Source organism: Methylocella tundrae (assembly GCF_038024855.1).
GTDB classification, from domain to species: domain Bacteria; phylum Pseudomonadota; class Alphaproteobacteria; order Rhizobiales; family Beijerinckiaceae; genus Methylocapsa; species Methylocapsa tundrae.
In genome coordinates this window covers 114,902-170,237 of sequence record NZ_CP139088.1, presented here as the reverse complement: position 1 = coordinate 170,237, position 55,336 = coordinate 114,902, and the positions used below count along the sequence as shown (strand labels likewise).

Annotated in this window: 61 protein-coding genes and 2 pseudogenes (2 of these 63 cut by a window edge); 26 read left to right on the top strand and 37 right to left on the bottom strand. The window is 61.7% G+C overall.

Annotated elements, in window-relative coordinates; genetic code table 11:
• Both SIN04_RS01755 and SIN04_RS01750 read left to right on the top strand, forming a co-directional pair.
• On the top strand, positions 1-28 hold the 3' end of the coding sequence (locus SIN04_RS01755) for a hypothetical protein (RefSeq protein WP_134492885.1). It extends 449 nt beyond the left edge of the window; the window shows 28 of its 477 coding nt (coding positions 450-477); its start codon lies off the left edge, out of view; its stop codon occupies positions 26-28.
• Complete coding sequence (locus SIN04_RS01750; protein WP_134492883.1) at positions 16-393, top strand: c-type cytochrome; 378 nt, start codon at positions 16-18, stop codon at positions 391-393. Before SIN04_RS01755 ends, SIN04_RS01750 begins: the two co-directional genes overlap by 13 nt.
• Here the strand turns inward: SIN04_RS01750 and SIN04_RS01745 are convergent.
• The 6 genes from SIN04_RS01745 to SIN04_RS01720 form a co-directional block, all read right to left on the bottom strand.
• Positions 372-1,187: a cytochrome c oxidase assembly protein gene (locus SIN04_RS01745; RefSeq protein WP_134492881.1), complete on the bottom strand. Its 816-nt coding sequence runs from the start codon at positions 1,185-1,187 to the stop codon at positions 372-374. The two genes, SIN04_RS01750 and SIN04_RS01745, sit on opposite strands and share 22 nt — an antisense overlap.
• 3 nt (positions 1,188-1,190) lie before the next feature.
• Positions 1,191-1,493: a c-type cytochrome gene (locus SIN04_RS01740; RefSeq protein ID WP_341263904.1), complete on the bottom strand. Its 303-nt coding sequence runs from the start codon at positions 1,491-1,493 to the stop codon at positions 1,191-1,193.
• A gap of 158 nt (positions 1,494-1,651) precedes the next feature.
• Positions 1,652-2,473, bottom strand: coding sequence for a substrate-binding domain-containing protein (locus tag SIN04_RS01735; protein ID WP_134492877.1), 822 nt, complete (start codon positions 2,471-2,473; stop codon positions 1,652-1,654).
• A complete protein-coding gene (locus SIN04_RS01730; RefSeq protein WP_327036738.1) occupies positions 2,454-4,202 on the bottom strand; it encodes a methanol/ethanol family PQQ-dependent dehydrogenase in 1,749 nt (582 codons plus the stop codon). The genes SIN04_RS01735 and SIN04_RS01730 overlap by 20 nt, the downstream gene beginning before the upstream one ends.
• Before the next feature lie 546 nt (positions 4,203-4,748).
• On the bottom strand, positions 4,749-5,153 hold the full coding sequence (locus SIN04_RS01725; protein WP_134492873.1) for a winged-helix domain-containing protein: 405 nt from the start codon (positions 5,151-5,153) through the stop codon (positions 4,749-4,751).
• Between the two features lie 400 nt (positions 5,154-5,553).
• Positions 5,554-6,126: a cysteine hydrolase family protein gene (locus tag SIN04_RS01720; protein WP_134492871.1), complete on the bottom strand. Its 573-nt coding sequence runs from the start codon at positions 6,124-6,126 to the stop codon at positions 5,554-5,556.
• 164 nt (positions 6,127-6,290) lie between these two features.
• Here SIN04_RS01720 and SIN04_RS01715 point away from each other — a divergent pair, with 164 nt between their 5' ends.
• Positions 6,291-7,358: a GlxA family transcriptional regulator gene (locus SIN04_RS01715; RefSeq protein WP_322847382.1), complete on the top strand. Its 1,068-nt coding sequence runs from the start codon at positions 6,291-6,293 to the stop codon at positions 7,356-7,358.
• Positions 7,359-7,374: 16 nt separating this feature from the next.
• Here the strand turns inward: SIN04_RS01715 and SIN04_RS01710 are convergent, their stop codons facing one another.
• Positions 7,375-7,917, bottom strand: coding sequence for a hypothetical protein (locus SIN04_RS01710; protein ID WP_322847381.1), 543 nt, complete (start codon positions 7,915-7,917; stop codon positions 7,375-7,377).
• Between SIN04_RS01710 and SIN04_RS01705 the strand changes: the two genes are divergently transcribed.
• The 3 genes from SIN04_RS01705 to SIN04_RS01695 all read left to right on the top strand — a co-directional run bounded on the left by SIN04_RS01705 (position 7,916) and on the right by SIN04_RS01695 (position 11,281).
• On the top strand, positions 7,916-8,248 hold the full coding sequence (locus tag SIN04_RS01705; RefSeq protein ID WP_134492865.1) for a (2Fe-2S) ferredoxin domain-containing protein: 333 nt from the start codon (positions 7,916-7,918) through the stop codon (positions 8,246-8,248). The genes SIN04_RS01710 and SIN04_RS01705 overlap by 2 nt on opposite strands.
• 63 nt (positions 8,249-8,311) lie before the next feature.
• Positions 8,312-9,904, top strand: coding sequence for a flavin monoamine oxidase family protein (locus SIN04_RS01700; protein WP_322847380.1), 1,593 nt, complete (start codon positions 8,312-8,314; stop codon positions 9,902-9,904).
• Between the two features lie 525 nt (positions 9,905-10,429).
• On the top strand, positions 10,430-11,281 hold the full coding sequence (locus tag SIN04_RS01695) for a PPK2 family polyphosphate kinase (RefSeq protein ID WP_134492863.1): 852 nt from the start codon (positions 10,430-10,432) through the stop codon (positions 11,279-11,281).
• Positions 11,282-11,501: 220 nt separating this feature from the next.
• Here SIN04_RS01695 and SIN04_RS01690 read toward each other — a convergent pair whose 3' ends face one another.
• The 20 genes and pseudogenes from SIN04_RS01690 to gvpN form a co-directional block, all read right to left on the bottom strand.
• On the bottom strand, positions 11,502-12,173 hold the full coding sequence (locus tag SIN04_RS01690) for a 3'-5' exonuclease (protein WP_134492861.1): 672 nt from the start codon (positions 12,171-12,173) through the stop codon (positions 11,502-11,504).
• Between the two features lies 1 nt (position 12,174).
• Positions 12,175-13,980 carry a putative nucleotidyltransferase substrate binding domain-containing protein gene (locus SIN04_RS01685; protein ID WP_244606029.1) on the bottom strand — a complete coding sequence of 602 codons (1,806 nt, stop codon included), beginning with the start codon at positions 13,978-13,980 and terminating at the stop codon, positions 12,175-12,177.
• Positions 13,981-14,025: 45 nt separating this feature from the next.
• Entirely contained in the window at positions 14,026-15,717 is a 1,692-nt protein-coding gene (locus SIN04_RS01680) for a cation acetate symporter (protein ID WP_134492859.1), read from the bottom strand.
• Entirely contained in the window at positions 15,717-16,019 is a 303-nt protein-coding gene (locus tag SIN04_RS01675; protein ID WP_134492857.1) for a DUF485 domain-containing protein, read from the bottom strand. The genes SIN04_RS01680 and SIN04_RS01675 overlap by 1 nt, the downstream gene beginning before the upstream one ends.
• A 463-nt stretch (positions 16,020-16,482) precedes the next feature.
• A pseudogene (repC, locus tag SIN04_RS01670) lies at positions 16,483-16,572 on the bottom strand (replication initiation protein RepC); the annotation flags it as partial.
• Complete coding sequence (locus SIN04_RS01665; protein WP_244606028.1) at positions 16,536-16,979, bottom strand: hypothetical protein; 444 nt, start codon at positions 16,977-16,979, stop codon at positions 16,536-16,538. The gene SIN04_RS01665 and the pseudogene repC, both read right to left, overlap by 37 nt.
• A 75-nt stretch (positions 16,980-17,054) precedes the next feature.
• Positions 17,055-17,315, bottom strand: coding sequence for a hypothetical protein (locus SIN04_RS01660; RefSeq protein WP_244606027.1), 261 nt, complete (start codon positions 17,313-17,315; stop codon positions 17,055-17,057).
• 182 nt (positions 17,316-17,497) lie between these two features.
• Positions 17,498-17,707 carry a hypothetical protein gene (locus tag SIN04_RS01655; protein WP_134492855.1) on the bottom strand — a complete coding sequence of 70 codons (210 nt, stop codon included), beginning with the start codon at positions 17,705-17,707 and terminating at the stop codon, positions 17,498-17,500.
• 110 nt (positions 17,708-17,817) lie between these two features.
• Complete coding sequence (locus tag SIN04_RS01650) at positions 17,818-18,138, bottom strand: antitoxin (RefSeq protein ID WP_134492853.1); 321 nt, start codon at positions 18,136-18,138, stop codon at positions 17,818-17,820.
• A 283-nt stretch (positions 18,139-18,421) separates the two neighbouring features.
• Positions 18,422-18,643 (bottom strand): hypothetical protein, encoded by a 222-nt coding sequence (locus tag SIN04_RS01645; protein WP_134492851.1) that lies wholly within the window; start codon positions 18,641-18,643, stop codon positions 18,422-18,424.
• Between the two features lie 108 nt (positions 18,644-18,751).
• Entirely contained in the window at positions 18,752-20,947 is a 2,196-nt protein-coding gene (locus SIN04_RS01640; RefSeq protein ID WP_341263916.1) for a CDC48 family AAA ATPase, read from the bottom strand.
• 31 nt (positions 20,948-20,978) lie between these two features.
• Positions 20,979-21,536, bottom strand: a complete 558-nt coding sequence (locus SIN04_RS01635) for a hypothetical protein (protein WP_134492849.1) — start codon at positions 21,534-21,536, stop codon at positions 20,979-20,981.
• Positions 21,537-21,582: 46 nt separating this feature from the next.
• Entirely contained in the window at positions 21,583-22,107 is a 525-nt protein-coding gene (locus SIN04_RS01630; RefSeq protein WP_134492847.1) for an Hsp20/alpha crystallin family protein, read from the bottom strand.
• Complete coding sequence (locus SIN04_RS01625; protein ID WP_134492845.1) at positions 22,100-22,441, bottom strand: gas vesicle protein; 342 nt, start codon at positions 22,439-22,441, stop codon at positions 22,100-22,102. The genes SIN04_RS01630 and SIN04_RS01625 overlap by 8 nt, the downstream gene beginning before the upstream one ends.
• Positions 22,442-22,452: 11 nt before the next feature.
• Positions 22,453-23,088, bottom strand: a complete 636-nt coding sequence (gene gvpJ / locus SIN04_RS01620) for a gas vesicle protein GvpJ (protein WP_197732044.1) — start codon at positions 23,086-23,088, stop codon at positions 22,453-22,455.
• Positions 23,063-23,323 (bottom strand): gas vesicle protein GvpG, encoded by a 261-nt coding sequence (locus tag SIN04_RS01615; RefSeq protein WP_134492841.1) that lies wholly within the window; start codon positions 23,321-23,323, stop codon positions 23,063-23,065. The genes gvpJ and SIN04_RS01615 overlap by 26 nt, the downstream gene beginning before the upstream one ends.
• A gap of 342 nt (positions 23,324-23,665) precedes the next feature.
• Entirely contained in the window at positions 23,666-24,403 is a 738-nt protein-coding gene (locus SIN04_RS01610; RefSeq protein WP_134492839.1) for a GvpL/GvpF family gas vesicle protein, read from the bottom strand.
• A 38-nt stretch (positions 24,404-24,441) separates the two neighbouring features.
• Complete coding sequence (locus SIN04_RS01605) at positions 24,442-24,801, bottom strand: hypothetical protein (protein WP_341263915.1); 360 nt, start codon at positions 24,799-24,801, stop codon at positions 24,442-24,444.
• Positions 24,802-24,912: 111 nt separating this feature from the next.
• The gene (locus SIN04_RS01600; RefSeq protein WP_134492835.1) at positions 24,913-25,242 is read right to left on the bottom strand and encodes a hypothetical protein; all 330 of its coding nucleotides are present in this window, start codon (positions 25,240-25,242) and stop codon (positions 24,913-24,915) included.
• Positions 25,239-26,261 carry a gas vesicle protein GvpN gene (gvpN, locus tag SIN04_RS01595; RefSeq protein WP_134492833.1) on the bottom strand — a complete coding sequence of 341 codons (1,023 nt, stop codon included), beginning with the start codon at positions 26,259-26,261 and terminating at the stop codon, positions 25,239-25,241. Before gvpN ends, SIN04_RS01600 begins: the two co-directional genes overlap by 4 nt.
• Positions 26,262-26,401: 140 nt before the next feature.
• On the opposite strand from gvpN, the gene SIN04_RS01590 reads away from it, so the two are divergent.
• On the top strand, positions 26,402-26,731 hold the full coding sequence (locus SIN04_RS01590) for a hypothetical protein (RefSeq protein ID WP_341263914.1): 330 nt from the start codon (positions 26,402-26,404) through the stop codon (positions 26,729-26,731).
• Positions 26,732-27,081: 350 nt separating this feature from the next.
• On the opposite strand, the gene gvpA is transcribed toward SIN04_RS01590, so the two are convergent.
• The 5 genes from gvpA to SIN04_RS01565 form a co-directional block, all read right to left on the bottom strand.
• Positions 27,082-27,300: a gas vesicle structural protein GvpA gene (gvpA, locus tag SIN04_RS01585; protein ID WP_134492829.1), complete on the bottom strand. Its 219-nt coding sequence runs from the start codon at positions 27,298-27,300 to the stop codon at positions 27,082-27,084.
• Between the two features lie 211 nt (positions 27,301-27,511).
• The gene (locus tag SIN04_RS01580) at positions 27,512-27,919 is read right to left on the bottom strand and encodes a response regulator (protein ID WP_166796056.1); all 408 of its coding nucleotides are present in this window, start codon (positions 27,917-27,919) and stop codon (positions 27,512-27,514) included.
• Between the two features lies 1 nt (position 27,920).
• Positions 27,921-29,393, bottom strand: a complete 1,473-nt coding sequence (locus tag SIN04_RS01575; protein WP_134492825.1) for an ATP-binding protein — start codon at positions 29,391-29,393, stop codon at positions 27,921-27,923.
• Positions 29,394-29,416: 23 nt separating this feature from the next.
• Positions 29,417-30,265 (bottom strand): GvpL/GvpF family gas vesicle protein, encoded by an 849-nt coding sequence (locus SIN04_RS01570; RefSeq protein ID WP_322847444.1) that lies wholly within the window; start codon positions 30,263-30,265, stop codon positions 29,417-29,419.
• Positions 30,258-31,655: a sigma-54 dependent transcriptional regulator gene (locus tag SIN04_RS01565; RefSeq protein WP_322847443.1), complete on the bottom strand. Its 1,398-nt coding sequence runs from the start codon at positions 31,653-31,655 to the stop codon at positions 30,258-30,260. The genes SIN04_RS01570 and SIN04_RS01565 overlap by 8 nt, the downstream gene beginning before the upstream one ends.
• Positions 31,656-32,261: 606 nt before the next feature.
• Between SIN04_RS01565 and SIN04_RS01560 the strand changes: the two genes are divergently transcribed.
• The 4 genes and pseudogenes from SIN04_RS01560 (at position 32,262) to SIN04_RS01545 (ending at position 36,754) form a co-directional block, all read left to right on the top strand.
• The gene (locus SIN04_RS01560; RefSeq protein ID WP_322847442.1) at positions 32,262-33,137 is read left to right on the top strand and encodes a VOC family protein; all 876 of its coding nucleotides are present in this window, start codon (positions 32,262-32,264) and stop codon (positions 33,135-33,137) included.
• Between the two features lies 1 nt (position 33,138).
• Positions 33,139-33,447, top strand: a pseudogene (locus tag SIN04_RS01555) (OsmC family protein); the annotation flags it as partial.
• A gap of 128 nt (positions 33,448-33,575) precedes the next feature.
• Entirely contained in the window at positions 33,576-34,763 is a 1,188-nt protein-coding gene (locus tag SIN04_RS01550) for an acetyl-CoA C-acetyltransferase (RefSeq protein WP_322847441.1), read from the top strand.
• Between the two features lie 122 nt (positions 34,764-34,885).
• On the top strand, positions 34,886-36,754 hold the full coding sequence (locus SIN04_RS01545) for an alpha/beta fold hydrolase (protein ID WP_322847440.1): 1,869 nt from the start codon (positions 34,886-34,888) through the stop codon (positions 36,752-36,754).
• 86 nt (positions 36,755-36,840) lie between these two features.
• On the opposite strand, the gene SIN04_RS01540 is transcribed toward SIN04_RS01545, so the two are convergent.
• A complete protein-coding gene (locus SIN04_RS01540) occupies positions 36,841-37,881 on the bottom strand; it encodes a cytochrome-c peroxidase (RefSeq protein WP_134492809.1) in 1,041 nt (346 codons plus the stop codon).
• Positions 37,882-38,374: 493 nt separating this feature from the next.
• Between SIN04_RS01540 and SIN04_RS01535 the strand changes: the two genes are divergently transcribed.
• The 5 genes from SIN04_RS01535 to SIN04_RS01515 all read left to right on the top strand — a co-directional run bounded on the left by SIN04_RS01535 (position 38,375) and on the right by SIN04_RS01515 (position 42,570).
• Positions 38,375-39,127, top strand: a complete 753-nt coding sequence (locus SIN04_RS01535) for a cytochrome b/b6 domain-containing protein (RefSeq protein WP_341263913.1) — start codon at positions 38,375-38,377, stop codon at positions 39,125-39,127.
• A gap of 50 nt (positions 39,128-39,177) precedes the next feature.
• On the top strand, positions 39,178-39,453 hold the full coding sequence (locus SIN04_RS01530; RefSeq protein ID WP_134492807.1) for a hypothetical protein: 276 nt from the start codon (positions 39,178-39,180) through the stop codon (positions 39,451-39,453).
• 434 nt (positions 39,454-39,887) lie between these two features.
• Positions 39,888-40,454 (top strand): HPF/RaiA family ribosome-associated protein, encoded by a 567-nt coding sequence (locus SIN04_RS01525; protein ID WP_166796052.1) that lies wholly within the window; start codon positions 39,888-39,890, stop codon positions 40,452-40,454.
• Between the two features lie 11 nt (positions 40,455-40,465).
• Positions 40,466-41,806, top strand: a complete 1,341-nt coding sequence (locus tag SIN04_RS01520; protein ID WP_134492803.1) for an erythromycin esterase family protein — start codon at positions 40,466-40,468, stop codon at positions 41,804-41,806.
• A 368-nt stretch (positions 41,807-42,174) separates the two neighbouring features.
• On the top strand, positions 42,175-42,570 hold the full coding sequence (locus tag SIN04_RS01515) for a hypothetical protein (RefSeq protein ID WP_134492800.1): 396 nt from the start codon (positions 42,175-42,177) through the stop codon (positions 42,568-42,570).
• A 161-nt stretch (positions 42,571-42,731) separates the two neighbouring features.
• Here the strand turns inward: SIN04_RS01515 and SIN04_RS01510 are convergent, their stop codons facing one another.
• Both SIN04_RS01510 and SIN04_RS01505 read right to left on the bottom strand, forming a co-directional pair.
• Positions 42,732-43,454: a hypothetical protein gene (locus SIN04_RS01510; RefSeq protein ID WP_134492798.1), complete on the bottom strand. Its 723-nt coding sequence runs from the start codon at positions 43,452-43,454 to the stop codon at positions 42,732-42,734.
• Between the two features lie 245 nt (positions 43,455-43,699).
• Positions 43,700-44,173, bottom strand: a complete 474-nt coding sequence (locus SIN04_RS01505; protein ID WP_134492796.1) for a hypothetical protein — start codon at positions 44,171-44,173, stop codon at positions 43,700-43,702.
• On the opposite strand from SIN04_RS01505, the gene SIN04_RS01500 reads away from it, so the two are divergent.
• The 6 genes from SIN04_RS01500 (at position 44,172) to SIN04_RS01475 (ending at position 50,021) form a co-directional block, all read left to right on the top strand.
• Entirely contained in the window at positions 44,172-44,324 is a 153-nt protein-coding gene (locus SIN04_RS01500) for a hypothetical protein (protein WP_166796051.1), read from the top strand. The genes SIN04_RS01505 and SIN04_RS01500 overlap by 2 nt on opposite strands.
• 142 nt (positions 44,325-44,466) lie before the next feature.
• Positions 44,467-45,189 (top strand): hypothetical protein, encoded by a 723-nt coding sequence (locus tag SIN04_RS01495; RefSeq protein ID WP_134492794.1) that lies wholly within the window; start codon positions 44,467-44,469, stop codon positions 45,187-45,189.
• Between the two features lie 103 nt (positions 45,190-45,292).
• Complete coding sequence (locus SIN04_RS01490; protein WP_134492792.1) at positions 45,293-47,137, top strand: hypothetical protein; 1,845 nt, start codon at positions 45,293-45,295, stop codon at positions 47,135-47,137.
• A 77-nt stretch (positions 47,138-47,214) separates the two neighbouring features.
• On the top strand, positions 47,215-48,447 hold the full coding sequence (locus SIN04_RS01485) for an ABC transporter permease (protein ID WP_134492790.1): 1,233 nt from the start codon (positions 47,215-47,217) through the stop codon (positions 48,445-48,447).
• Between the two features lie 3 nt (positions 48,448-48,450).
• The gene (locus SIN04_RS01480; RefSeq protein ID WP_134492788.1) at positions 48,451-49,134 is read left to right on the top strand and encodes an ABC transporter ATP-binding protein; all 684 of its coding nucleotides are present in this window, start codon (positions 48,451-48,453) and stop codon (positions 49,132-49,134) included.
• 5 nt (positions 49,135-49,139) lie between these two features.
• Complete coding sequence (locus SIN04_RS01475; protein WP_134492786.1) at positions 49,140-50,021, top strand: hypothetical protein; 882 nt, start codon at positions 49,140-49,142, stop codon at positions 50,019-50,021.
• Positions 50,022-50,035: 14 nt separating this feature from the next.
• Here SIN04_RS01475 and SIN04_RS01470 read toward each other — a convergent pair whose 3' ends face one another.
• Complete coding sequence (locus SIN04_RS01470) at positions 50,036-50,377, bottom strand: MarR family transcriptional regulator (RefSeq protein WP_134493183.1); 342 nt, start codon at positions 50,375-50,377, stop codon at positions 50,036-50,038.
• Between the two features lie 262 nt (positions 50,378-50,639).
• Between SIN04_RS01470 and SIN04_RS01465 the strand changes: the two genes are divergently transcribed.
• Positions 50,640-52,430: a chloride channel protein gene (locus SIN04_RS01465; protein ID WP_244606022.1), complete on the top strand. Its 1,791-nt coding sequence runs from the start codon at positions 50,640-50,642 to the stop codon at positions 52,428-52,430.
• A gap of 38 nt (positions 52,431-52,468) precedes the next feature.
• Here the strand turns inward: SIN04_RS01465 and SIN04_RS01460 are convergent, their stop codons facing one another.
• Positions 52,469-53,425, bottom strand: a complete 957-nt coding sequence (locus tag SIN04_RS01460; protein WP_134492782.1) for a dihydroorotate dehydrogenase-like protein — start codon at positions 53,423-53,425, stop codon at positions 52,469-52,471.
• Positions 53,426-54,023: 598 nt separating this feature from the next.
• Here SIN04_RS01460 and SIN04_RS01455 point away from each other — a divergent pair.
• The 3 genes in view from SIN04_RS01455 to SIN04_RS01445 are tightly spaced (at most 8 nt apart) and all read left to right on the top strand, a layout consistent with a single transcriptional unit that may run on beyond the window.
• Positions 54,024-54,365: a PepSY domain-containing protein gene (locus SIN04_RS01455; protein WP_134492780.1), complete on the top strand. Its 342-nt coding sequence runs from the start codon at positions 54,024-54,026 to the stop codon at positions 54,363-54,365.
• On the top strand, positions 54,365-55,024 hold the full coding sequence (locus SIN04_RS01450; protein WP_134492778.1) for a response regulator: 660 nt from the start codon (positions 54,365-54,367) through the stop codon (positions 55,022-55,024). Before SIN04_RS01455 ends, SIN04_RS01450 begins: the two co-directional genes overlap by 1 nt.
• 8 nt (positions 55,025-55,032) lie before the next feature.
• Positions 55,033-55,336 carry the beginning of an ATP-binding protein gene (locus SIN04_RS01445; protein WP_166796050.1) on the top strand. 1,082 nt of this gene lie beyond the right edge of the window, so the window shows 304 of its 1,386 coding nt (coding positions 1-304); the start codon lies at positions 55,033-55,035; its stop codon lies beyond the right edge, outside the window.

Here is a 55,336-nt window from a genome sequence, read left to right as displayed (position 1 = left end):
TCTTGCAGGACCATCATGCGGAAAATAGCTCCTCAACGCGCTTTGCGGATTGGCGTCACGCTCGGCATCGCGTTTGCCTGCTCCGGATGTGCCATCGCGCGTTCAGATTCCAAAGCCGAAGCGAGACAGGGCGCCACGCTGATTTCAAGCCTTGGCTGCGGATACTGTCATTCGATCCCCGGCATTGAGGGCGCTGATGCGAATGTCGGGCCGCCGCTCGACCACATCGGCTCACGCGTCTATGTTGCTGGCGTTTTGCGCAATACGCCCGAAAATCTGCAACGCTGGGTACAGCATCCTCAAGCTGTCGTTCCTGGAAACGCCATGCCTGATCTTCCGATGAGCGACGCCTCCGCGAGAAAAATCGTCGCCTATCTCGAAACGCTGCGATAGAAGTCCGCCGGACGTTGCTCCGCATTGCGCATCGTCGCGGCGATGGCGCCGATCACATGAATTGTCAGGATCAAGCCGAACGGCAGCCACATAATAAGACCGCCCAGTTGCTGATCCTCAAGCGGCGAAAGGCCGAACGCCTGCGTTGTCGTGAAATGCACGGTGAAAAGCGCGCGCGGCGCGAAAGCGAGCAAGGCTCCGATGCCGGTCATCTGTAAAGCTGTGAAGAGGCTCGCAGCGAGAGCCGCGCCGGGGTTTCGTGAGAGATCGCGCAACAGACATCGCCACAACAACACGCTCGTCAAGAGTAGGCTGATCTCCATCAACCAATAGACAACGTGGCTATGCAGCGCGGCGTCGTAGGGCGCAGGCATATGCCAGAGCCACAGCGCCAGCGCGAACAGCAGCGGCGCAGCTATGATTTCAGATTGCGTCAGTCGGCGGCCGTGGCGACCGAAGGCGCGCGCCACGAGAATATCAGCGCCGCCAATAACGAGGAGCGGCGCGGCGATCAGCGCCAGCACCATATGCTGACCGATGCGGGCGGAGAAAAGCGCGACGCCGAGGTTGCACAAAGGAGAAATGAACGCCGCGACAAGAAAGATCCAGCCGGCCGCGAAGGCGATCGGGTGAAGTGAAAGCTTTGCGCGCTCTGATGGTTTGAGGATCCAAAACGCCAGCGCATAGGCGCAGGCGCCGGCAGCCAAGATCGCGAGAAGGACGGGATCAAAATTCCACTTGATCGATCCAGGCGTCGGCGCGACGCCGCAATAAGGGATATAGTGCTGCGTCACGGCCTATTTCTCCGTTGGGTGATCAGCCATATATTTGACGAAGGCTGCGATTTCCCAGACTTGCTCCATAGGCAGCAGGCCGCGGAATGTCGGCATGCCATTTGGCCGGCCCTCGACAATCGTGGAGGCGATATTCTCGACGCTTCCGCCGTAGATCCAGTTCTTTTTCATGAGGGGCGGACCCATGCCGCCGCCGCCGTTGGAATGGCAGCCCGAGCAGTTCATGGCCTGGAAAAGCTGCCTTCCGGCCTCGATATGTTGAGCACTTTTGGCATATTCCTCGCCGATCTTGCTGACGCCGGTCACGACCTGTCCGCCGGCCGGCGCGAAACCGCCAAGAGAAACTGCCGGCAACGCAACCGAGTCTGCGCTCGTGCTTCCGGCCGCGCCCTGATCCTGAGCGCTGGATGAATAGGACAGGGCGCACGCTAATCCAAACGATAAGGCGAAAAGGCCTGTTCTATTCATGGCGCCGCCTCAGCTTTTTGGCTTGGGATAGCAAAGCGCGGAACGCGATAATCCGCGAGAATGGCGTCTATGTCGGCTCGCCGCCGGATCATCGCGGCCTCGAGCTCCGCGGCCAACGCCTCATCAGACTTGCGCACGCCCATGGCGATGTCGAAGCTCATCGGAAGCGGGACGCGGGCGTCGGCGACAGGGGTCACGCGCAACGGCGTCGGCTGCTTGCTGGCGAACCAGCCCGCCTGGGGGCCCCAGACGATCGCAACGTCGATATCGCCTTTCGTCACCGCGCTGACGATGTCCTGCAGAGGAGCCGCTTCGGCATAGTCTCCATAGACCATGAAGCCTCGAATATTCGAGACGATGCCACGATCGCCGAGCTCATGAGCCGGCGGCGTGTTCACTCCATCGTTGCCTGTCAGCTGCACGCCGATTTTAAGATGGGCGAGGCTTGGGTCGTCAAAGCTTGTGATCGGAGGACGGTCCTCGCGCGTGACGAAGACATAGCCCGACCGATAATAGGGCTTTGTGGTGCGCAGCATGTGCATGCCGGCGGGGATGCCGATAACCACATCGCAGGCGTTCGCGTTCAACGTGTTGCGTAAAAACCCGCGCCTTTGGGCAAACCAGAAATAGCTGAGATCGGCGCCAATGTCAGAGGCGATCACTTGCGCGATCTTGTTCTCGAACCCCGCGCCCTTGGCGTCGGAGTATGGCAAATTATTGGGATCGGCGCACACACGCAGCTCGCGCCCCTGAGCCGCCGCTGAAACCGCGGTAAATGTCACCACCGCGGTGAGGATCTTAAGGAAGCGCGAAGACATAGAGCATGCCTCCCTTCGTCGTTACATCCGGCAAATCCTTCATGGCGTTGACGAAACCGAGAGCGGCGGTGCCATCCATCTTGTTGAGGCCGCCGGCGACGATCGCGCCGGACCAGCCGCCGACGCCCGACAGAACGGCGACATACTGCTTCCCGTCGGGACCGCGATAGGTGACCGGCTGGCTAATGATTCCAGAGCCGGTTTTGAACTGCCAAAGCAATTCGCCAGTATTGGCGTTTACCGCTTTGAACCACCCCTCCATGGTCCCATAAAAAGCGATATCGCCCGCCGTGACGACCGTGCCGCTCCAGACAGGAAACCGCTCCTTGATTGCCCACACTTTCTTGCCTTTAAGGATGTCCCATGCGGCGTATTCGCCGCGATTGCCGCCAGGCCCGGCCTTCATATGAATATTGGCGCCGACATAGGGCGTGCCTTCTATATAGCCGACATCCAGCTCTTCCGTGTCGAAGCAGAGGTTGTTGTGCGGGATATAGAGAAGGCCCGTCTTGTGAGAAAAGGCTGTGGGCTGCCAGTCCTTCGCACCGGGTGGCGCCGGGCAGATATCCCTGACCGTCTCTCCTGTCTTGGGGCGCTTGGCCTCGACATATTGAAGGCGGCCGGTCTTCAGATCGACCCCGGTCGAGCTTGTGATCGCCTGGAAAGGCTCGGCCGACAAGACCTCGCCATTGGTACGGTCAATGACGTAGACATAGCCATTGCGGTCGGGATGGACGAGCACCTTTCGCGGCTGCCCCTTCCAGGTGAGATCAAGCAGAATCTCTTCATTTACGCCATCATAGTCGTAGAGGTCATGTGGACTATATTGGTAGAACCAGCGCGCTTGACCCGTGTCCGCATCGCGCGCGAAAATGCCCGATGTCCATTTATTGTCTCCCGGCCGGATCGTGGAGTTCCAGGGGCCAGGATTCGACACGCCATAATAGATCAGGTTGAGATCTGGATCATAGGACGCCCAGCCCCAAACCGAGCCGCCGCCGTGCCGCCACATATCGGCGGGCCAGGTTGTTACTCCGAGGTCCTTTCCCTTCTCGGAGTCGTAGAAGGGCTTGAATTCGGAGCCGATCAACACATCAGAATCGGGGCCGGTATTGTAGGCGCGCCAAAGAATTTTTCCGGTCTTCACGTCGAGCGCCGCGGCCCAGCCCCGTACGCCCATTTCCCCGCCTGAGTCGCCAACGAGGACCTTATCTCTGGCGAGCAGAGGCGCCATCGTCATGGTCTCGCCTTTGTTGATCTCGCCCATCTTGGTGCGCCAAACCTCCTGACCCGTGTCCGCAGCGACGGCGACTGTATAATCGTCAAGCGTATTGTAGATCAGCTTGCCGTCGGCAAAGACCGCGCCCCGATTGACCACATCGCAGCACGCGACCCCCTGCGAGGCGCGGCTTGGCTTTGGATCGTAGCGCCACTTCAACGCGCCATCATTCTTTAGATCCAGCGCAAACAACGTATTCGGATAAGGCGCTACGATATACATGGTGTCGCCAACGACGAGCGGAGCGGATTCGACGCCCCTGTCCGTTCCGGTCGAAAATGTAAAGGCGACCTTCAAATCCTTGACGTTTTGAGCGTTGATCTGATCGAGGGAGCTGTAACGCGTGCTGGCGACGTCCTTCGCCGGCATGGTCCATTGACCGTCCTGGTCCGCCTTGGCAAAGGACGGGGGGGACTGCGCCGAGGCGCACCAAAGCGTCAACGTGCTCATCAGCCCTGAAGCGAGGACTCTAAAAGCCCACCTGGCGCGACCCGTCATTGCAATCATCCGCTAAGCTCTACACCGACCCTTAAAAGCGGATCGCTCCGGATTGGTTCCGAGATCACGTTTAAGTGGCTTGGCGGCGGCCAACGAATAGTGAACGGTTGGCACGAGCAAGAATTTCAAGGAGCCGCGAAAGATTGCGCCGGGCTGTGCGTCTGCGAAGATGTTGCCGCTCGCCCTTCCGGGTCAGACTCCTCGATTTTTCCACGCGGACCAAGCCGCGCGAAGGCCGCACCGAGGTCGGCGACTGCCTGTGAGATCTATGGGCGGGGCGCCAGCGGGGGTGCGACTATCAACCGCCCGCTTTCCTCTTCGTCGGCGATGAAGCAGCGCCTGCGATCGGCGCGGGCGCCGCGCTGCCGGCTCAAGCCACAGCCTGAACGACGCGCGGTCCCGCCGGCGCCCAGACTATCGCCCAAGACAACGGCCACGGCTTCGTTCAGAAGCCGCGCCCATCAAAGCTGAGCCGTCAGCACATTGCTCCGGGCGCTTTTACGCGCTCGCCTGCCGGGAGCGGGACTTGGGCGGCGTCCACTGGCCATCCGCGTTCTTGACGAGTCCGCGCTTTTTCAGCGCCTGAAGCGCAAAGGACACCGTTCTGTTGCTGATGTCCCGGCCTGTGGCCTTGATATGCTCGGCGATCTCGGCGGCTGAAAGGGCGCCATGCTGCTCAAGCACCGCAGCAATCGCAGAGCCTATCGTCTGGCGCGCCTCAGCCGGCTCGCTCGCCTTTTTCGAAGCGCGCTTTGGCTTTGGCTCCGGCTCGGGCGCCTGTTTTGCCCTTCGCGCCGCTGGCTTTTCGAGAGCTTGCAGCTCACGTTCGGCAATACGCAGGTCGACGATCTTCGTCTCAAGTTCAGCGATTTTTTCGCGGATGCGTTCGAGTGCAGTGTCCATTGACGCCTTGCAAATGTTAATAGGGGTTGACTGGGTTAGTTTTGCAACCTGGCCGAGAGAGTCGATGCTCGATCCTCACATACACCGGGAAGGCCCTTCAGCTTTATGGTTCAACCGCGCCTACCATAGGACACTTCGGCGCGGCGACACCGTTAGTCGCACAGTTTTGCTTCCGAATCTATAGGGCATTGCAAATCTACAGTATTACCCGCTCCCCTTAACCCGTTTGATGATCGGAGCCGGGCGCCCCGGCTCCATCTACTTCGCGCTCGAGCCGCAAATCTGCGCCAGGGCGCCCGCAACAGGGTCAGGCGTCAGCCCCGAAAACGAGCAACTAATGCTTCGCTGTCCTTGTCTTCTTAAGGGCGTGATGTTGACGGTTGTCTTCGCGGCGACGGCGTCAGGCGACCTTCGGCTGGATTTTTGACGCATCAAGATATTCGTCGGTGGACCGCAATGTGGCGTAAGCAAAGCCGAGCGCCGCCATGAACGCCGCGTGGACCTCCGCCGCCGGCGCATGCACGCCGTCGAACTCGAGATCCCGCGTGGCGCAGGCGTCATGCACCACCGTGACCTGATAACCGAAGTCGCTGGCCGCGCGGGCGGCGGCGTCGATGCACATGTGGCTCATGGCGCCGCAGATCACGACCTCCGTGACGCCGTTTCGGTCCAGGGTCTCTTTGAGATCCGTCCCGCGGAATGCGTTGACATGATGCTTCAGCGCCACATGCTCGCCAGCGAGATTGCGCGCCTTGGGGTGAACCTGCGCGCCTTCGGAGCCGGGGGTGAAGAAGGGCGCGTCATCGGTTGCAAATTCGTGGCGGATGTGGACGACAAGATCGCCCGCGGCGCGCGCGGAGGCGATCAGCCGGGCGGCGTTGTCCGCTGCCGCCTCAATGCCGCTCAGCGGCCATTTCCCGGCGGGAAAATAGTCATTCTGAATGTCGACGACAACAAGAGCGCGTTTGGTCATGCGCCTATCCTTTCCTTGACTGCGAAGGCCCTTGCCCTCGCGATGGAAGGGATACGTCGATGCGCCCATTGCGCCGATTGGCGGAAGTGACATTATTGAGGCCGAAACCGACAAATGGCGGGCGGGCGCCAGCCCGCGGCGTCGGCTGTTGCAACGGAGAAGCCATGCGAAAACACAAAGACAAAGAGGCGTCGTCATTCCCCGCGATCACGAGGCGCGGCGGCAGCGGCGATCCGGTCGAGATCGGCCTTCTCCTTTATCCCGGCGCGCAGCTCGCCGCCGTGTACGGATTGACCGATCTGTTTGGCATCGCAAACAGACTCGCTGAGGGACATGGCGGCGACGCGACCGCGCTTCGGATCAGCCATTGGCGACTGGACGCGGCGCACGCTTGCGTCGAAAGCGCCTTTGACACGCATCCTCAGCTTGATAGCCGTCCCGCTGTGATCATTGCGCCGCCGAGTCTCGCCGAGCCGCCGGAACGGGACGCAACGGCGCGCCTCGCTCTGTGGCTCGCTGAACAGCACCGCGGGGGAGCCACGCTCTGCTCGATCTGCGCGGGCGCCTTTCTTCTCGCCGAGACTGGCCTTCTTGCCGGACGTTTGGCGACGACGCATTGGAGCCACGCCGAGACGTTGGCGCAACGCTTCCCCGACATCCATGTCAATGCGGACAAGCTGATCGTCGATGACGGCGACATTATCACCGCGGCCGGCCTCATGGCCTGGACCGACCTCGGCCTGAAGCTGGTCGACAGGCTGCTCGGGCCAACAATCATGATCGAGACGGCGCGATTTCTTTTGGTCGATCCGGCCGGGCGCGAGCAGCGGTACTACAGCAGCTTCTCGCCGAAGCTTCGTCATGGCGACGAGGCTATTTTGAAGACGCAGCACTGGCTGCAGGCGCAAGGGGCGCAGCCGCGCCATGTGTCGCTAAAGGCGATGGCGGCGCGGGCCGGGCTCGAGGAGCGCACTTTTTTGCGCCGCTTCCACAAGGCGACGGGGCTTAAGCCTACCGAATATTGCCAGCATTTGCGCGTTGGCAGGGCGCGCGAAATGCTCGAATTCACGAGCCGGCGGTTTGACGAAATTGCCTTCGCCGTAGGCTATGACGATGCGAGCGCCTTCCGCAAAGTATTCCTCAAAGTGATGGGGCTGACGCCCGCGGATTATCGGCGACGGTTCAGCATAGCCGCCGGCGTCGGGCGCCCATTCCTTGACGAACGGCAGTAAAGGCGGGGCGGCGCTCTCATGCCCGCTCCCGGCGTATTTTCAGGCGGGTTGATCGGCGCGCCTTTTGATGATGATGGTCATATCGTTTTCTTTTGTGTCGAAAACGCGAGGCGCATTCGACCCTCGGTCCCGGCGGTTGCGCATCGTCGAGGCGACGACGAAGCATTGCAAGCGCAAAAGAGCCGCTGCTTTGCTCGCCTGAAGAGCGTCGTCCGGCGGACCTCGACAGGGCATGCGAGACGCCGGACGCGCATATGAGTTTGCCCGTTTTGTCATAAAGCAGCCAAGAGCCACGGCTGGCCATTTGTGTGCTTTGGCGCCAAAGCCGCGACTCTTCGTCATCCAGCTGCGACAACGAAATCGCTAAGAAAGTCCCTTCCCAGCGCCCGAGTCGCCGCCGCCGGCCGCAAAATCTGCGCGTCACGCCCTCATTTTCGAGGATTTTCTCGTTTTTGTCCGAAACAGAGCAGACAACGATCGGATGGCGCCTGAATCCGTCGGCACAGGATTTGAATAATTCCAGGAACACCGCTTCCACCGCCACCCGGGATGGATTCATGTCGCTCGATCTACCGATTGTCTTCAAATACCACGTCTTTGCCTGTTTCACGAAACGACCGCCCGGCCATCCGCGTGGCAGCTGCATGGACAGCGGCGCGCAGCCGTTGTGGGAGCGCCTCCAGCAAAAGGTCGAGGCAAAGCAGCTGTCCGACGTTAATGTGACCGCATCCGGCTGTCTCAGCTTCTGCCGCGCAGGTCCCTTGATGGTCGTCTATCCCGAGGGGATCTGGTATCACCCGGAAAAGATTGAGGACATCGACGAAATCATCCAATCGCATTTCGTCGAAGGCAACCCGGTCGAGCGTTTGATCATCGTGCCGAAGCGGTGATTCGAACCACCGTGAGCACGATATTTCGGCCGGAAGGTACGAAAAGCGACAAAGAGGTTCGGTATGCTGGATACGGCCATCGTCGGCGGAGGCTTGTGCGGGTTGGCGCTTGCCGCTGGTTTGCAGTCGCAGGCGCGCTCGTTCGCTTTGTTCGAGGCGCGCTCAAGGCTTGGCGGACGGGTGCTCTCGGTTGCCTCGGAAAAGGCCGGCATGCGGCTCGACCTCGGCCCGACCTGGCACTGGCCGGACACTCAGCCTGGAATGGTCAAATTGATCGCCGACCTCGGGCTCGTCAGTTTCCCGCAGCATGATTCCGGAACGGTCTTTCGGCTGCACGACTTTGAAAAGAAAGCGGAGCCGAGCGAGAATGAAAGCGTGCACGCGGGCGCGCGGCGCGTCGAAGGCGGCATGGCTTCAATCATAGAAGCGCTCGCGCGGAAAATCCCGGCGGACCGGCTGCGTCTTGATCATGCGGTTTCAGCGATCGTCGATCGCGGCGACCATGTCGAGTTGCACATCCGGCAGGGCGACGCGCTGACCGTCGTCGAAGCCCGCCGCGTCGTCCTCGCCCTGCCTCCCCGCCTCGCCGGGGAGAAGATCCGCTTCGAGCCGGGTCTCGACGATCATGTGATCGCCGCCATGCGCGAAACCTATACCTGGATGGCCGGCGAGGCGAAGGCGGTCATCGTTTATGACCGGCCGCTGTGGCGCGAGGCGGGCCAGTCGGGCAACGCCTTCGTTACGCATGAACAGGCGGTGTTTCGGGAGATCTTCGACGCGTGCGATGGCGCGGGTTCGAGCGCGGCGCTCGGCGGTTTTCTCGCGCTGTCGCCGTCTTTGCGGGAGACCTTCAAGGTCGGCTTGCCGATGCTGATGGGCAATCAGATCGGCCAGATCTTCGGTCCCGAATTCGAACATGGCGAGCAGCATTATCAGGACTGGGCGCTGGAAGAATATACCTGCTCCCGCCGCGACCTGGTTCCGCCGGACGGCCATCCCCACTACGGCAATCCGTCTTTGCGGCAGGCGGTCTGGGACGGAAAGCTCTTCTTCGGCGGCTCCGAGACAGCGAGCTATGCCGGCGGCTATATGGAGGGAGCGCTCGACTCCGCCCGCCGCCTTCTGCGTGAGATCGGCAGCTTCGCGCCTGCTGACAATACACAAAATCAGGTGAAGGCGATGGGGTCCAATGCCGAAGGCATTGCCGAATTCGGCCAGTGGGTGGCCGCGCGGCAAGCAAAGCTTCTCGAAATCTACCGCAAGCATCTCAACGCCATGCTGGCGAGCGCCGACAAGGAGATTGTCACGCAGCGCGCCGTCGTCGCCACCATAGAGCAAATTTTCAGCGAGGCGCTCTTGCGGCTCGAGGACCTTCCCTTCGATATGAGTTCCGTCGCGGTGGAGCGCGGCCGCTCCGCGATGACGCCCGAAGCGCTCAGGACGTTCGAGGGGTTCATCCAGGGTCTCATGGATTGCGTCCTTGAGTTCAACCGCACCTCCTGCGCGCTGTCGAATTTTCCGGGTGAGGACACACCCTCCAAAGATTATGTTCAGGCAATGTTGCGCGACATCGCGGCGGCATGGAAAGAATTCTGCCTCTCCGTCAACGCATATTTCCTCCGCGGAACGCCGGCGCGCGGCGCCGCGACGCACTGAGGCGGACTTCGCCGCCGCGGGCGCCGGGCCTTTGAAATTTCGCCGTGTCACGCCAGCGAGGCGCCTGCTGCGGAGCCGTAGGCGTAGCGTTTGGGGCCTAATTCCCGCCGTTCGCACTCGTCACTGCGCGGCGGCGCGTTTAACTTCCTTCACGTTCGGGCGTGCAACTAAGCACATTTCAAGGGAAACCCTCCACCTGGAAGGCGAATAACACAATATCGCCTCGGCGCCGCGCTTACGGTGAAAACCCCGTTTGACCCAAAAGCTTCGAGATTTTTCGCGCTGGAACGGGCGGGCGGTGTGTCGACGTAAGATAACTCAGCCAGAGTGGCGGATCTCACCAGTCGCGCTAAGATCAAGACCTTCAAAAGGATCGCAAAGCCAGGCAAGATAGCCCCGAGCGAGGTCTGCAATGACGAATCAAGCAGCTGGCAAGGCTCAAAACGTCGAAGCTCGTTCGGGGAGGTCCATTTCTCCCCTTCGCCCATATGCGCCAGCCATTCGCTCGAAAACAACAGGGCAAGCATGGATTATCGTGATCTTTTTTTTGTCGATCCGGACAAAACACTGAAGCTCAAGGACCTCGATCCCGCCTATAAGGGACATCATGAAACGGCCGAAGCTGCGGCCGCGGACACGGCGCGGCACCAGAGCGAACTCATGAGCCGTCAGTCGCTGCTCTACGCCGAAAAGAAGCACTCGGTTCTGATCGTCCTGCAAGCGCCCGACGCCGGGGGCAAGGACGGCACGGTGAACCACGTCTTCGCAGCCTTCAATCCGCAGGGCGCCAATGTCACAGGCTTCAAGCAGCCGACGCCGCTCGAACTCGCGCATGATTTTTTATGGCGCGTCCATCCCCATGCACCCGCCAAAGGCGAAATCGCGATTTTCAACCGTTCCCACTACGAAGACGTTCTCGTCACCCGCGTGCATGAACTGATCGACAAGCCGACCTTGACCGCGCGCTACGCCCGCATTCGCGAATTCGAAAAAGGGCTCGCCGAGGCGGGGACAACGATCCTGAAATTCTTTCTACATATCAGCAAGGAAGAACAACTCGTCCGTTTCGCCGCGCGCCTCGATGATCCGGAGCGGAACTGGAAGATCAGCGAGTCCGACTATGCCGAGCGCGCGCTGTGGGACGATTACACGATCGCCTTCGAGGAAGCGCTCAGCGCAACCAGCACGCGCCATGCGCCCTGGTTCGTCATCCCCGCCAACCATAAATGGTTTCGCAATCTCGCGGTGTCCCAGATCGTCGCCGCCGCCATGGACGATCTTCATATGTCGTATCCGAAACCGACCGTCGATCTCGCCGACATCCGTCGTAAATATCATGCCGCCGAAAAGGTCGAGAAGAAGCAACAGACAAACTGAAGAATATGTCCCGGCGGTCCTGACAACGAGGATCTCCTAAACGCTCGGGATCGAGGCATGGGCCAAGGACATTGGCAGAGGTTTCCGCCTGATTGCTCGGAGAGAGGATTTCGATCAGCAGCACGGGGATCGGCCAGAGCGCTTTCCTCGACTTCATAATGGCCGATAAGCACTGAGTGGGGCATTGGCGGCGCCCGCTCCGCTCTCGCTGTCGCGGATTCTATCCGAGCGGCGCCTCCGCGCCTCTCGCGACGCGCGATCTTGGGATGCGAACCCCCCTCTCCTTAAAATCGCGCAGCTTCAGATAGATCATCGCGGTCATGAGGGCATCGTTGAACGCGTCATGCTGATCGAGCGCCGGCAGGTCGAGGTCGCTCAGGATCGCGGAGAATGAAAGGTCAATGATCGCGCCTGGCGGCGCGTCGCCGTATTTGCGCTCATAGTAGAGCTTGGAAACCTCTATGAGCGGGTTCGGCAGTTCGATGCCGATCAGTCCAAGCACATATTTGTCGATCATCCGGACGTCGAATTCGACATAATATCCAACCAGCGGCCGGCCGCCTATAAAGCGCAGAAACTCCGGGATGATCTTCTCTATCCGCTTGCCTGCCTCGACGTCCGCCTCGCGAAGGCGGTGCACCTTGATCGCATCGGCGCGCATTCGCGCCTCCGGCCGCACGACCGCCTCGAACCGTTCGCTCGTCAGGATGCGGGCGCCTTTTATGCGAATTGCGGCAATCGTGATGATGTCGTCGCGGCGACAGTCGAGCCCTGTCGTCTCACAATCGAAAGCGACGACTTCGTCAATGGGTCCGGGAGCGAACATGAAGCGGTAGGACTGGTCGCCGAGGCTGATCTGATGGAAGAGGCGCTTCAGCGCACGGAGAATCATGTCAGAACATGCCAAGGTTAAAGCGCCGGCGGACGACATCGCGAAACTGCTTCACGACACGGAACGCGTCGCGCAGCAGATCTCGCTGCAGGCTTGAAAGCTCCGCCGGGCGCACCAGCGCGCTCGATGCGCCTGTGGCGGCAAGCTGGGCGTCAAGGCGCAGCGTCATGAGGAAATACAGGGACTGAGTCAGTTCGCGACCAAGGTCGCGGCTGATCAGGCCAAGTTCGACGAGCCGTTGAATGCGCTCGCCGGTGCCGGTTTCAGTCAGCCCGCGTTCCAGCGCAAGACTGCGCACGCCATGCACAATAGGGAAAATGCCGCCCTTCTTCAGATCGACCGCGTCGCCGTGGCCGTCCAGCGTCAGCAGATTATTGAAAAATCCGATCGGCATCGGAAAAGCTTCGATCGCACGGGCGAAATGCGCCAGATAGGCGCTATTTTCGCGCGTCGCCGCGATCAGTTGGGCCTTGGCCTCCGTCAAAAGCGCGGCGTTTCCCGCAACAGCGGCGGCGTCATAGAAGATCGCGACATTCATATGGGCGTTTTCGTCGGGAAGCGCGACCCAGCGCCGGAATGCCGCGAGATAGTCGGCAAGCGTGCGCGACCACGCCGGATTGCGCACCATCACATTGCCCTGACAAGGCGAGAAGCCAAAGCCTTCGAGCGCCGCGGTGAAATCGCGGCGAAACGCTTCGAGCAGGCGCTCATCCACTGGCTCGGCCAGGATCAAAGCGTTGTCCTGATCCGTGCGCGCCGTCTGCTCGCCGCGTCCCTCGCTGCCCATAACCACAAGACAACCGCGAGCCCGGATAGGCGCCGGGGCAAGAATATCGAACACTTTAGCGAACAGGCGCCGGTTGAGATCCGAGACGATTTCCGCGACTACCTCGATTTTGACCCCTTGACGCCGCAGCAGGCGAACCTGATCGCCGATTTCACGGGATGCGATGGTGAGATCCGCAAGTGTGAGCGCCCTGTCGATCCGCTGCGCGACTAACTGCGCATTGCCGGTCACGAAACTGAGAAGCTCGATATCTTCGAGAATGCCAATGTAGGCCGCGCCGTCGTGAACCGCGACGCGGCGCTTGTTGGTTTTTGTCATCAGGATCAACGCCGAATAGACAAAATCATCCGGGGAGAGGGAGACCACATCAAAGTGCGTGATCGGTCCGACCGGCGCTTCGATGGGCATGCGGTTCAACACAACAGCTTTGGAGAGATTCATTCCGGTCAGGATGCCGGTCCGTGCGCCGTCGCGCACGAATAGCGCATTGGTGTTGATCTCCCGCATGCGATGGCCGGCCGCCTCGATCGTATCGGTTGCATCAATGAAGGATGCGGGATGCAACTTCATGTCCGACACGCGCGCGCGCATCAGCGTGCCGACGCGGCTGTCCTCCTCATCCCGCGCCATCGCATCGAGCTTGCGCGAAATTTCAAGATAGAAAAACGCCGCGAAACGCGGGTTGCTCTGAATAAGGCCGAGCGCCGCCTTTCCAGGCAGCAGGTAGCACAGCGTCTCCTCCCGCGCGAGGAACTCGTGGCTCGCCCGCCCTTGAACGAGAGCGCGGCTGTCAAAGGAATCCTTTGGCCCGAGAAGGGAAAGAACCTCCCGGCCGGCGCGTTCCTCTACGACGCCTTTGATAATGACATAGAGCGCCTCGGATGGTTCGCCCTGGGCGATGATCGTCTCGCCGGGGCGGAAATAGGCGATGTCGAGTGCGCGGCGCACCGTCTCGATTTCCTGCGAGGTCAGGCGATCGAACGGCGGGTTCTGCTCGTCAAAGGCGTTCGGCAAAATCATGCGCTCCGGACGCGAAATGAGCCGTGTCCGGAGCTCTCCTTCTTGTCAATGCGCCGACGCTTTGGTCGCGCCGATGCCGGTCTGGCAACGAACAAATTGAGCGTCAAACCCGGCGCGGTCGATCTGTGCGCGCTTGCTGTGGTCAAGCACCGAGAACAGCCAGATGCCGACGAAGGCGATGGTCATCGAAAACAGCGCGGGGTTTTCATACGGAGATGGCGCTGATCCTTTCGGGTTGCCAAACGTCACCTCCCAGACAGCCGGTGAAAGCACGACCAGGACGACGGCCGAGATCAAACCGAGGAAGCCGCCGATGAGGGCGCCGCGCGTCGTCAGCCCTCGCCAGAACATCGACAACAGCAGCACCGGGAAATTGCAGGACGCGGCTATACAAAACGCCAGGCCAACCATGAAGGCCACGTTCTGCTTCTCGAACACGATGCCAAGCACAATGGCAAGGACGCCAAGGCACACCGTGGCGATCTTCGACACCCGCATTTCTTCCTGCTCATTGGCGCGACCCTTGCGGATGACGGTCGCGAACAAGTCATGACTGATCGCCGACGCGCCGGCCAGCGCCAGGCCGGACACAACGGCGAGGATGGTGGCGAAAGCGACCGCGGAGATGAAGCCGAGGAAGAGGCTTCCGCCGACCGCATCCGCAAGATGAATGGCCGCCATGTTCGAGCCGCCCTTGATCGCGGCGATCGGTCCCTTGACCGCGGCGATCGCGGTGTCGAGGAACGCCGGGTCAGTCGCAACGAGGCAGATCGCGCCGAAACCGATGATAAAGGTGAGGATGTAGAAATAGCCAATGAAGCCCGTCGCCACAAACACAGATTTGCGCGCGGCCTTGGCGTCGGAGACCGTGAAGAAGCGCATGAGAATGTGCGGCAATCCAGCGGTGCCGAAGATCAGCGCGAGCCCAAGCGAGATCGCCGAGATCGGATTGGATACGAGGCTGCCGGGCGCCATGATGGCGAGATGCTTCGGGTGCACTTCGACAGCCTTCGCGAACAGCGCTTCGAGGCTGAAGCCAAACTTCCATAAGACGGCGAACGCCATGAAACTGGCGCCCGACAGCAGCAGGACAGCCTTAATGATCTGCACCCAGGTCGTTGCGAGCATTCCGCCAAAGGTGACGTAGACAATCATCAGCACCCCGACGATGACGACCGCCATCCAATAGTCGAGGCCAAACAAAATCTGAATCAGTTTACCGGCGCCGACCATCTGGGCGATCAAATAGAACGCCACAGTGACGAGCGAGCCGCAGGCGGCGAGGATTCGAATCGGCGTTTGCCCCAGACGGAACGACGCGACGTCGGCAAATGTATATTTGCCGAGATTGCGCAGCGGTTCGGCGATGAGGAACGTCACAATCGGCCAGCCGACCAGGAACCCTACAGAGTAGATCAGCCCGTCATATCCGGAAAGATAGACAAGGCCCGAGATGCCAAGGAATGAGGCGGCGGACATGTAGTCGCCGGCGATCGCGATGCCATTCTGAAACCCGGTGATGCCGCCGCCGGCGGAATAGAACTGGGCGGCGGATTTCGTCTGTTTGGCGGCCCAATAGGTAATGCCAAGAGTAAGGCAAACAAAGAGCACAAACATCGCAATGGCTGACCAGTTGGTCGCCTGCTTAGCGCCCCCTTCGACCGCTCCCGCGGCATGCGCGAGGACCGGGAGGAGCGCGAGAATTGCCGCGGCGGGGAGAGCGTACAGCTGGCGCATCAGCGTGACTCCTCGACGATGTCACGAACGAGACCGTCGTAAGTCGCGTTGGCTCGCCGAACATAGACTCCGACAAGAACGAACGCTGAAACGATTACGCCGAGGCCGATCGGAATCCCGATTGTCATAACTCCGGCGCCGATAGGCGTGCCAAGAAATTTGGGCTCGTAAGCGATCAGCAATATGAACCCGAAATAAATCACCAACATGACCGCTGAGAGAGACCAGCCGAACGTTGAGCGCCGCCTGACGAGTTCAATATATTTCGGATTTCGTTGGATGGATTCGTAGCCCTGCGCCATGCTGTTCCCCTCCCGCTTCTGGCGTCCATTGTCTGGACTGCTGGACTCTCGCCCTTCGTCCGCCACATTGCGCTAATAAAGCACCTTTCGCAATCCTCCACATCGCAAAGCGGTCAACCCGCTTTGGACGCGACGGGTCCGCCAAAACTCCTTAGCGACAGGCGTTGATAATCAGAGCGACCAGTTCAGAAACTCACACGCTCAAACCCGGCTTTCTGAGGAGATCTTATCGAGGCGCGCTAGGCCGATCGGCCCAGTCGCCCCGCTGCCTAGTTCTAGGGCGATCGCGGTGCATTGACCAGGATCAACGCGCCTACCGTCATCGATAAGGTCTTCTCCCTTTGACAGTTGCCTATGAAAAAGGCGCGTATTCGCTTCATGCTGCTCAAAGCTAAGGGCTTGAAGATCACAGGCGTGCGCGATCATGCTCGTCGCCTCCCCTCTTTTCGCATATTTGCCCGCATCAGGCCATGAGCATCGGTCCAAGCAAAAAAGTTCCCGCCCTCGCCTTCTGGGTCAAGCTGCGCAAATAGCCGCCGGCGCTGGCGATGGCGCTCGATCGCGGCAAGGACAACGGCCGCTGTCGTCGATCATGCGGGCCGCCGCACAAAGCGATTCGGCGTCGGCGGCCTTGCAGATCATGCGAAGCTGATCGCGGCGCAAGCCCACCATGTGGGCGCTCCGGCCGAGGTCAGAAAGGCGGGCGCGGTCAAGCACGCGATCATGGGTGGTTCCGTCGGGCAGGGCGGCGCCACGGTCCTTGCCCGACCCGAAGCTCTCCAGCGTGGCGACAAGCACGCAGACCTTGCCCTTGAAAGACACGTTCATTTCGCGCATTTCGCGCGCGCGATCGAGCGCCGCCGCGCTAACCATTTCATCGCCCTCAAGCAAATCCCAGAGCACCGCCTGCTCGGTCTCGGCCCGCGCGCGGGCGGCGCTGCGACGTTCGAGCAGCAGCATCGCAACTGCGAGCGAAACATGACTCAGCGCCAGTCTCGTCGTCTCCGACGGCTCAGCCTCGCCATGCCAGACAATTCAGCCGAGCAATTCGGCGCCGGCGAGAACAGACTGCGTCAGCACATGCTCTCCCCCCGCGCCCATGACGATCGCCTGATCGGGAATGCGGTTGACTTTCTTCATGATGGACCGCGCCAGATCAAGTATCGCGCCCGCGCTTTCTCCTGGGTCGGGCTGCGCCGTCTCGATCGCGAGGTCGCGATCCAGCGCCAGCACGGTTCCCTCGACATGTTCCGCCGTCGTCGCCGCTAGGACGGAAAGGGGCCGCCCGCTCAGCATCAGCTGAACGCTTTTTTTCCTGAAATTTGGCTGAATTCTCGATCGTGCTGCAGCGTTTCGCGAGCGTGGCGTTGACGATCGCAATCGAAGCAAGGCCGGCCAGCGCGAGAAGCAGGTTGGCGTCCTGCTCGGTATAGGTCGAAGGCCGCCGCCGCCATACTTCAAGAACGCCAATGACTGCGTCACTCGAGACAATCGGCGCCGCCGCCGGCGAGCTCCGCCGAAAAATGTCCGACGCAATTTCGCACCACCACTTCGTCGCCGACGCGCATCAGCACGCCGCAAATATCCGACGCCAACAGCCGCTTGGTTTCGTGGCTGACGAGAAGTAGGATCTCCTCGATATCCGAACTCTGGAGGACGCGCCCGGCGAGTTTCTGAAGCGCCTGCATCTGCGTTGCGTTGCGGCTCGAACTGTCCTGGCGCTCGCCCGTCGCGATCGCAAGATCGTCGTCCCGCGGGAGATCTCAGCGTCCAGGCGCTCTGCGGCGCGGGGATTCCCTCATTGAGTACGGTGATGACGGCGTTCGTACAGAACACGGCGGAAGGCAATCTCGTGATCGGGCATCGGCGGCTGTTCCGGGCGTCCTTGGGGGAGAAAATCTTCGGCGCCCAGCGCACGAAGCTTCGCCCGCCACGTCTTCACGTCGAAGGACGGCTTCTCCGTCGGCTCCAGAATGACCTTGTCGCCGAGCCTGCTGACGCGCACTTCCGTGCCTTTGAACCGGAACTCCTTCGGCAGGCGCACGGCCTGGCTGCGGCCATGCATGAAGAGTTTTGCGATGGGTTTTTTGCCCGCCTGCCTGCTGGCGCTCGCTGTCATGACCCGCCTCCAAGCAATGATATCTATCTTAAATAGATATCATGCGACGAGAGCATCCATCAATTCCTAAGCAGATCCGGCAGTCCAGCGCAGCCGTCATCTCCCCGGCGCGGATTTTGAGAAATGCAACTTTGCACCAGGGCCGCGCGGCGGATCGCCAACAGTCGCGCGGGCGGACTCGCCCGCGCTCTGTGTGCGCTGCTTGTCTACAGATCAATCGCCACGGTTATGCGCCGGCGCGGCGTGAGCGCGCACAATGATCCTGCGTGACCACGCATGAGAGTCACAACAGGCGCTCATAGACGGCGCGCGCCTGATGCCTGGAGCCATCGCGTTCGTAGATGTGAGCCAATTCGAGCAGCTTGTCCTGCGCAGCCTGCGCTTGCATCGTTTCGGAATGATCTTCTGACAACATCCAGTAAATTTCCATCGCCTGCCGGCGGCTGCCTTCGCTGCGGTAACGCTGCGCCATGGCCAACAAATGATCAAGGCTCTCGCGGATCACCTCCGCTCGATGCTCCTGAAAAAGGGCGCCGTGCGATACTGATTCTTGAAACTGCATATCCCTCTCCTTTTGTCATGACGTTCTGCGTCGGTTGGAGTCACAAGGATCCTAAAAAAGAATTGGTTGTGGCGCCGCCGGCTGTCCTGAAGCAGCGGCCCGGTCCCCAATGGCCTCGTCGAAGTCCCGCTGCTCGATGCGCAGGGTGGCGACGTCGACCAATCCGCCTTTGGCCGCTGGAAACACGCGGCGGATCGCATTCATGGCGGCGCGGTCGCAGACGAACCGAACCTCGGCCGCCGACATTCCTTCCGTCAACTCGGCCAGGGCTGAGAGATCGATACGCTGATCGATCGGCTTCCTGCGCAGATGCACCGCCAGGATCGCCTGCCGCGCGACGCGATCCGGGCGCGGCACCTCAAGCCGAAAATCGAGCCTGCCGGGGCGCAGAAGGGCGTCATCGAGCATATCGGGCCGGTTGGTCGCTGCGATCACCCAAACGTCCTTGAGCGCCTCTACGCCATCGAGTTCGGTAAGCAATTGGCTGACGACCCGGTCTGTCACCGGCGAGCGGCCGTCGAAGCCGCGCTTCGGCACCAAGGCGTCGACCTCGTCGAGAAAGATAATGCAAGGCGCCGCCTGGCGGGCCCGCGCGAAGAGTTCGCGCACGCCCTGTTCGGACTCCCCGATATATTTTGACAAAAGCTCCGGTCCTTTGACCGAAATGAAGTTGAGATTGCTTTGCGAGGCCAGCGCCTTCACCAAAAGCGTCTTGCCATTCCCGGGCGGACCATAAAGAAGGATGCCGCGTGGCGGCTGTAATTGGATCTGCTCGAACAGAGCCGGCTGGCTCAAAGGCCAAGCGATGGCCTCCTGCAGAGCGGCCTTGATCGACTCAAGCCCTCCCACGTCGTCCCATCGGACATTTGGCACTTCGACCGCTACTTCGCGCAACCCAGAGGGCGACACCTCGCTGAGGCCCTCCCTGAAATCCGTCATACCAACCTCCATCGCCATCAGCGCCTCATAGGGAATTGGCCCCGAATCGAGCGCCAGTTCAGGAAGCTGACGACGCAGCGCCGCCATGGCGGCCTCACGGCAAAGAGCGTTCAGATCCGCGCCAGTAAAGCCGTGCGTCGTCTCGGCGAGTTCCTTGAGATCGACATCATCGCCGAGAGGCATCCCACGTGCGTAAATCTCCAGGATCTCGAGCCGGGCGTGCTCGTTGGGGATGCCGATGGCGATCTCCCGGTCGAAGCGGCCTGGCCGCCGCAAGGCCGGATCTATACTGTTGGGGCGATTGGTGGCGGCCATCACAATCACGTCGCCGCGGCCCTTCAGTCCGTCCATCAGCGCAAGAAGCTGGGCGACGACGCGCTTTTCCACCTCGCCTTCGACACGCTCGCGTTTGGGCGCGATCGCATCTATTTCGTCAAAGAAAATGATGCAGGGCGCGCGCCGCTGCGCGTCGTCGAAGATCTTGCGCAACCGGGCTTCGCTCTCGCCGTAGAATTTCTGTATGATTTCCGGTCCGCTGACATAGATGAAAGCCGCGGCGGCCTCATGGGCCACGGCGCGCGCCAGGAGCGTCTTGCCGCAGCCGGGCAGCCCGTGCATCAGCACGCCTTTGGGCGGCGTCATGCCAAGACGCTCAAAGATTTCAGGATGGGTGAGCGGCAGCTCGATCATCTCGCGTATTTTCGCGACTTCGCGCTCCATGCCGCCGAGATCGTCATAGGTGACGATGTCCTCCGCCGCCGCCTCCGCCTTGCCTGCCGACCCGCCGCGTGGATTTTCAATGGCGAGCAATGTGTCCGGATGAATCATCACCGGTCCATCGGGTTCGCTTCGCACGACCTGGAAATCGCGGTGGTTTCCCCCAAACAAAGCGATCCTGACGCGGTCGCCAGCCTTCATGGCGAGCCCGTCGAGGCGGCGCGCCATGTGGTCGATTTCATCTTCGCGCAAGGCGCCGGCGCCCAGCGGCGCCATGACAACACGACGGGCGACCGCAGAGGAGACCTTGCTGATCATGGCCCTCTGGCCCAGCGCCACGCCGGCGTTGGTGCGCCCGACCCCATCCATCTGGATAACCTGCTGACCTCTTTGTTCCTTGAAGGTCGGCATTCCCTTGGCGACGGTCTTTGCGCGCCCTTCAATCTCAAGCACGTCGCCAGGCGAGGCGCCGATCTGCCGCAGCGTTTCGGGATCGACCCTGACGATGCCGCGTCCTACGTCCTCGCGCCGCGCCTCGACGACCGTCAGGCGCAACTTCTCCATGTTCGTCGCTGATGCTTCGCCTGACATGTCGTCCTCCCATCGTCTTCATTGACGATCGCTATTGATCGCGGATTTGCAGATATTCGACCTTGATGCGTCGCGGCAGAAATCTGGCGACGTCATGCAGGGCTCCGATAAAAAGAATTCCATCCTCCGCATCGCCAAGCGTCGCCTCGATGCGCCCGCCGATAAAGCGGTCGCGGGCCTCAAGCAGCGCCGCGGCGCTCGCCTCGGTGCGCTGCTCGGGCGATTGGAGCGCCCGATATTCTTCGAGAAGCAGGTCCGGCGACTCGGTGCCGACGAGCGTCGCGCCGCCGCGCATGAGGTTGACCAGGAGTTGATGGTTCTGACTGCCCTGGGCCGCCAGTTCCTCCACCAGCGCGACCTCCCGGCCACAGACCGGCAAGCTGTCCTGGAACAGCTTGACGCGCCTGAGATCGAGCCAGAGCGCCTTGATCGCATCCGCGATGGCGCGCCAGATGGCGTCGAATTTGGCGGATCGCTCCTCCCATTTGCTCTGGCCATAGCGGGCGACGAAGGCTGCCTCATAGGCGCGTGCGGAAGAACCCATCTCGGGAGTGCTATGAAGCACCGGAACGTAGATCAATCGCGCCATCTTGCCGTCGGCTCCGTTTCCAAGCACTACGCGTAAAGGCGGAGCGCTAGGTTGTCTGCTTGCTCAGTCGGACTTCAAGAACTCCGTTGCGCAGAGTGAGGTGCGGCGCCCCGGGGGCGAGCTTCTCTTCGATGAGCGTCTCTTTGCGATAAAGCCGTTCGCCTGTCTTCGCCTCAAGGAGGAGTATATCGCCGTCAAGGATGCAGCGTATCGCCTTGCGTTCGACGCCGGGCAGCTCGAAGAGCAATATGATCTCGCCCGGCTCGTCGAACATGTCCGTGACGGGCTCGAGGACTTCGAGAGAGCTTGGCTTCGCAGCACGGCGGCGCGGCGTCTCAGGGCGCGCCGGAGCAGTCTCCTCGTGGCTACCGCTTTCTTCCCCTTCGTCGACGAGCGTGCGCTTGCCAAAGGAATATTCCATTACCCTCCCATCCTTCTCGTGCCGCCCGCGGCGCGGCAGCTGATCGAAATCGGCGAGCACGGTGAAGAGATCGGAAAGCCCGCGTGCGATCTTGGTGAACCCGGCCGCGCCGGTGTCGTCATCTTTGTTGTTTTCATTGTCCCTACCCATGAGTCGTGCTCCCTTGCTCAAATGGCGCCGCGACGACGGCGCCTAGCGCCTGCTCGATCCGGCCCAATCGCGCGTCCATCGCTTCGAGCGCGGCGGTGCGCTCCAATGCCAGGCGGTCGGGACGTCCACTGTAGTTCCACCAATCGAGGCCGAGTTCTTGCGCCTTGTCGACGGAGCAGATCACCAGGCGCAATTGAATTGTCAGAAGCTCGACTTCGACCAGCTTGATCGAAATGTCGCCGGCGATCACGACGCCCTTGTCGAGAATACGCTCGAGCAGATCAGCGAGATTCGTGCTGTCGACGGAATGGGTCAGGGAATTGGCGGATGGCATGACGATACCTTTCAAAGCGCCCCATCGGGAACGCTAAGGTCGAGGGAAAGATCTTTGTCGGAAAATCCGAACTGCCGCTTCAAGCGTTCGATCTCTTCGGCTTGAGCGAAAAGCGCCGCGCCGACGTTCTCGACCTGCATGTCGGTCAGGCGCCCCGCCTCCATACGCCGCACGGCCTGCCGTTCGAGCACGTCATGAAGCAATTTGACAAGGGTGAGCACGAGACGAACGAGGCCTTGGGCCGTCGATGACCCGGAGGGGCCCGGGGCGCCGGTGGGGGCGATCGGCGGTTGCGGATGAATCCTTGTGGGGCCCATGCTGACAGCGGCGATTTCGGGCCGCGGCGCGGCGGCGGCCGGCATTGGCGTCGAAGGCGCTTGCGGCGGCGCTTGCGGCGGCGTTCGTGGATGCACAGGCTGCACGGGCGGGCGCCCTTCCGGCCAGATCGCGTCCACCGAGCCGAGGAGCAATCTCAGATCGAGAAACAGCAGATCGACCTCCGCCAGCCCGATCGTCACATTGCCTTGCGCCGCCACTCCGCGCTGGAGGATTCGATCGAGCGCATCAGCCAGCGATAGCTGGTCGCCGCGCTCCGGCCGCGCCGTGGATAGGGGATCCGAATCAGGAACGAGCATCGCCGCTGGCATCGGACCCGTCCTCCCCATGCAGGCGATCGAGGCGATACAGCAACGCCTGTTCGCGCGCATCGAATTCCGCTTCGGTGATCGCCCCATTGTCGAGCGCGCGGTGGAGCGCTGACAGATCAGCCATGATGGCCCGCTCGTCGAGAGCGGCCTCTTCCTGGACCGCTTGATCAATCTTCTTCAGAACAAAGACGAGCCCCCGCAACGGCGCCGATAGCAGATCGTCGATAAGAAACATGGCGGCGTCCTTTGAAGCTGAATGGCGGTGATGAGCGTACTATCCGTCGCGCGGGCCGAACCGCGCGTGGTCTGCCCGATGTTGCTCGGCATTCTGTTGACGAGGAGGGTCGGATCGTCCGGCGGCGCCGTCGGCAGACTGGCGCAGTGAAACATGATCTCGTTCGTCTCCGACAGTGGGCGACGCCGGCGCCTCCGTCAGCCTCGCGGATCTTACCGAGCTGAACTTTTTGACGGTCAGAATATTCCTCAGAACGAAGGCGACAACGTGCCCGGGCGCCGAAAGCAGATCGTCGATGACAAACATGGTCGCGTCCTCCAAGGGTGAACGGCGTTGCGCGTTCTATTGGCCGACCGGATTGAACTGCACGAAATTATGCGGCGGCCAGGGGCCGCTGATGTCGAAAGCGATGTCTTCGTCGAGCTGCGCCGCCGACTCATTCACGGCAACCTCGAATTGATCGAGACCCGCGCGAGGCACCAGCGCCGCCAAATTTGCGATCTCTTTTTCCTCGCGAACAGGCAATTTCATGACTTCAGCGCAGGAGGCGCCGACAACGGCGACGACCTGCGCCGTGCGGCCGTCGCGGTATTGACGCAAGGCGTCCTCGCACAGCTGACCGAGCCGGATTCTATCATCGTAAGACGGAGGCCGGCGGCTGCGGAAAGTGCGTTCGCGCGCAGCGCGCAACGCCGGCGTCCGTTCCACAAGGTAGGCGATAGGATCAGGAACCTCAAGGCGCACGCGCAGACTCATTTCGATCGCGCCGGCGATCCGCAACAGCTGCGCCGTCAGCGTGTCTTGGTGCTCGTCGAGGAAAAGCCGCAGCTCAGCTTCCGATTTGGTCACGGCGCCGAACGCCATCGGCAATATGTCGAACTGCGTGTTGAGGGCGCTGAGCACGCGTTGATTGGCCGCGATGTTGCGGCGCTCGGCGCGCACCAGCGCAAGAGAACACTCGCTGACGATGGCGCAGAGCGATCCCTGCTCAAGGCGATTGACCGGCTGATCGAGGATGCCCTCCAGCGCCGGCAGTTCGTCGTCCCCCGCTCGACCCACGGCATAGACATAGAGACCCATCGCATGCTCTCCCACAACAAGTCCGCCCGCTGTCGCGCTCAGTGGCTGCTCGGGCTGAGATATTCGTAAGACCGGACGATCAGATCTATATCGAGTTCGACCAGGTAGTATTCCTGTTCGAGAATTTCCTGCGTTAGCGGCAGGCCGAGCGTCTTGATTTCAAGGTTCGGGACGAGAATTTCGGCCTCCGCGGACCATCCCAGCGCGCCATGTTCAACAGGCGCGATCTTGGTGATCCGGGTCTCCCGCGCGCCCAACTCTGACTCGAGGAATTGCTTGACCGCGGCCCGGGCCGCCGACACCTTGCCGACAGGCGGGGGCGGGGGCGGGGGCGGTGGCGCCGTGACCTTCGACTTTTGATCGTCTTCGTGTCCTGCTCTTTGGTTCTTGGGCAGCATCTGCTTCATCTCCACGCAATTTTGCCGCGCGATCGGAAGGAATTCGTCGGTCGGCAGCTCTCGAAGTGTAAATAACTGAGGCAAGGCAGTCGCTTCGGGGCGAACAGCCGTTCAATACGAAAGTTGGAAGTTTCGCTTCATGGGCTTGCGCCCTACAGGCGATCGATGCGGCGCAGCAACCGCATGCGCACGCGGCGCAGCGCCATTCAGGTTGGCCAGTATATTGGCGATTTCAGCGTCGATCTCACGAAAGCGGGTTTGAATTTTCTCGAAGCGGTCGCTCGCCGCGCGCACTTCCAGCGTTCGGCGAGCTTTCTCCAATTCGAGAAAGCTGATGCGCAGATAAGCCTTGTGAGCTGGAATCTGTATGTCCGAGCGGTTCGTCAACGTTCGTAAATCAGCGGTTCCCCTTAAAGGTCGTCCTTGCGCCGGCATGGTCATTTTCCTCCTTTGGCTCGCGCGGCCGCGCGGCCGCCTGACCGCATCGTCGCCTTACCGCCCTCCTCCGCGCCTTCGGAGCGGCGCAGGATAAGGTCGATGAAATCAGGCGAAACCGCCTGGTCGCTCTTTCCGTTCGGCGTCGTGTGGCTGAGGATGTCGCGGCAGGCCCAAAGGAAGACGGGATTGCGATAGCTTGCTTCGCCGCCGCGCGTAGCGAGCACGCGGGCGATGGCGATCGTGGCGCGCAGAGTGGGAAAATGTGGATCCTTTCCCTCGACGCGGCACGCCCTCACGACATCGACGACCCGCGCCGCGCGTTGCGGATCGACGCCGGATTTGCTGGCCGTGATGGCGATCTCCGTCTCCCGATCGTAGTGACCGAGCTCCAGGGTGATCATCCGATCCAGCAAAGCGTCCTGGGCGCGGTAGACGCCCGCGTATTCCGCCGGGTTTGAAGTGAAGATCGCGCGAAAGCATGGGTGCACTTTGACGTAGCCCTCGCCTCGGCCGTGCAATCCCGGAATGTTGAGAACTCCCTCCGATAAGATGCTGAGGAACGGGTTGTTGGCTTCCGGCTTGCTCCGATTGAATTCATCGTAAATGATCGAATGTCCAAGCCGGCAAGCTGTTGTAATGCGGTTGTCGATCCAAAGCGCGCGCCCTTCCTCTTCAAGCTTGAAGACCGAGGGGATGTAGTTGTCGACGAGGCGCGACTTGCGATACCCGCTCTCACGACCGATGAGGTCGGAACTGCCGAACTCATGATCGCCATGGATGAGGATCGCGGGACGGCCGAGCTGAGCCGCGACGTGGAAGGCGAGCGTCGTCTTCCCGGTGCCGGGAGGGCCTGATAAATGCAAGGCATAGCCTGCCTCGAGGTAAGCCATGGCTCGCTCGGTGATATCCTGGACAGCGGCGGAGCTTACGAATGCTTCGCTCGGAGCCAATGCGATGGAGTCGCTTTGGTCGCCAGCGTCTGGATCGACCGCATCGTGACTTGCGAATGGGACGACGCTCATTTTGAATCGCCTCCGTGACGTTCGCCCGAGCCACGATGACGGCCCGAACGGTTCATCGCATCACTCGGTTGCGCTGCGGCGCTGGAAGCTCCATGCGTCGCGGCGGGCAAGGGGACTTCGGCAGGCCGAGGCGCTGCGGCGTGGACAACGACAGACTCAGCCGGCTGCCGATGGCTCGCTTCGGCCGCCGGCTTGCTCGTACGGGGCATTCCGCGCCATATCGCGACCGCCTCGCGGCGATCCTGTGCATAGCCGGCAAAACGCGCGCGCAGGGCGACGGCCCGATCGCGACCGCTCTTGTCGAATTTGTCGAGGAGCGAAGCAACGCCGCTCGTCAGATCGCGCATGAAGGCCGCCGCGGCGTTTTGGCGATGCTTCTGGCGAGCAAGCTGTTCGCGGCCGAACTTACCGAGAAGCCCTTTGACCTCCCGCCGACGCCCGTTCCTCTCATCGCGCGCCTTATCGCGTGATGACTTCGATTCCTGCATCCGCGACGTCTTCAAACCCTGCATAAATGAGTGAACGTCGGCGTGGCGCGTTCGGGTCGCCGCCATGAGGCCGGCCGCCTGCTCGCGGGTTGCCCTGCCGCGCGACGCCCTCAGGCTCTCCAGCATTGAGCGAACTTCGCGATGGCGACGTGTCGTCGCATTCTTGATCTCCGTCGCCAGTTCGCTTCGCTGCCGGCGCGCCATCATGATTCCGTCCATCATATGAGTTGCGCTTTCCGCCATTTTCGCCATGTCTCATCCTCCATCCGGGTCAAATTGCCGCCGGGAGCGCGATCGTGGTCGCGACCGCGCTCCCGGGCTGCTTGCAGACGCTACGCGGGCGCTGCGGCGGAAGCCGTAAGGCCGACCGCTTCTGCATATTTGAGGTAGGTTTCAACCGAGGCCACGACGACCCGAGCTTCGATCGTGATCAGCTCAATACCAACCAGCGAGATCTTGACCCAAGCATCGATCACGATGCCTTTGTCGAGGATCCGATCGACAACTTCGGCGAGGCTCGACGAATCGGTGGACTTCTGTACGCGTGCCATGAAGCTTCTCCTTGTGAACGCTGTGAGCGCTTCGTGCATTGACCGGAACAGGCCGAGAACCCTCCGGCACTTGTAGAAATTGCAAGAACGGAGCCACGCGAGCGCAATTTTTCAGGAATTTAAATAGAGCCAGAGAATCAACAGCTTCGCCATTACCAACACGACAAAACCCGCGGCCTTCTACACAGCATGCGGGCGAATGCGCCCAGATTCACGGGCGCCGATTCCCCTCTCGACTGCCCTTCACCGCGTCGACGATCGCGTCAATCCGAAACGGCTTCGCCAGAAAACCGTCGATTTCGGACGCCCGCACCGCCTCGATGATGCGAAGGTCGTCTTCCAGGAAATAACCGGAGATCATGATGATCCTCATCCCCGGTTGCATGTTGCGCAATTTCTCAACCAGCCGCAGACCGTCCATATCAGGCAGCCGCGCATCGACGAAGGCGATCGGAAAGGACTGTTCAGCCAGCGATGAAATGGCGCTTTGCGCCGAACCGACCGTGGTCGCCGTATAGCCAACGCCCGCCAGAGCGATCTCGAGCACCCAACACATATCCTGATCATCGTCCACGATAAGGACAGTTTCGGGGGCGCGCTCGATCGCAGCGCGGCCCATGTCAGGAACTCTCCCTGGAAGGCGCAGCGGATGGAAGACGCACGACGAAAGTGGTTCCATTGACGGGCGAGGTGCGCACAGTCAGTCCGCCTCCGTGCTGGCGCACGATGGAATGACACACGGACAGGCCAAGCCCCGACCGACGACTGTCGTTGCGCGTCGTGAAGAAGGGGTCAAAGATTTTGGAGACATGGGCCTCCGGAATACCGACGCCTGTGTCGCCGATCTCGATGACGACTTCGGCGGCGTCGAGCCGGAAGCCGATCGTCAGGCGGCCGCCGTTCGGCATTGCCTGGAAGGCGTTCAGCATGAGATTGATGAGGACGAGCTCAAGAAGATTCTGCACGCCTTCCGCCCATAAGGACTGGGTTGTGTCTGGCAGTCGCCAATCAACAGTCGTCCCGGTCGCAGCCTCGCCGGAGGCGAACATCAGAGCATTCTTCAACACGTCATGCACATCGACCCGCGTCGTCTCGGTGATAGGGCCGGGCCGCGCAAACCGCAGCAGGCTCTCGACGATGAGCGAGGCGCGGTCGATGCCGCCGATGACTTTCGTGACGCATTCTTCGAGCAAAGCCGGCGACGTCATTCTGTACTTCATGAGTTGCGCGGCCGCTGAGCTGACGCCCAACGGGTTGCGAATTTCGTGCGCGATGCCTCCAATCACCATGCCAAGCGCGGCGAGCTTTTCGCCCTGGTGCATCTGCGCCTCAATGGCCCGCTGCTCGACGAGATTGCGCCCGACGACCACGACGCCCGTAACCTCGCTGTTGTGGGCAATCATATGCGACAAATGCCAGGAAACCGGTATGCTATCGCCATCCCGGCACCGCATCGGCCATTCGAACGAGCGTCGGTCTTCGATCTGGTCGATCCTTCGGAAACAGGCTTCGACATCGGGCTTCACCTCGGGATCAATCTGGTTGGTCAGCAGGGTGCCGCGCACTTCAGCCTGAGTGTAGCCGGTGGCCTTCTCCGCCGCCGTATTCCAGGTCATGATGGCCCCGTCTGGATCGGTGGAGATGATGAGATCGCCGGCGCTCTCGACGATGCTGGCGAGATGCAACTGCATCCGCCGCACCTCCTCCCCCAGCCGCAACAGGTCGGTCACATCGTCCATGACCAGAATAGCGCCGCCCGAGCCGCCCTGGAGCTGAAGCGGACAGATGCTATAGGAATAGATCCGCAGGGGAACACCCGGCGCGCGGTAGGTCATCCGCTGGCGATGCAGCGTTTTTCCCGTGACGATAACCTCCCGGATTTGCTGGTCGAGCGCCGTGTCCTGGAAGGCGGGGGGAAAAATCTCATGCAATCGCCGCCCCATGATCAAGGTCAGGCTGCTGCGGGATTTTTCCAGAAAATTGTGATTGGCCGCCAACACCGACGCCCGCTCGTCCAATATCAAGATGGACGAAGGAATCGTCGCCATCACCGCGTGAAAGAAACTCTGATGATCCAGCGTGGCGAATGGCATCTGCGTCGCCTGTCCTGCCGCCACTAATGTGGCGCTTTGAGATCCGGCCGGAAACTGAACGGCGGCCACGGGCCTGATAATGCAATCGTGACATGTCCATGCGAGGCGCGGGCCGACGCGTCCCTCACGCGCTCCTGCAACGCGGCGACGTCTGGTTTCGCCACCAGCAAAGAGTAGCGTGCAATGAGTTCCGGCTCGTCCGCCCCGTTTGGCCGGCGGTTCGCTTCATGAAGGCGAACGGTGGCCGTCAGGGGTTTGAGGTCCATCACAAAGGCGCAAATAAACGCGCCGGCCTCGGCGCGGCCCTGCTCGATAAGCGCATTTCTGTCACGGCAAAGCCGCATATACCGCTTGCCGGGCGTCAGTTCGCACCAGTCCGGCCATGCCGCGCGCGCCAGCCGGTCGAGGCTTTCGGCCTCATCGAGGCGGGCGGAACCGCGTAGCTCCCATTCTTCCTTGCCGGCGACGGCCTGCAGGAATTCGGCGATCGTCGCCACATGGGCATGAGTGAACGCCGTCAGGCTGTCGAGGCTCTCGTAGAGCGTGCCAAAAGGCGCCGGGAACACCGATGACCATTGGGCCGCCCAATCGACGAGGGCGGCATGACGGCGCACGCGCGGCGCCAGCCAAGCGACATCGGCTAAACGGCGCTCCGCATCGGCGCCGCAATAATCCGCGACGGGAACGACGCCAATCAGCGCCGCTACCGATCCTACGCGATGCAGAATGAGCCGTCGCTCCAAAACCGCTTCGGGCGGGCGCCGCTCGAGCGCGCCATCATATTGGGCGAAGGCGAAAAGGCAGATGACCTCCTCGCCCGCAATGGGCGGCGGCGCGGCGGCGCTGTTGCGCTCAAGATCGATTTTATTCATCGACCGTCGTCTCAACGCGCTCTCGCAGCGTCTTCAACTTGGTGCGGTAGGTCTTGTAGTCGATGCCAAGGAGCCGCGCCGCCTCGGCCTTATTGCCTCTGGCCTGCTCGAGCGCCTTCACCACCGCATCGCCCTCGAGCGCGCGGATATGGTCCTGGACCTTATGCCGGAGGGTGATCACGCTGGTTGATATTGGGGGAGGCAGGACAGGCGCCACGGCGCAGAGGCCGAGGCTGTCGGTCAGATGTTCAGGCTTTATCACCTCCAACGCGCTCAGCGCCGCCCGACGCATGACATTGCGCAACTCACGGACATTTCCGGGCCAGCGATAAGCGCGCATCAGATCCAGCGCCGCCGGCGCTATTTCGGCCGGCGGCCGCCCGAGGGATGCCCGCGCCTGCGTCAGAAAGCGCGTCGCGAGGAATGCAACATCCTCCGGCCGCGCGCGGAGCGGCGGAACCGCGATGACATATTCGGCGAGGCGAAAGTAGAGATCCTCGCGAAAGCCGCCAGCTTTGGCGCGGTGCTTCAAATCATCGTTCGTGGCTGCAATAATGCGCACGTCGAGATCGATCAATTCGGTGCCGCCAACCCTGTGGATGGTGCGCTCTTCGAGTGTTCGCAAAAGCGCCTTCTGCCCGGTCATGGAGAGATTTCCGATCTCGTCCAGAAAGATCGTCCCGCCATTGGCTGCGACCTCGAACCAGCCGCGATGGCGCGCGACGGCGCCCGTATAGGCCCCCTTTTCGTGACCGAAGAATTCGGTGTCGGTGAGAGTCTCGGCGATTGCGCCGCAATCGACGACGACGAGCGGCCGGCCGGCCCGGCGGCTATAGCGATGGAGATTACGCGCGACGACTTCTTTGCCGGCGCCGGTCTCCCCCTGGATAACGACGGAATAGTCAGTCTCCGCGACAGCTTCGATCTGATCGATCAGGCTCTCCACCGCAGGGCCCTGGCCCATGGCTTCCTTGATCGTGGCGCGGATGCCGACTGCTGACGAAGCGGGGGCCTCGCCGCGCCGCGCGATGGCTCGCTGCACAGCATTCACAAAATGGTCGTTGCGAAATGGCTTGGTGAGATACTCGAAGGCGCCCTCCCGAATGGCCCCCACCGCCCCTGAAATGCTGCCATGGGCGGTGACGATGATGACCGGGAGGCCCTGGTCATGCCGGTGGAGGCGGCGCAGCACTTCATCGCCGCCGAGGTCGGGCATCCGCATATCCAGCACCACAGCATCTGGCGCCGCGCGGACGACCCTATCGAGGCCGGACCGGCCCCCTTCGGCTTCGGCGACGTCAAATCCCGCATCCGCGAGGATATTGCGCATCGCCCATCGCATATCCCGATCATCGTCAATCAGCAGGACCGTGGCGCGCTGAACCATCATATCACATCGCTGGGTATGAGAACCTGACGCAAATCAAGTTGCAACTGCTCGATGCCTGTTCTTTTGGCGAGCAATTATTGTAAAAATATTTACTCTCGATAAAGTTTGTATATTACGTGAAATTTGAATGATTGTTTATCATTGTTATTATTTTTACACTAGCCGCATATTTCGCATTGACGCAAATCAAATACGATCGAGCGCCCTCCAAACCGGCGTCATCTCGTGTTTGTGTTCGGGGTTCGTGCCGAGACTGCCGACGCAGGCGGCGCGCGACCGGCCAGCCTCAGGCCTGACCGTAACACTGCCGAGGTGAACGGACGCGCCCAAGTCCGGCGTTTACTCATCTATTTACAAATCAAGCGCCAACATGGGCGCGGCTCGGCAACTCGGCGGCTCTGCACGAGGCGCGCCCCCGTAGCTGAACCTCAACATCGACCCATACGGACGCGCCGATAGCTGGGGCCGTCACGTTGTCATTTTCAGGAGGCAAGTTGAAGCTCGCGATGAGGAGGCAAAGAGATGGCTCTGTCGCCTTCTGGCTGAAGCGGCGCTGGTTTGACCCAGAACAATCCAGAATAACCCCGCTAGGGTTAGAATAAAACGATGAGCATGCCGAAGATCCTTTTTCTTTGCGTCGCAAACTCGGCGCGTAGCCAGATGGCGGAAGGCCTTGCCCGGCAAATCCTTGGCCCTGCTGTCGAGGTCATGAGCGCGGGCGCGCAACCATCGAAAGTCAATCCCCATGCCATCGACGCCATGGCTGAGATCGGCGTCGACATCTCCCGGCATCGGTCGAAGTCGACCAGCGAGATCAATCCAGCCGGGATCGATCTCGTGGTCACGCTCAGCGCCGAAGAGGTCTGTCCCGTCTTCCCCGGGGCCGTGCGCCGCCTGCACTGGCCAATCCCCGACCCCGTGTCTACCGACCCATCATTGGCGCCTGAAGATATGCGCGCCCGATTCCGGACAGCGCGCGATCAGATCAAAGCCCGGATCGAGATCCTGGGAGGCCTCCTCCATCTTCCTGAAGGCCTGGCGGCAAGGGAGTTCCACAGCAGCATCCGGGTAAAAAGCCTGCCCGACAGCGTCCGCTTCTATGCCTGGCTGCTCGACGCCTGGCCCAAGGAATGGACCCATCGTTACGCGACCTTCATCCGGCCGGATCTCAGTTTGAATTTCGTGCTCCTTGTCTCCGACGGCAAGGAGCTGCATCACGACACGCTCTACCATCTCGGAATTGGGGTCGCGGACAAGGCCGCCGTCGTTGATGCGTATCAGCGAGCGGGCGCCTTCGGCGCCCATGTCGAGAAGCCGCCGCGCACAACCTGGAAGGGCACGCCGCTGCACGAGCTATGGCTCACGGATCCAGATGGCAATCTGGTCGAGATCTATGCGCGTTTGACCGATGCCGAATTGTTGATGAAACCGGCGGACGAAGCGCCCGTCTTCCTGGCGCCTGACGCGGAAGCGCGAACATGACGGAGGGCTGGATGCGTTCAACCCGGCTGAATTGTTTCTGGCGGCTCTCGCTGCCTGCATGATCAAGGGCATCGAACGGGCGATGCCGATGCTGAAGTTTGATTTGCGCGGCGTCGAGGTCAAGCTCCATGGCGTGCGGCAGGACAGCCCGCCAAAGATGAATTCGATCGATTACGAACTGATTGTCGATACCGATGAAACCGACCACCGGCTTGAATTGCTGCACGGCAACGTCCGCAAATACGGCACGATCTCGAACACCATAGCTGAGGCGGTTAGGCTTGAGGGCGTCATCAGGAGAAAAGTGTGATCCGGCGCGCCTGCCCCGGACAAGTCATCGCGCCGCTTATATCGGCCGGCTGAAAGGCGCCGGCTTATGCCGCCCCGCTCCGGCAGGAGATGTTTTATAGTCAACGCTCTTTCAGGGAGGAAATTCGCATGACCAAAAGAGAAGCCGTGCTATGCGCGCCGGTCCGCACCGCGATTGGAACCTATAATGGTTCGCTGAAAGCGACGCCCGCGACCGCACTTGGGGCGACGGTCGTCCGCGAGACTGTCCGCCGCGCCAGTCTCGATCCGGCCAAGCTGCGCGCAGTCGTCATGGGCAATGTGGTGCAGGCGGGAAACAAGATGAATCCGGCGCGCCAGTCCGCCATCCATGGCGGCGTGCCGGTCGACGTGCCGGCCATGACCGTCAACCGCGTTTGTGGTTCGGGCGCGCAGGCGATCGCCACCGCGGCTCAGGACATCTGGCTAGGCTTCGGCGACGCCGCCATCGCTGGCGGCATGGAGAACATGGACGCCGCCCCCTACCTGATGCCGGGCGGCCGCTGGGGTTACCGGATGGGCGATGCCGAGATCTACGATTCGATGCTGCGCGACGGACTGAATGACGCCTTCTCCAACGAGCATTCCGGTTGGCACACAGAGGATCTCGTCACGAAATGCCAGATCAGCCGCGAGGATCAGGACCGCTGGGCGGCGCGCTCGCAGGAGCGCTTCTCGGCCGCGCAGGCGGCCGGCAAGTTCGACGCCGAGATCGTCGCCGTGGAAATCAAGGGCCGCAAGGGGCCGGAGCTTTTCGCGAGGGACGAGCACAATCGGCCCGGCACGACGATCGAGTCGCTGGCCAAGCTGAAACCAGCCTTCCGCAAGGATGGAACCATCACGGCGGGGAACGCGCCGGGGCTCAACACCGCCGCGGCGGCAATGATCGTCGCGGAGCGTGGTTTTGCCGATGCGAACGGTCTCGAGCCGGTCGCGCGTCTCGTCGCCTACGGCCTTGGCGCGGTGGAGCCCGGCATGTTCGGCATCGGCCCCGTTCCGGCCGTCCGGCAAGCGCTGGAGCGGGCTGGATGGACGCTTGGCGACGTCGAACGCGTTGAGATCAACGAGGCCTTCGCGGCCATTGCGCTCGCGGTCACCCGCGAACTCGGCCTCGCCGAAGACATCGTCAACGTCGAGGGCGGCGCCATCGCCCACGGCCATCCGATCGGCGCCAGCGGCGCTATCCTGACCACCCGGCTCCTGCATTCCATGAAACGCGACGGGCTCCGGCGCGGCGTCGTCACGCTTTGCATCGGCGGCGGCCAGGGCATCGCCCTGGCGCTCGAAATGCTGGCCTGAGACGGGCTGACGAACCTCCCGGCGACCCACGCGGATGCGCCTCCGTAGGGGAGGATCCGCGTGTCCCGACGGAATTGACTCAGGTCATTCCAACGCCCCGAAATCGCAGGCATTCTTGAGCAATGGAAAACACGATAGCCAGCGGCGCCTCCGCCACCTCCATCGCGCCCAAAGCAGAAAATGCCCCTTTGGCCTCGCCCTTGACAAAGACGGGGCCTGACGGCGCGCCAGTGACACCGTCCGCGACGGTCTGTCCGCCGGACCCGCTCGAGCGTCTTTCCGAGACATTGGACAAGATCGTCCACTCCTCCCTGGCGCGTCTGACCGCCGGCCTGTCGCCCGCCGCCATGGCGGAGGCGTATTCGGACTGGGCCATCCACCTCGCCTTCTCCCCGGGCAAGCAGGCCGCGCTGGCCGGGAAGGCTGCGCGTAAATGGGCGCGGCTCGCGACAAACATCCAGCAGTCCATTTTGTCGGGCGGCCGCTGCGAGGCCTGCATCGAGCCGCTCCCGCAGGATCGGCGTTTCGCGGCGAAGGAGTGGCAAGACTACCCGTACAATGCGATCTATCAAAATTTTCTGCTGCAACAGCAATGGTGGCACAACGCTACGACTGGCATCGATGGCGTCTCGAAGCAGCACGAGAGAGTGGTCGAGTTCACATCCCGTCAGCTTCTGGACGTGGCGTCGCCAGCGAATTTTCTCGCGACCAACCCGGTGGCGCTGCGCCGGACGCTTGAGACGGGAGGGATCAACCTCTTTGATGGCTTACGAAATTTTTGGGAGGACTGGGGACGCGTCAGCCGCGGCGAACCGCCGGTTGGAACAGAGAATTTCAAGGTCGGGCTCGACGTGGCGGTCACGCCCGGCGAGGTCATCTTCCGCAATCGTCTGATCGAGCTGATCCAATATGCGCCCGCGACTGAGACGGTGAGGCCGGAGCCGATCCTGATCGTTCCAGCGTGGATCATGAAATATTACATCCTCGACCTTTCGCCGCAGAACTCGCTTGTGAATTTTCTGACAAAACAGGGCTTCACGGTTTTTATGATCTCCTGGAAGAATCCAACCGAGGAGGATCGGGATCTCGGCATGGAAGATTACCTCCGGCTCGGCTTCCTGGCGGCGCTCGACGCCGTTAACGCGATCGCGCCTGATGCGAAAACACACGCGGTGGGCTATTGCCTCGGCGGCACGCTCCTTTCCGCCGCCGCCGCCGCGATGGCGCGGGATGGGGATAACCGGCTAAAGTCTGTCTCGTTCTTCGCTGCGCAGCAGGACTTCACGGAATCGGGCGAACTCTCTCTCTTCATCAATGAGAGCGAAGTCCATTTCATCGAGGATCTGATGTGGGAACAGGGCTATCTCGACGGAAAGCAGATGGCGGGCGCCTTTCAGATCCTGCGATCGAATGATTTGATCTGGTCGAGGATCATGCGCGAATATCTCATGGGCGAGCGCGCGCCCATGAACGACCTTATGGCCTGGAACGCCGACGCAACGCGGATGCCATACCGGATGCACTCCGAGTATTTACGCAAGCTCTTTCTCGACAATGATCTCGCGGAAGGCAGATTCAAGGTCGCGGGGCGGCCGATCGCGCTGACTGACATCCGCGCGCCGATCTTCTCCGTCGGAACCGAGCGCGACCACGTTGCGCCCTGGCGATCGGCTTTCAAAGTGCATCTGCTGACCGATACAGATGTGACGTTTCTGCTCACCACGGGCGGACACAACGCCGGCATCGTCTCGGAACCCGGACACCGGGGCCGCAGCTACCAGATTCTTACGAAGGCGGCGCAGGACCGTCATATCGATCCTGACGCCTGGCAGGCGCTGGCGCCTCGCAAGGAAGGCTCATGGTGGCCCGAATGGACCGCTTGGCTTGCCGGCCACTCCGGCAAACCTGTAACGCCGCCGCGACTGGGGGCGCCTCAATCCGGCTACACTCCGCTATGCGCGGCTCCTGGCTCCTACGTCCAGCAGCCCTGATGGCGCTGGCGATCGTCGCGGGCAATGTTCCCGATCGACATGATGTTCTCAAAGCTCGAAGCGCCCCGTGGGCAACCTGTTGTCTCTCACGGCTCCGGTTGCGGCGTGGCTGCGCCGCTGGGCGGTAAGATCGGGTAGGTCACAGTCGGCTGGTCTCCCGTCAGGCTGGCGAGGAAGGCTGTGATCTTGTCCACCTCATCGTCGCTGAGCGAGACGCCGAGCTGGCTTGTGCCCATGACCGCCACCGCCTGACGCAAATCCCAGGCTTTGCCGGTGTGAAAATAGGGCGCCGTCAAGGCAATGTTGCGCAGCGTCGGCACCTTGAAAACATATTCGTCGCTCGGCGTCTTGCTGACCATGAAGCGGCCCTTGTCGGCGGGCGGCAGCAGTTCCGCGCCCGGCTTCTCAACCACTCCGAACGGAGCGTACATGCCGCCTCCCACGTTGACGCCATTGTGGCAATTCGAGCATCCCTTATCCATGAACAGCGCCAGGCCCTCCTTTTGCGGCGCCGAAAGCGCGTCGGCCTCACCTTTGAGAAAACGATCGAACGGCGCATTTGGCGTGATCAGCGTGGCTTCAAAAACGGCGATAGCCTTCTGCACATTGGCGAGCGTGGTCGGGTCCGCCTCACCCGGGAACGCCTTGGCGAAGACCTCGCCATAACCGGGGACGCCCTTGAGCTGTTCGGCCACATGCGCTTTCGGCGACGCCATCTCGACCGGATTCATCATCGGCCCGCCAGCCTGCTCCTCGAGATCCTTGGCCCGCCCGTCCCAGAACTGGGCCTTGTTGAAGACCGCATTAAAAACCGTCGGCGCGTTCCGGCCGCCCAACTGCCAGTGATGGCCGATAGATTTCGATTCCGCATCAGCTCCGCCAAGTCCCAGATTATGACAGGAGTTGCAGCTGATGGCATGGCTCGCGGACAATCGCGGGTCGAAGAAGAGCATTTTGCCAAGTTCAACCTTGGCGGGGGTCGCCGGGTTGCCGGGCAAATTCGGCGCGGTTGTCGGAATCGGCTCGAACAGCTGCTTCGCCTTCGTCAGCAGATCCTCAGCGGCCATGGCGGGAGAGGCGATGAGATAAGCGACGGAAAGGAAGGCGGCAGAAATGCTTTTTGCCATGATGAGTTTCCTTACTCATAGTTCGCCCTGCGCCTTTATGGCGGCGGATCATTGCGTCGATCCATAGCGACTGTCGCGGCAGTACATTTGACGCAGCGCGCACGCGACTAGCGTATTCGCGCCGTAATTTCTAAATGGACCCCCGCCAAAAGTAAATCATGAATGCTTCCCTGAATGATATTATGACATACTGATATAACCTGAACGAAAGCTTTGAGGCTCTGGCTCCGCGGCGTCATCTGGACGATTTCATCCCGATACCAACCCCACGCGGAAACGCTCTGTGGCCGAGCGACCCGATGCATCTTGCCGACCTCGTCACTATATAACCTCGAAAGACGTTGGAAGGAAAAGGCGTTGGTGGATTTGCGCACGCGATCCGCTTCCGGCCGCGGTGAGTTCCGAGCTGCAAAAACTGTATGGTCTCGTTGGACGGGAGGATTTGACCGTGGCGCACGATGCAGGCGCCCGGACACTCGAAGGAGGCACGCAAATGATGCAACAAAGGTCTGACGGCCCGATCCAGTACACAGAATATTTTGCGTGGGATGCGCCCACTCGATGGTTTCACTGGATCAACGCGCTTTCCGTGCTCGGACTCATCGGGACAGGGGTCGTGATCCTCAATGATAACGCCCTCGGCCTTTCGGCCAGCGGCAAGATCGTGCTGAAAAGCATACACGCGTCATTCGGCTATGTGATGGCGATCAATCTGCTCTGGCGGTTCGTCTGGGCATTCTTTGGCAATCGTTACGCGAGGTGGCGGGCGATAGCGCCGGGCGGACCCGGTTATCCCGCCGCGCTGCGAGGCTACGTCATGTCTTTCCTGTCCGGGCAGCCGCAACAGTACGTCGGGCATAACCCGCTGGCGCGCATAGGAGTCTCCCTGATCTTCCTGCTGCTCCTCGTGCAGTTAGCTACAGGCCTCGTCATTGTGGGAACCGATCTATTCTGGCCGCCGTTCGGTCACTGGTTTGCGCAGCGGGTGGCCGCGCCGGGCGTCGACCCAGCGGCCGTTCAACCGGGGGCGTCGGCCGTGATCAACGAGGCGTCCTATCAAGCCATGCGCGCTTTTCGTGGACCGTTCGTCGAGATCCACGAGCTTGCATTCTACGCTTTGGCGGTCGTTATCACGCTCCACATTATTGCAGTGGTTTCGACAGAACTTCACGAGGGCGGCGCCATCACGTCCGCGATGTTCACTGGCCGCAAGATCCTTACCCGAAAGCCGCCGGACGCGACGTGACAACAGCACATATTTAAACCAATCCACCGCGGATCGCGAGACCTGTCGACATGGACGACCCCGCTGACAAACCGATTAAAAGTCGAGGCAAGCCAATGCTTGAGCGCCTGAGGGAGCCGCAATGGCGCTTTGCGAGAATCCCTCTCGGCACGGTGCTTGTCCTCGGGGGCGTGATCGGCTTTCTTCCGCTGGTGGGCTTCTGGATGCTCCCTCTCGGCTTGATGATTCTCGCAATCGACATTCCACTTGCTGGCCGCCTTTTGGATAGGCTGACGAAGCTGGGCCGCCGGCTTAAAGATTTCTTTCGGCGGCGGACAAATCGATAAATCATTGGCGTCGTCAGCTATTTGCGAAACAGCCCGGCACGGCCCGTGGCTGCTGTGCCGAGGCCATAGGCGGCGTTTACTGGCCGCGGCGCTGTCGATCCCATCGGCCTATGGATGACAGATCAGCGTCATCACAACAGAAGCGTTGACGTTGCAGGCGATCACTGGCCGCCGCGTGCGCTCGCGCGCTCCAACCCGGCATCAGCTTCGCCATCAATGATGGCGACGCCCGCGCTGCAACGTCTCATCGGTTGATCTTGCAGAAATTGATCTGGCTCAACGTACACAACCCGATTTCACTCTACCCACATCTACAGCCAGCGCGCATGATGGATCGCCGGCGTCTGCGACCGTCCTGCACCTTGAGCGTTGCGTCGCGGGCCCCGTTCCGGGCCGGCGGCGCATGGAAGCCATTTCAGACTGAGGAGGGCCTCATGCAAGCGCCAATCGAGATCGCCTTTCAAAACTGCGACCCTTCGGAAGCTGTTCGATCCGAGATTCTCAGGCTGGCTCAGCGCCTCGAAAAATTCAGCTCCCGAATTACGAGCTGTCATGTCGCAATCATCCGTGAAGAAAAGCGGAGCCGTCACGGCGGACCGTTCAAGGTCGACATCCGAATTGCGATGCCCGGGCACAAGGACGTCATCGTCAACAGGACGCATGATGACAAGCCTGAACGTGAGCATGTCATGGTCGCGGTGAGAGAGGCCTTTGGCGCGGCGCAGCGGCAGGTCGAGGACGCCCAGCGCGATCTGCGCGGCGAGGTGAAACTCCATGCGGTGGAAGATCACGGCCGTGTGGCGAAGTTCCTCGCCGGCGAAGACGCCGGATTCATCGAAACTCCCGATGGGCGCGAGATCTACTTTCATCGCAACGCCGTTCTCGATGACGCTTTCGACCAGCTGAGGGTGGGCTCGGAAATCCGCTTCGTAGAGGAAGAAGGCGACAAAGGCGCGCAGGCGAGCACGGTGCGTCTGGTTGGCAAGCATCATCCTGTCTAGCGGAGGCTGCGATGGCTGATATCGATGTTGCTGGGGCGCTTCGCGCGGTTGGCGCCGACGAGGCGGCGGCTGTGGTGCGCGATTTCTGCGAGCCCCTGCCCTCCCTCGACGAGGTCGATGATTTCGGCGAGTGCTTCGACCGTTTCGGAGACGCCAAGGTCGTCCTGCTCGGGGAGGCGACGCATGGCACGTCTCAGTTCTACCGCGCCCGCGCGGCCATCACGCGCCGCCTGATCGAACGACATGGCTTCAATATCGTCGCGGTCGAGGCGGATTGGCCCGATGCAGCGCGTATTGACCGCCATGTGCGTCATCACCCGCATGAGGCTTCGGCCGAAGAAGCTTTTGCGCGCTTCCCGACATGGATGTGGCGCAATGTCGAGATGCATGATTTCGTCGAATGGCTGCGAACGCATAATGCAAAGCTGCCGTCGCGGCAGCGCGTTCAGTTCAGTGGCCTCGACATCTACAGTCTTGGCGCCTCGATCGCCGCCGTTCTCGCCTACCTTGGCAGGGTCGATCCTCAGGAGGCGATGAAGGCGCGCCAGCGTTACGGTTGTCTTACCCCCTGGCAGAATGATCCTTCCCGCTACGGCAGCGCGACGCGCTTCCTTGACAAGTCGCCCTGCGAGGACGCCGTCGTTGCGCAATTGCGCGAGCTTCTCGACAACCGGCTCATCTATCTGCGCCGCGAGGGAGATTTTTTTGACGCCGAGCAGAATGCCCGCATCGTCCACACCGCCGAGCATTATTATCGGCTGATGTATCGCAGCGCGACAGACTCCTGGAATTTGCGCGACCGCCACATGTTCGACACGCTTGCGCGCCTTTTGACCGCCCGCGGCAATGAGGCGAAAGCCGTGGTGTGGGCGCATAATTCGCATGTCGGCAATGCGGCGGCGACCGCGATGGGCTGGCAAGGAGAATTCAACATCGGTGAATCGTGCCGCGCCGCGTTTGGCGAAGCAGCAGCGCTGATCGGATTTGGAACCGATCGCGGCACGGTGGCCGCCGCGGATGATTGGGGCGGCCCGATGAGATTGAAGACCATCCTTCCGTGCCGCCCGGACAGCTATGAGCGCGTCTTCCGCCAGGCTTTCGTCGAAAAATCGCTCACCGACTGGCGAACAGGCGACAAGAAGGAACTGCGGGACGTGCTGAGCAAACCACGGCTTGAGCGCGCGATTGGCGTCGTCTACCGGCCAGATACGGAGCTTTACAGTCATTATTTCGAGGCGATCCTGCCCGACCAGTTTGACGCCTATGTCTGGTTTGAGGAGACGACGCCGGTGACGCCGCTCAGCGGTGCAAAGCCACACGGCGCGCCGGACACTTATCCGTTTGGGCTTTGAGCATCGGCGGGCATGGATCGCCATAGCCTTGCCGCGCAAAATCATCGACAGCCTGCCTCAGCCGTGATTCCGACTCCGATGCAGCGGCCACGCGCGGTTCCAGCGACCCGATCAGTCGCGCCAAAGACAGCGCCGCCCTTGCATTGGCGGCCTGCATGATCGGAGGCAGGATCGCCTCAATCCTTCAACACTATAAACAAACTATAATTTGTGAGCAGCTGGGAATTTTTCAGGGAGCCGGAAATCACTCGCAAAAGAGCCTCAAACTCCGGACATCCATGCCCTCGCCAATCGTTTCACGATTGGCGCTATGAGGCCTGTCAGGTCCTAAGATTCCGGGTAACCGGAATCTTGTGATGAGGAAGACTATGGATAAAAAGATCGTTGGAGTAATTGGGGCCGTGTCTGCCGTGGCGTCAGTGAATGCGGCGCAAGCTTCTGTTGCGAACGTCGCCCAGCTGATGAATGCGGGGTCTTTCGCCGAGCTGCTTGAGCCCATACCAAATGCGGCGGCTCTTCTACGCGCCGCAAACGCAGCAGAGGCTGCGGCGGCCAACGCGGCGTGGAGCACACAGAAGGCCTCAGGAAACGCAAATGTGACGGTGGCCCAGTATTATAATTACAACTATCCTTATTATAATCCCTATTATAACCCCTATTATCAACATCACCACCATCATCATCATTACTATAGACGCTACAATTACCACCACCATCATCATCACCACCATCATCACTACTATAATGACGGATATCCTGAATAGTTGACGTCGCTGACCCTACAATCGACGTAAAGACGCAGCGCCCAGGACCCGGTTGAGCGCAAACTCAGCCGGGTTTTATGGGTTACGGGATGAAGCGCGAATGTCGGGGACCAGCCCGCGCAGAAAAGGCTTTGAACCGGCCGGTTGGCGAAGCGGCCGGGCTATTTTTGCCTATTTTTTGCGATGGCGGCCCGGTGGATCTGGCGATAGGTCCCGTCAAACACCGTATTTGTGGCGGAGGTCCATTGCGAGGCTGCCGATAAAGTCGAACGGGCCTTGTAAATCCGCCGCGCTTGCAGTTCGCGCTCGGCTGCCTCCTCCTCCGACATCTCGACCAGTTGAAAGTCCGGCTCCTCAGGGATGACGATGATCTGCGCGAACGGTTCGCCCGATCTAAAAATATGGGTCCGGCCTTCGCTGGGCGCCTTGAAAACCATGAAAAACATCATCGGCCACCACCCCCTTAGCAGCGCCGGCACGGCGATCGGAACGGTATCGGTCGTGTCGGTATAAAAACGGGGATGAGGCTCTGTTCTGATCGCAAATCCGTCCTCAACCTTCAGATCGAGAAGAATCTGATAGGTGTAAAACTGATCGCCGAAATTTCTGAAGGGCGGCGAGAACGCTCCGGTCTCAGGATCGGGGCCCGACTGGCCTTCGATCACGAGGCGGCCCTCCCGTGTGCTCACGCGCAGTTCTTGCTCGAACGGATAAAACAGTTCGATTCCATACTGCGCTCCTTCCGCGAAGGGAATGCAATGCCACGGCTGTTCGCGAGAACCGCTCTTGCGAGGCTCCGGCTCTCCGCCCCATCCCGGGACATCCAGCTTCGTCCGGCGCGGCCGAAGCCCAGGGTCACGAAATCTATATTTGATCTTATGCATCAGCTCTCATCATCCGACCGTAATGGACCGCCAACCGAATGGCGCAAAGAGATCATTGTTTGGGCGACTCTATGGCCGCGGCGCCCGGCCAGAACACATGAACGCGCCGACGAGGCAATTTTTCGATGAGGAGCCATCCGGCCCGAACCATCCCCGCCTGTTTGCGCTCTTCCCCAGGCGCAGAGCCGCCTCGGACAATTCTGCGCGGCAGCGGCCCGACTCGCGGCTTGCCGCATCCGCCGTTCTCAGCTCGTGGAAAGACCCTTGCAGATAAGCTTTGACGCCAACTCGTCGGTCAGACGATGGACGATGGCCGACTGCTGCGGCGAGAGAGTTTCGTCCATTTGGTTCATCGCCGAGCCGAAGAGCAGCGCATGTCTCGCCCTCTCCGCTGTTTCATCGACGCGTTCGCCCGACGCCAGGCGCCGTTCGTATTCCCTGGTCAGCTGTTCGAGCTGAGACATGGTTCTCGCGAAATCCCGCCACGCGGAGTCCTGGCTCGGATGAATCCCCGCCAGGCGGTGGATTCCTTCCAGCCGTCCTGCAAGGTCTTTTGGCTCCGCGACGCGCGGCGGCGCATCAGAACCGGCGCGCACCACGCCAAAACCGTTTGAGCCGCCAGGATCTCCCATAAGGCCCACGAAGAGACCCGCCGCTGCGATGGCGAGCGCCGCCGGGAAGCATGACGCCCTGAAGGCGCTGAACGCGCGTGACCGCATGATCGTGAAGCCCGAGCTGAATCTCGCGAAGATTGCAATGACGGCAGGTTACCAACCAGCAATTGCCATATTTATCAACTACATATGCAGCAAAGCATTGTACTTTTCAACGCGTGCCGATACGCTGACTGAGCTGGGGCTTTCCGGTTGATGGTTCTCATTAGCCGGCAGACATTCATTTTCCGTACGAGTCATGGTTGTAGAGCGCGCGGCTTGGGCGGGTTCCCGCGGCGGGTCGAGCCCTGTTCGCGAGGTCTCGCGTTGGAAAGGCAGATCCGCCAATGAATCTTGGGATGATCCTCAGTTCCGCTGCGCTCGGCGTCTCTGTCGTTGTCTCGGCGTTCAAGTTCGTCGACTGGCTACTTCACTCTGACGCCCGCACCCTTGTCCGCACGGCCCGCTGGTCGCTATTCGCCGCCACCGCCGCTTCCGTGCCGGGCCTCATCGCGCTGCTGGCGTACCGGCAGTGGACGCTGGCGATGCTGCTTGGCGCCGGCATGCTTGCCGTGCCGGCCGCGATCAACTGGCGCGCCTTCATCCCGCGCCGGCCTTTTCGGCCGATGTGGAGCGAAACCCGCCCGCAGGATGAAATGCGCGGCGACTTTGGTCAGCCGCCGCCGGACCCGGAGCTGGCGCGCCGGGCCGCCATCATCCTCGAAGATTATCTGAAGCACGCCGGACATCCCGAAATCAGCGCGCGGATCGACAGCCGGCGGCCGCCGGCCGTGGCGGAGGGCGGATCGCCTCGCGGCGACGGGCCGATGGGCCCCGAAGAGGCGCTGGATGTGCTGGGACTTGAAGCCGGAGCGACGGCGGCGGCGGTGCGCGCCGCTCACCGGCGGCTGATGCAGGTCGTTCATCCCGATCGCGGCGGCTCGAATTATCTCGCGGCCAAGATCAACCGGGCAAAGGATGCGCTGCTGACCGAAGCCGCGCGGAAGCCGCGGGTGGCGGCGCGCCGGATGCGGGAGCCTTCGAAGCGATCAACCGGCGGGGACGCGGGCGGGTGCGCATGAGGGGCAAAAACAAGGGCGCTCGCCGCCGGTCGGGCCGGGGATGCGAGCGCCTGTTTTGGATAGCTGCCCGGCTCTGCCGGCGGCCGGTTGGGCGGGAGAGGTCATGAGCGAATTCAACAAGTCCGCGAAGGTCAAGGACGCGGAAAAGATCGACATCAACCTTCCTCTGGCTCCAAAGAGCGAAGGCGCGCCGGCGAATGGCGGCAAAACGGAGGTCGAGACCTTCCTCGCCCGACGCTCCGAAGTCGCGAAATCGGACCATGAAGAATTCCAGGACTATCTGCGCGAGAAGCAGGCGCGGGCGCTCGCCATGCGGGTCGAGGCCGCCCCTGAGAAAAAGGAGCCAGGGATCACACGCCGCAGCGTGTTCAAGGTGGGCGCTGCGACCGCGTTCGTCGGGGAAACCGCGGCGCTTGGCTATCATGCGGTGCAAAGCGGCGCTCTGAGCGCGCTTGGCGTTGTCGGCGCCAGCCAAAGCCAGGCCACAGCCGGCGCCGTCGCCGCGCAAGCACAGCAGCAGCCAATCAGCCGCGAACTGATCGACTCCAAAGCGGATTTCGGCGGCAGGAGCCTCGGCAAATGGGTCGCGGTGCTGCCGACCAAGCTCGGCGGGGGCGCCTATGCGCTCGATCTCAACACCAACAGGGTGATGGCCTCGATCTGGTATTGGAACTATGGCGACTTCAATCCGATCGCCCATCATCTGTGCGCCTTTCCGAGCGCTGACCCCTACAGCAGTTTTGAGTTCATCAACAGCACGCAGGGCGGCAAGAATTCGCTGATCTACGGCATTCCCACCCGAATCAGCGAGCCCGCGCCCGGCTTCAACATCTACCGTGTCCGTTATGACGGCGCGCAGATGCAGTTGATGGAGAACGTGTCCGAGGCGACCGGCCTCGGTCTTGGCGTGCACGTCACGATCAATCCGAAAGATGCCCAGTCTTATTTCGTAACCGACGGTCAAAAAGACATCGCCGCCTGCTTTGATAGAACCACATCGCAGGTCAAGGCGGCGCTGAAGTTCGACTGGAAGCCGAATTCAAGCCAGCTGGCGCGCGCCTGGCAGGACGGCGGCGTGCTGAAAATCTCGAAAATCCATCCTGACGGCCCCACCGGCCAATATGACTACCTCGGCACGAAGGGTCAGAAGATCGACTGGGAAATGGTGCCTATGGGCGAGTTGTTCGTCGAGGAAGGCACTTTGCCTGGCGACGATCCCATGAGCCTCACCGGCGCGGACGGAACGATCTGGCACCCGACCGGGCGGTGGGCCGCGACGGTCGTTCGCCTTTGCGGCGGCATAGCGATCCTCGACGCCGAAAACAATTTCGATCCCGTCGCCTTCCTGCAGTTCAACGCCAATTCGCAGGACCAGTATGAAGTCGTGAAAGTCGCCGAGGATCACTGGGAGGTGACGTTCGACAAAATTCATTCGCCCGGCCACGAGATCGGCTTCTCGCCGGACGGCCGATTCCTGTGCATGATGAACAATCTGCGGGAAAACAACTGTTCGGTGTTCTCCAGCGCCGACCCCGACCCGCGCAACTGGAAGAAGATCGCTCACGTCGAAGATCCGCTGTGGAGGGGCAAGTACCCAAATCCGTTTCACATGGTGTTTTCCCTCGACTCCAAAAAACTGTATCTGTCGGTGCTGCATCCCTCGCCCGCGTCCAGCGGCGTCATGGTGGTCGACACCGATACGTGGACGATCATGAAAGAGATTCAGGGCATCGGCCCTGATCTCCAGACCCCGGCCATCACCTACGACGGCAAATATGTGATCGTGCCGTTCAGCGGCTTCCAGCGGCTGTCGAGCGGGATCGCTGTGATCGAGACCGAAACCGACCGCCTGATCGGCATCCTTCCAAGTTCGGGAGGGCACCACGACTGCGTGATCGTTCCGACCGAATTGGCGCATATGAAGCACACCCGCTCGTGCACGCTTTGACGCGGGACGTTCGGATGCGCCCGCGCGCGCCCGCCACCGCCGAGAAGCGTCGCGCCATGCAGCGGATCTAGCAGGCCGTGGCAGCTCCCGCCGCTCCCCGCTGGCTGCTGGTTAGCCTCGCGCTGCAGAATCTCGGCCGCCGCAAGTCGCGCACCGGCCTGCTGCTCGCCGCGGTCGCCGTCAGCAGCGCCATTGTCTTCGCCGGCGCCGTGACGATGCGAAGCATCGAGACCAGCATGGAGATCGGATTCAGCCGGCTCGGCGCCGATCTGATGGTGGTGGCGCAGGACGCGCTCACCAACATCACGGTCGCGCTGCTGACGGTCGAACCGACCGGCCAGACTGTCGACGCCAATCTCCTCGAGCGCGCCGCAATCGCCGGCATTGGCAAGGCGACGCCTCAGCGCGTTTTTCGCACCACACGATCGGGCTTGGGAGGCCACGGGGAAAACGTGGATCTCATCGGCTTCGATCCCGCAAGCGACTTCACCGTCCAGCCCTGGATTTCGGAGCGGCTCGGGCGCGCGATGGGGCCGGACGACGTCATCCTCGGGGCCGCCCAGAACCTGCCTCTCGGCTCCGAAATCACGATCTTCGGCAAGCCATTCCGCGTTTTCGCAAAGCTTGGGCGCACCGGAGCCGGGACGCATGAACGCGGATATTTTATGCGCTCGTCAAGTCTGTTGGCTCTTGCGCCCGCGATTCGCGAACGCACTGGCGAAGTCGCGCCCATGCTGGATCCGGGCAAGGTCACGGGATTTCTTATCGAGCTGGCGCCTGGCGCCAGCGAGCTGCAGGTGCGTTTTGCCCTGCTGTCCAAGCTCTCGGGCGTCAAGGTGGTCAGCGGAGGATCGCTGCTTACCGGCATCCGCCAGAGTCTCACGGCCCTGCTCGCTGGCGCGCTCGCGCTCGTCGCGCTGATGTTTGCAAGCACAGCCGTGATGGTGAGCATGCTGTTTTCGGCCATCGTCTCCGAACGACGGCGCGAACTCGGCTTGCTCAAGGCTGTCGGCGCACGGCGTTCGCAGATCGTCGGAATGATAGTGATTGAGGCCGTGGCGGCAACTGGCGCAGGCGGCGCCATCGGCGTGCTGCTCGGCATGCTTCTGCTGCGGCTGTTCGAGCGGTCATTGGTCTATCACCTGTTGCAGATGGGGATTCCGTTTCTCTGGCTTGACCGCGCGAGCACTGTGCTCGTCGCGCTCGCCTGCCTCGGCGGCGCGGCGCTCATTGGAGCCGTCGGCGCGCTGGCGCCGGCGTGGCGGGCCAGCCGCCACGAACCCTACGACCTTATTCGCGGCGAGGGCTGAATCGTGCTGAACTGCCTCGCCCTCACCAAGACCTATCGCTCGGACCGGGGCCAAGTGGATGCCGTGCGCGGCGTCGATCTCGAAGTCGGCGCCGGGCGATATGCGGCGATCATCGGCCGTTCGGGCTCCGGCAAATCCTCCCTCATGGCAATGATCGGCGGGCTGAGCCGACCGACATCGGGCAAGATTTTGATCGAAGGCGCTGACCTCTGGTCGCTCGGCGACGACGCCCTGGCGCATTTTCGCAACCGCCGGATCGGCTACGTCTTCCAGTTCGCGAGCCTGCTGCCGACGCTGCGTGCGATCGACAACGTCGCCTTGCCCCTCCTGCTCGATCGCAGCGGCGAGCAAAAGGATCCCTATGCGCGCGCTTCCCGGCTCCTGAACGACGTTGGACTTGGCGCCTACCTTGACGCCTATCCCCCGGAGATGTCCGCCGGCGAGCAGCGGCGCGTGGCGATCGCGCGGGCGCTGATCAATGATCCAGCCCTGCTGCTCGCCGACGAACCAACGTCTGATCTCGACGAACAAACCGAACGCGAAATCATGACGCTGTTGTTGCAGGTCAATCGCGAGCGGGGCGCCACGCTGATCCTCGTGACGCACAATCTCGCTTTGGCCGCGGGGGCCGAACAGATTGTGCAGATGGCCGATGGCGTCATCGCCATGAGCCGCGCGAGGGGCTGAGCATCGTGCGCCGCCCGCCCAAACTGCCGGACCTCGATCAGCTCACGGATGCGCAGAAGGACGAACTGATCGTCAGCCTCTGGCGGACGCTGGTCGCGGTCGACGGCCTGGAGGGGACGCCGGCCGCCACCGCGACGGCGACGACGGGGGCGCTGGAACCCGCAGTCCCGGCAGCGGCAGTCTCTACGGACGATTTGCGAGCCGCCATTCGCGGCGCGGCCCCATCACGCCGCACCCGCGCTCCGTCGCCCGGCTCCGCCGGGCTTGGACGTGGGTTCGGCTTTTTCGATTCCCGCCCCTTGCAGATCTTGCTGCTCGTGGTCGGATTTTTCTACCTGGCCGATTTTGGCGTCGGCTGGTTTCAGCGGCGCGCCCTCGCAGCGCGCGACCAGGCGGAGCTGGCGCTTCGTAACGCGGCGTTCGGCGGCCTTTACGTCGAATTGACGCGGGTCGCTTATGAGCCGGACGGCAAGTCCTACAGGGCGACGCTAAACATGCAGAATTCCAATCCGGCGACCCCGCTCTATGTGATGCTCAACCCGCCGCGCGTTTACGTTCAGGTCGGCTTGACCTGGCAGGAAGCGCCCGCGCAGGCTCCTCCTGGGAGCGTCTGGGGTGTGGTCAAGCTCGACGGCGGGCGCGAATACTCGCTTGTGTTCCAGACGGATCTGAAAGACTGGTCGCAGCTCATCCCCGGTTACATGCACGTTCTCATCCAAAGCGACATGCTGATCAGCCAGAGCAGCGAGCCCAAGGACGATATCGTCGAGCGCGACAATCGCTTTTACGTCTACCTGAAGCCTCAGGGCGCGGACGATGCATGGATCAAAAGCCGATCGAATTTTCCTGGCGTTCCGCCGATCTTCATTCCGATGCCGCCGCATTAGGCCAGACGCGGCGCTCATCCACACAAAGCTCTCAATACGTCGATGAGCAGCGGCGCCATGTCCCTGATTTCCTTTAGATGAATGCGGCTCAGCGAATTGAGGATGGCCTCGGCTCTGGGCGCCAGAGCGAGCGTCAGACGCCGGCGATCCTCCGGATCGGTCATCCTGGTAACGAGGCCCGCGTCGACAAGACGGCCGACCAGCTCGGCTGCCGAGTGCGGCGCGATCAGCAGCCGTTCGGCCAGCAGTCCCGCGGTCATGGCTTGTCCGCCCGGGCTTCCTTTTATCGCGAGAAGAGCCTGGTGCTGTTGCGAGGGCAGACCCGCGCCCTGCGCCGCCGACGTGCTGAACGCCATGAACCGGCGCAGCTCATAGCGAAGGTTCGCCAGCGCCTCATAGTCAGCCTGAGCCAGCGCAGGCTCTGCCTTCGGATCCGCTTCGTTCAACCCAGCCCCCCTCAAGATTGCATTATATCGTATTACGATGTATTTCGAGCCCGCCGCGTTAGCGAGGCCGGCATCGGCCGCCGACCGGCGATGTGTTCACCACAGGGTCAGGAATTCCATGCACGGGTCCGCCGCAGCAACCAATAACCGTGAAGCAACGCCGTTCAAAAAGATGCCCCAGAAGAAAAAACTTGCGGATTTCACCACCGACCGGCGCGTCCTCGTCTTGATCGCCATGGCTCTCGTCGTCGGGACGGGTAGCGCGTTCGCGGCTTGGCTTCTCATAAAGTTGATCGCTCTCGTCACCAATCTCGTCTGGCTTGGCCGGATCAGCACAGCCTTCGTCGCGATGGGCGACGTCCCGCGCACGCCATGGATGGCGTTGGCCCCCTGCCTTGGCGGCCTGGCGGTTGGCTTGATGGCGCGTTTCGGATCGGAGAAAATCCGCGGGCATGGCATCCCGGAGGCGATCGAGGCGATCCTGATCGGCGGCAGCCGCATGTCTCCCAAGGTTGCAGTTCTGAAGCCTTTGTCCTCGGCGATCTCGATCGGCACGGGCGGCCCTTTCGGCGCGGAGGGGCCGATCATCATGACCGGCGGGGCGATTGGTTCACTGTTCGCCCAGTTCTTTCATCTCAGCGCCGCGGAGCGCAAGACGCTTCTCGTGGCCGGCGCGGCGGCCGGCATGACGGCGATCTTCGGCACGCCCATCGCCGCCGTGCTGCTGGCGGTCGAACTGCTGCTCTTTGAATGGAAGCCCCGCAGCTTCATCCCGGTCGCCGTCTCGGTCGGCGTCTCGATCAGCTGGAGGCCGATGCTGTTTCAGGCAGGGCCGCTGTTCCCCACCAGCTTTCAGCTGACGCTGCCATGGTACGGGCTACTGATTTGCGCCGGCGTCGGCGTCGCTGCCGGTTTGCAGTCGGGGCTGCTCACCGCCCTGCTGTACAAGCTTGAAGACGCGTTCGAGCGGCTGCCGATCCACTGGATGTGGTGGCCCGCCCTCGGCGGTCTCGTGGTCGGGCTCGGCGGCCTGATCGAGCCGCGCGCGCTCGGGGTCGGCTACGACGTCATTGGCGATCTTTTGAGCGGGCATGTTCTGGCGCAGGCGGTAGCGGCCATTCTGCTCGTCAAGGCCGGCATCTGGCTCGTCGCCCTTTCGTCAGGGACGTCAGGGGGCGTGCTCGCCCCCTTGCTGATCCTGGGCGGCGCGCTGGGCTGGCTCATCGGGCTGCTGCTGCCCGGCGAACCCGGCGCCTGGGCGCTGCTCGGCATGGCGGCGATGATGGGCGGCACGATGCGCGCGCCGCTCACCGGAGCTTTGTTCGCGCTCGAACTCACTGGCGACGTTCACATGCTGACGCCTTTACTGGCGGCGACGGTCGCCGCCTACGCCGTTACAGTGCTGCTGCTCCCCCGCTCGATCCTCACCGAAAAAATCGCGCGCCGCGGCCAGCATGTGACACGCGAATACGGAATAGATCCTTTCGAGCTCACGCGGGCGTCCGACATCATGGTCAGGACCGTGGATACCCTGCCAGCGGATATGCCGCTCGACCAGGCAGCCGCCTTTTTCGGCGCGAGCGAGAACGGACGCCAGTGCTACCCGGTCGTAGAGCCGAATGGACGCCTTGTCGGCGCGGCGTCGCGCGCCGACGCCTTGCGTTGGCAGGCCGAGGGGCGCCATCCCGCCGCCACCCTGAACGATGCTGTCTCCGACGCCTCCATCCCGGTCGCGCATCCTGACGATGTGGTTGGCCGCGTCGCCGATCTGATGATCGCCGCCAACGTTGGACGCGTGCCGATCGTCGACCCCGAAAGCGGCGTTCTCGTCGGCCTCATCGCCCGAAAGGATCTGCTCCGACTGCGAAGCGCAAGCAGCTCTCTCGAACATGATCGCCGCGCATATTTTGGCCGCGCCACACCTCTTCCCATCGAGCGGCGCCAGCCGACTGGATCAAATTGAGTTGGCCCTCGTGCGCGCGGGCAGGGAAATCCGCAGGGTCAACCCTGGCCATATCCCTGCAGAATCTCGATATAGTTGGCGCGCTCCAGGGCCTGCGGATCCTTCAGCTTGCGCTGGCTCATGAGGCCTCTGACAGGCTCCAGCGAATCAAAGTCCCTTGACGCGAGCCAGTTTCTCAGCCCGTCAAGCAAGACGGCCATATGGCCGGGACCATGTCGCAACAATGCCGAGGTGGTCATCACCACATCGGCTCCGACCAGAAGATATTTCATCACTTCGTCGGCGCTGGCGACGCCGGTGCTGGCTGCGAGAGAGACTTTCACCCGGCCTGCGAGGATGGCGAGCCAAAGGAGAGGCAGACGGATCTCGCCTGGATCGCTGAGTGTCAGATTCATCAAAAGCCGCAATTGCGCCAGATCAAGATCGGGCTGATAGAACCGGTTGAACAGCACGAGGGCGTCGGCGCCCGCATCCTGCAGGGCCAGCGCCATATTGCCAACCGAGCTAAAATAGGGACTGAGTTTTATGGCGACCGGGATCGACACCGCCGCGCGGACAGAGCGCAAAATGTCGAGATACCGCCGCTCGGCGGCCTGGCCGGTCATCGCGAGATCGGCCGGAATGAAATAAATATTGAGCTCCAGTCCTTTGGCCCCGGCCTCCTCGATCAGCTTCGCGTAGGAGATCCAGCCCTCATTGGTGACGCCGTTCAGGCTGGCGATCACAGGCACGTCGACCGCCCTGCCCGCGCGGCGGACGAGCTCCAGATAATGACGCGGCCCAACCTTGTAGTCGGCGGGCGAGGGAACATTGCTGGTCGCGTAGCGCGCGCCCTCCGCCTCGAGCTCTTCCTGAAAGAGAGACGGCAGAATGAGCGCCGCCGCGCCCGCGTCCTCGAGCAGCCTGATGCTGTCAAGTTTGCCGGTCAAGGGCGAAGCGGACGCCACCAGAGGGTTCTTGAGGCGAAGTCCCATATAGCGAGTGGTCAAATCCATCGGCCGCTCCTCGGCTCTCGATCGCTGTCTGGGATCAACGCGCTCTGCCCCGGCTTCGCCCCATGCGAACACGCACGCCTGAGCGCAAATAGACAAAGCCCTCCCGTCATATTTTCCAACCACCGGCGCCATCGACTAAAATCACATTAGCATAAGCGCAATGTCGGCGCCTTGACCGAGGTCAAAGGGCTGCGCCGACAATCAAAGACGCCTCAAGGCCTGAACGCCGTCAGGCGCGCCGCCTTGCGCGCTCGTGGAAGATGGCGCCCATGAAATCGAGACGACGACTCGCACACGGCCGAAATGCTCTTTCGAAAGCGGATAACCGCCGTTCAGGTCAGGTTCAGCTCGGCGCGCATATATATTTGCCTCGCGGCCGGTCGGCGCGACGACGGCGGAAACGGACATGAGCGGTTTGCGATCCGGAGTTTCGTCGAAAGGCTGATGACGAATGACGCTGCTTTCCGGGCGTTTGCCAGCGGCAGGATGTCGTCAATCTTGCCGGCCTCCGCGCTTCTATCCATATGAGTGAAGTGATCCTCGAAAGCCTTCGCCAAGGCGCAACTCTCCTTTTGGCTAACCATTATGGTGCGCAAACGTGCCTGCAACACGCTTATATATTCCCTTCGCTGTCGCGGCGGCGCTCGTCGTCCCACACAGCGCGATGGCCGTGCATGACCAGGATCGCGCATTGTCTGCGCTTGAGGCGCGCCAGATCCTTCCACTCAGCGAAATCATCGCGCGCGCACAGATTGGCGACCATCAGTTGCTACGCGCGGATCTCGAGCGTGAAGACGGCCGTTATGTGTACGAGCTTCGTGTGATCGCGCGCGATGGAGCCATAAGATTGATGCGGCTCAATGCGCGCACCGGAGAAATGCTGCCTGACGGAAAGCTGTCGGACGCGCCGGCCGAACCCAAGCCGGATGAGGATGATTGATGCGCGTGCTGATCATCGAGGACGATCGCCTCTTGCTGGTTCAACTCAAGCAAGGTCTTGAGCGAGAGCTTTTTACCGTGGATGTCGCCGCGACTGGAGAGGACGGCGCTCATCTTGGGGCCGAGGAATCCTACGACGCGATCATTCTCGACCTTGGTCTGCCCGACATGGACGGACTCGACATTCTGAGGCAATGGCGCGCGGCGGATCGAAACACTCCTGTGCTCATCCTGACCGCTCGCGGCGATTGGCATGCGAAACTCATTGGACTCAACGCAGGCGCGGATGACTACCTGGCAAAGCCGTTCGAAATAGCGGAAGTCGCGGCCCGGCTGCGCGCTTTGATCCGCCGGGCGCATGGTCAGGCAAGCTCCATCCTGCGTCACGGTCGCCTTGAGCTTGATCTCGCGGCGGCGGAAGCCCGACGCGACGGTCAAGCGATCCGTTTGACCGCCCACGAATTCAAGACGCTCGCCTACATGATGCGCCATGCCGGAAGCATCGTCAGCCAGGCCGAGCTGACGGAAGCGCTCTACGCGCAAGATTTTGTGCGCGACTCGAACACGATCGAAGTGTTCATCGCGCGGCTCCGGCGTAAGCTCGGCGCTGATGCGATCGAGACCGTGCGCGGGCTCGGCTATCGGCTGGGATCGTCATGAAGGAGTTGATGCGATCGCTGCGTGGCCGGGTTTTGCTGAGCTCTTTGCTGGTCTGCGCGCTGACTTTTGCTGTGACGGGCGCGCTCCTGATCCATCTTATTCGCGGTGAGTTCGAACGGCGCTTCGACGCTGAACTCTCCGCGCATCTCGACCAGTTGCTCGCTCGGGTTGGGCAGGATTCTACCGGCTCTCTGGTTGTCGTGGGCGCGCTCAGCGATCCGCGCTTCCAACGGCCCTACAGCCGCTTCTATTGGCAGGTCGAGGATCAGACCGGAAACCGCATCCGCTCGCGTTCGCTGTGGGACGCCGTGC

Bases quoted from the DNA above. Each gene is read 5' to 3' on its own strand.
- SIN04_RS01700 (WP_322847380.1), top strand. From the start codon at position 8,312: ATGCTGGATACGGCCATCGTCGGCGGAGGCTTGTGCGGGTTGGCGCTT.
- gvpN (WP_134492833.1), bottom strand. From the start codon at position 26,261: ATGAGCGTCGTCCCATTCGCAAGTCACGATGCGGTCGATCCAGACGCT.
- SIN04_RS01505 (WP_134492796.1), bottom strand. From the start codon at position 44,173: ATGCGGTCACGCGCGTTCAGCGCCTTCAGGGCGTCATGCTTCCCGGCG.
- SIN04_RS01530 (WP_134492807.1), top strand. From the start codon at position 39,178: ATGGACGACCCCGCTGACAAACCGATTAAAAGTCGAGGCAAGCCAATG.
- SIN04_RS01720 (WP_134492871.1), bottom strand. From the start codon at position 6,126: ATGACCAAACGCGCTCTTGTTGTCGTCGACATTCAGAATGACTATTTT.
- SIN04_RS01490 (WP_134492792.1), top strand. From the start codon at position 45,293: ATGAGCGAATTCAACAAGTCCGCGAAGGTCAAGGACGCGGAAAAGATC.
- SIN04_RS01570 (WP_322847444.1), bottom strand. From the start codon at position 30,265: ATGAATAAAATCGATCTTGAGCGCAACAGCGCCGCCGCGCCGCCGCCC.
- SIN04_RS01660 (WP_244606027.1), bottom strand. From the start codon at position 17,315: ATGCTGAGCGGGCGGCCCCTTTCCGTCCTAGCGGCGACGACGGCGGAA.
- SIN04_RS01500 (WP_166796051.1), top strand. From the start codon at position 44,172: ATGATCGTGAAGCCCGAGCTGAATCTCGCGAAGATTGCAATGACGGCA.
- SIN04_RS01630 (WP_134492847.1), bottom strand. From the start codon at position 22,107: ATGGGTAGGGACAATGAAAACAACAAAGATGACGACACCGGCGCGGCC.
- SIN04_RS01600 (WP_134492835.1), bottom strand. From the start codon at position 25,242: ATGACCATGCCGGCGCAAGGACGACCTTTAAGGGGAACCGCTGATTTA.
- SIN04_RS01625 (WP_134492845.1), bottom strand. From the start codon at position 22,441: ATGCCATCCGCCAATTCCCTGACCCATTCCGTCGACAGCACGAATCTC.
- SIN04_RS01575 (WP_134492825.1), bottom strand. From the start codon at position 29,393: ATGCCATTCGCCACGCTGGATCATCAGAGTTTCTTTCACGCGGTGATG.
- SIN04_RS01515 (WP_134492800.1), top strand. From the start codon at position 42,175: ATGGATAAAAAGATCGTTGGAGTAATTGGGGCCGTGTCTGCCGTGGCG.
- SIN04_RS01535 (WP_341263913.1), top strand. From the start codon at position 38,375: ATGATGCAACAAAGGTCTGACGGCCCGATCCAGTACACAGAATATTTT.
- SIN04_RS01525 (WP_166796052.1), top strand. From the start codon at position 39,888: ATGCAAGCGCCAATCGAGATCGCCTTTCAAAACTGCGACCCTTCGGAA.
- SIN04_RS01450 (WP_134492778.1), top strand. From the start codon at position 54,365: ATGCGCGTGCTGATCATCGAGGACGATCGCCTCTTGCTGGTTCAACTC.
- SIN04_RS01640 (WP_341263916.1), bottom strand. From the start codon at position 20,947: ATGTCAGGCGAAGCATCAGCGACGAACATGGAGAAGTTGCGCCTGACG.
- SIN04_RS01650 (WP_134492853.1), bottom strand. From the start codon at position 18,138: ATGACAGCGAGCGCCAGCAGGCAGGCGGGCAAAAAACCCATCGCAAAA.
- SIN04_RS01750 (WP_134492883.1), top strand. From the start codon at position 16: ATGCGGAAAATAGCTCCTCAACGCGCTTTGCGGATTGGCGTCACGCTC.
- gvpA (WP_134492829.1), bottom strand. From the start codon at position 27,300: ATGGCACGCGTACAGAAGTCCACCGATTCGTCGAGCCTCGCCGAAGTT.
- SIN04_RS01685 (WP_244606029.1), bottom strand. From the start codon at position 13,980: ATGATTTTGCCGAACGCCTTTGACGAGCAGAACCCGCCGTTCGATCGC.
- SIN04_RS01460 (WP_134492782.1), bottom strand. From the start codon at position 53,425: ATGGATTTGACCACTCGCTATATGGGACTTCGCCTCAAGAACCCTCTG.
- SIN04_RS01710 (WP_322847381.1), bottom strand. From the start codon at position 7,917: ATGAATCCATCCCGGGTGGCGGTGGAAGCGGTGTTCCTGGAATTATTC.
- SIN04_RS01735 (WP_134492877.1), bottom strand. From the start codon at position 2,473: ATGTCTTCGCGCTTCCTTAAGATCCTCACCGCGGTGGTGACATTTACC.
- SIN04_RS01615 (WP_134492841.1), bottom strand. From the start codon at position 23,323: ATGTTTCTTATCGACGATCTGCTATCGGCGCCGTTGCGGGGGCTCGTC.
- SIN04_RS01680 (WP_134492859.1), bottom strand. From the start codon at position 15,717: ATGCGCCAGCTGTACGCTCTCCCCGCCGCGGCAATTCTCGCGCTCCTC.
- SIN04_RS01550 (WP_322847441.1), top strand. From the start codon at position 33,576: ATGACCAAAAGAGAAGCCGTGCTATGCGCGCCGGTCCGCACCGCGATT.
- SIN04_RS01470 (WP_134493183.1), bottom strand. From the start codon at position 50,377: ATGGCGTTCAGCACGTCGGCGGCGCAGGGCGCGGGTCTGCCCTCGCAA.
- SIN04_RS01560 (WP_322847442.1), top strand. From the start codon at position 32,262: ATGAGCATGCCGAAGATCCTTTTTCTTTGCGTCGCAAACTCGGCGCGT.
- SIN04_RS01580 (WP_166796056.1), bottom strand. From the start codon at position 27,919: ATGGGCCGCGCTGCGATCGAGCGCGCCCCCGAAACTGTCCTTATCGTG.
- SIN04_RS01675 (WP_134492857.1), bottom strand. From the start codon at position 16,019: ATGGCGCAGGGCTACGAATCCATCCAACGAAATCCGAAATATATTGAA.
- SIN04_RS01705 (WP_134492865.1), top strand. From the start codon at position 7,916: ATGTCGCTCGATCTACCGATTGTCTTCAAATACCACGTCTTTGCCTGT.
- SIN04_RS01510 (WP_134492798.1), bottom strand. From the start codon at position 43,454: ATGCATAAGATCAAATATAGATTTCGTGACCCTGGGCTTCGGCCGCGC.
- SIN04_RS01665 (WP_244606028.1), bottom strand. From the start codon at position 16,979: ATGCTGCTGCTCGAACGTCGCAGCGCCGCCCGCGCGCGGGCCGAGACC.
- SIN04_RS01715 (WP_322847382.1), top strand. From the start codon at position 6,291: ATGCGAAAACACAAAGACAAAGAGGCGTCGTCATTCCCCGCGATCACG.
- SIN04_RS01690 (WP_134492861.1), bottom strand. From the start codon at position 12,173: ATGATTCTCCGTGCGCTGAAGCGCCTCTTCCATCAGATCAGCCTCGGC.
- SIN04_RS01695 (WP_134492863.1), top strand. From the start codon at position 10,430: ATGGATTATCGTGATCTTTTTTTTGTCGATCCGGACAAAACACTGAAG.
- SIN04_RS01610 (WP_134492839.1), bottom strand. From the start codon at position 24,403: ATGGGTCTCTATGTCTATGCCGTGGGTCGAGCGGGGGACGACGAACTG.
- SIN04_RS01495 (WP_134492794.1), top strand. From the start codon at position 44,467: ATGATCCTCAGTTCCGCTGCGCTCGGCGTCTCTGTCGTTGTCTCGGCG.
- SIN04_RS01540 (WP_134492809.1), bottom strand. From the start codon at position 37,881: ATGGCAAAAAGCATTTCTGCCGCCTTCCTTTCCGTCGCTTATCTCATC.
- SIN04_RS01730 (WP_327036738.1), bottom strand. From the start codon at position 4,202: ATGAGCACGTTGACGCTTTGGTGCGCCTCGGCGCAGTCCCCCCCGTCC.
- SIN04_RS01520 (WP_134492803.1), top strand. From the start codon at position 40,466: ATGGCTGATATCGATGTTGCTGGGGCGCTTCGCGCGGTTGGCGCCGAC.
- SIN04_RS01635 (WP_134492849.1), bottom strand. From the start codon at position 21,536: ATGGCGCGATTGATCTACGTTCCGGTGCTTCATAGCACTCCCGAGATG.
- SIN04_RS01605 (WP_341263915.1), bottom strand. From the start codon at position 24,801: ATGCTGCCCAAGAACCAAAGAGCAGGACACGAAGACGATCAAAAGTCG.
- SIN04_RS01655 (WP_134492855.1), bottom strand. From the start codon at position 17,707: ATGCAGGCGCTTCAGAAACTCGCCGGGCGCGTCCTCCAGAGTTCGGAT.
- SIN04_RS01545 (WP_322847440.1), top strand. From the start codon at position 34,886: ATGGAAAACACGATAGCCAGCGGCGCCTCCGCCACCTCCATCGCGCCC.
- SIN04_RS01725 (WP_134492873.1), bottom strand. From the start codon at position 5,153: ATGGACACTGCACTCGAACGCATCCGCGAAAAAATCGCTGAACTTGAG.
- SIN04_RS01565 (WP_322847443.1), bottom strand. From the start codon at position 31,655: ATGATGGTTCAGCGCGCCACGGTCCTGCTGATTGACGATGATCGGGAT.
- SIN04_RS01465 (WP_244606022.1), top strand. From the start codon at position 50,640: ATGCCCCAGAAGAAAAAACTTGCGGATTTCACCACCGACCGGCGCGTC.
- gvpJ (WP_197732044.1), bottom strand. From the start codon at position 23,088: ATGCCAGCGGCGATGCTCGTTCCTGATTCGGATCCCCTATCCACGGCG.